Annotated in this window: 54 protein-coding genes; 27 read left to right on the top strand and 27 right to left on the bottom strand. The window is 73.9% G+C overall.

Annotated elements, in window-relative coordinates:
• Positions 1–118: 118 nt before the first annotated feature.
• On the bottom strand, positions 119–409 hold the full coding sequence (locus tag AB0637_RS17070; protein ID WP_366173712.1) for a WXG100 family type VII secretion target: 291 nt from the start codon (positions 407–409) through the stop codon (positions 119–121).
• Positions 410–577: 168 nt separating this feature from the next.
• On the opposite strand from AB0637_RS17070, the gene AB0637_RS17075 reads away from it, so the two are divergent.
• Positions 578–1,153: a DUF4031 domain-containing protein gene (locus AB0637_RS17075; protein WP_366173714.1), complete on the top strand. Its 576-nt coding sequence runs from the start codon at positions 578–580 to the stop codon at positions 1,151–1,153.
• Positions 1,154–1,244: 91 nt separating this feature from the next.
• On the opposite strand, the gene AB0637_RS17080 is transcribed toward AB0637_RS17075, so the two are convergent.
• The 3 genes from AB0637_RS17080 to AB0637_RS17090 form a co-directional block, all read right to left on the bottom strand.
• The gene (locus AB0637_RS17080) at positions 1,245–2,738 is read right to left on the bottom strand and encodes a trypsin-like peptidase domain-containing protein (RefSeq protein WP_366173715.1); all 1,494 of its coding nucleotides are present in this window, start codon (positions 2,736–2,738) and stop codon (positions 1,245–1,247) included.
• 94 nt (positions 2,739–2,832) lie between these two features.
• The gene (locus tag AB0637_RS17085) at positions 2,833–4,443 is read right to left on the bottom strand and encodes a HAMP domain-containing sensor histidine kinase (protein ID WP_366173716.1); all 1,611 of its coding nucleotides are present in this window, start codon (positions 4,441–4,443) and stop codon (positions 2,833–2,835) included.
• Positions 4,440–5,159: a response regulator transcription factor gene (locus AB0637_RS17090; protein ID WP_366173717.1), complete on the bottom strand. Its 720-nt coding sequence runs from the start codon at positions 5,157–5,159 to the stop codon at positions 4,440–4,442. The genes AB0637_RS17085 and AB0637_RS17090 overlap by 4 nt, the downstream gene beginning before the upstream one ends.
• A 116-nt stretch (positions 5,160–5,275) precedes the next feature.
• Here AB0637_RS17090 and AB0637_RS17095 point away from each other — a divergent pair, with 116 nt between their 5' ends.
• The 4 genes from AB0637_RS17095 to AB0637_RS17110 all read left to right on the top strand — a co-directional run bounded on the left by AB0637_RS17095 (position 5,276) and on the right by AB0637_RS17110 (position 9,685).
• Positions 5,276–6,058, top strand: coding sequence for a HipA family kinase (locus tag AB0637_RS17095; protein WP_366173718.1), 783 nt, complete (start codon positions 5,276–5,278; stop codon positions 6,056–6,058).
• Entirely contained in the window at positions 6,051–6,470 is a 420-nt protein-coding gene (locus tag AB0637_RS17100; RefSeq protein ID WP_366173719.1) for a DUF3037 domain-containing protein, read from the top strand. Before AB0637_RS17095 ends, AB0637_RS17100 begins: the two co-directional genes overlap by 8 nt.
• 67 nt (positions 6,471–6,537) lie before the next feature.
• Positions 6,538–8,583: a M3 family metallopeptidase gene (locus AB0637_RS17105; RefSeq protein ID WP_366173721.1), complete on the top strand. Its 2,046-nt coding sequence runs from the start codon at positions 6,538–6,540 to the stop codon at positions 8,581–8,583.
• A gap of 85 nt (positions 8,584–8,668) precedes the next feature.
• Positions 8,669–9,685: an NADPH:quinone reductase gene (locus tag AB0637_RS17110; protein ID WP_366173722.1), complete on the top strand. Its 1,017-nt coding sequence runs from the start codon at positions 8,669–8,671 to the stop codon at positions 9,683–9,685.
• 67 nt (positions 9,686–9,752) lie between these two features.
• Here AB0637_RS17110 and AB0637_RS17115 read toward each other — a convergent pair whose 3' ends face one another.
• From AB0637_RS17115 to AB0637_RS17125, 3 genes are all read right to left on the bottom strand, one after another.
• On the bottom strand, positions 9,753–11,426 hold the full coding sequence (locus AB0637_RS17115; RefSeq protein WP_366173723.1) for a DNA repair helicase XPB: 1,674 nt from the start codon (positions 11,424–11,426) through the stop codon (positions 9,753–9,755).
• A gap of 37 nt (positions 11,427–11,463) precedes the next feature.
• Positions 11,464–12,303, bottom strand: coding sequence for a DUF4190 domain-containing protein (locus AB0637_RS17120; protein ID WP_366173724.1), 840 nt, complete (start codon positions 12,301–12,303; stop codon positions 11,464–11,466).
• Between the two features lie 84 nt (positions 12,304–12,387).
• Positions 12,388–14,775, bottom strand: a complete 2,388-nt coding sequence (locus AB0637_RS17125; RefSeq protein WP_366173725.1) for a helicase-associated domain-containing protein — start codon at positions 14,773–14,775, stop codon at positions 12,388–12,390.
• A gap of 52 nt (positions 14,776–14,827) precedes the next feature.
• Between AB0637_RS17125 and AB0637_RS17130 the strand changes: the two genes are divergently transcribed.
• Together AB0637_RS17130 and AB0637_RS17135 are read left to right on the top strand one after the other, a co-directional pair.
• A complete protein-coding gene (locus AB0637_RS17130; RefSeq protein ID WP_366173726.1) occupies positions 14,828–15,355 on the top strand; it encodes a DinB family protein in 528 nt (175 codons plus the stop codon).
• Positions 15,356–15,446: 91 nt separating this feature from the next.
• Positions 15,447–15,917, top strand: a complete 471-nt coding sequence (locus tag AB0637_RS17135; protein WP_366173727.1) for a hypothetical protein — start codon at positions 15,447–15,449, stop codon at positions 15,915–15,917.
• Between the two features lie 253 nt (positions 15,918–16,170).
• On the opposite strand, the gene AB0637_RS17140 is transcribed toward AB0637_RS17135, so the two are convergent.
• A complete protein-coding gene (locus AB0637_RS17140) occupies positions 16,171–17,166 on the bottom strand; it encodes a sigma-70 family RNA polymerase sigma factor (RefSeq protein ID WP_366173728.1) in 996 nt (331 codons plus the stop codon).
• Between the two features lie 92 nt (positions 17,167–17,258).
• Here AB0637_RS17140 and AB0637_RS17145 point away from each other — a divergent pair, with 92 nt between their 5' ends.
• From AB0637_RS17145 to AB0637_RS17160, 4 genes are all read left to right on the top strand, one after another.
• Positions 17,259–17,996, top strand: coding sequence for a sulfite exporter TauE/SafE family protein (locus AB0637_RS17145; RefSeq protein ID WP_366173729.1), 738 nt, complete (start codon positions 17,259–17,261; stop codon positions 17,994–17,996).
• Between the two features lie 36 nt (positions 17,997–18,032).
• Complete coding sequence (locus AB0637_RS17150) at positions 18,033–18,812, top strand: carbon-nitrogen hydrolase family protein (RefSeq protein ID WP_366173730.1); 780 nt, start codon at positions 18,033–18,035, stop codon at positions 18,810–18,812.
• Positions 18,813–18,957: 145 nt separating this feature from the next.
• The gene (locus AB0637_RS17155) at positions 18,958–21,402 is read left to right on the top strand and encodes a hypothetical protein (RefSeq protein WP_366173731.1); all 2,445 of its coding nucleotides are present in this window, start codon (positions 18,958–18,960) and stop codon (positions 21,400–21,402) included.
• 58 nt (positions 21,403–21,460) lie between these two features.
• Positions 21,461–21,877 (top strand): hypothetical protein, encoded by a 417-nt coding sequence (locus AB0637_RS17160; protein ID WP_366173732.1) that lies wholly within the window; start codon positions 21,461–21,463, stop codon positions 21,875–21,877.
• 4 nt (positions 21,878–21,881) lie between these two features.
• Here the strand turns inward: AB0637_RS17160 and AB0637_RS17165 are convergent, their stop codons facing one another.
• A complete protein-coding gene (locus AB0637_RS17165) occupies positions 21,882–24,149 on the bottom strand; it encodes an ATP-binding domain-containing protein (protein ID WP_366173734.1) in 2,268 nt (755 codons plus the stop codon).
• A 166-nt stretch (positions 24,150–24,315) separates the two neighbouring features.
• Between AB0637_RS17165 and AB0637_RS17170 the strand changes: the two genes are divergently transcribed.
• Positions 24,316–25,383: an acyl-CoA desaturase gene (locus tag AB0637_RS17170; protein WP_366173735.1), complete on the top strand. Its 1,068-nt coding sequence runs from the start codon at positions 24,316–24,318 to the stop codon at positions 25,381–25,383.
• 171 nt (positions 25,384–25,554) lie between these two features.
• Positions 25,555–25,758: a cold-shock protein gene (locus tag AB0637_RS17175; protein WP_106212702.1), complete on the top strand. Its 204-nt coding sequence runs from the start codon at positions 25,555–25,557 to the stop codon at positions 25,756–25,758.
• A gap of 50 nt (positions 25,759–25,808) precedes the next feature.
• Here the strand turns inward: AB0637_RS17175 and AB0637_RS17180 are convergent, their stop codons facing one another.
• Positions 25,809–26,315, bottom strand: a complete 507-nt coding sequence (locus tag AB0637_RS17180) for a DinB family protein (RefSeq protein WP_366173736.1) — start codon at positions 26,313–26,315, stop codon at positions 25,809–25,811.
• Positions 26,316–26,431: 116 nt separating this feature from the next.
• Between AB0637_RS17180 and AB0637_RS17185 the strand changes: the two genes are divergently transcribed.
• Together AB0637_RS17185 and AB0637_RS17190 are read left to right on the top strand one after the other, a co-directional pair.
• Positions 26,432–26,671: a hypothetical protein gene (locus tag AB0637_RS17185; protein WP_366173737.1), complete on the top strand. Its 240-nt coding sequence runs from the start codon at positions 26,432–26,434 to the stop codon at positions 26,669–26,671.
• Positions 26,672–26,842: 171 nt separating this feature from the next.
• Complete coding sequence (locus AB0637_RS17190; RefSeq protein ID WP_366173738.1) at positions 26,843–27,550, top strand: class I SAM-dependent methyltransferase; 708 nt, start codon at positions 26,843–26,845, stop codon at positions 27,548–27,550.
• A gap of 102 nt (positions 27,551–27,652) precedes the next feature.
• Here AB0637_RS17190 and AB0637_RS17195 read toward each other — a convergent pair whose 3' ends face one another.
• Positions 27,653–28,867: a pyridoxal phosphate-dependent aminotransferase gene (locus AB0637_RS17195; RefSeq protein ID WP_366173739.1), complete on the bottom strand. Its 1,215-nt coding sequence runs from the start codon at positions 28,865–28,867 to the stop codon at positions 27,653–27,655.
• Positions 28,868–29,019: 152 nt separating this feature from the next.
• On the opposite strand from AB0637_RS17195, the gene AB0637_RS17200 reads away from it, so the two are divergent.
• The 6 genes from AB0637_RS17200 (at position 29,020) to AB0637_RS17225 (ending at position 34,476) form a co-directional block, all read left to right on the top strand.
• On the top strand, positions 29,020–29,667 hold the full coding sequence (locus AB0637_RS17200; protein ID WP_366173741.1) for an ElyC/SanA/YdcF family protein: 648 nt from the start codon (positions 29,020–29,022) through the stop codon (positions 29,665–29,667).
• 85 nt (positions 29,668–29,752) lie between these two features.
• Positions 29,753–30,595 carry a fumarylacetoacetate hydrolase family protein gene (locus AB0637_RS17205; protein WP_366173743.1) on the top strand — a complete coding sequence of 281 codons (843 nt, stop codon included), beginning with the start codon at positions 29,753–29,755 and terminating at the stop codon, positions 30,593–30,595.
• Positions 30,595–31,944 carry an L-fuconate dehydratase gene (locus AB0637_RS17210; protein ID WP_366173745.1) on the top strand — a complete coding sequence of 450 codons (1,350 nt, stop codon included), beginning with the start codon at positions 30,595–30,597 and terminating at the stop codon, positions 31,942–31,944. The genes AB0637_RS17205 and AB0637_RS17210 overlap by 1 nt, the downstream gene beginning before the upstream one ends.
• Positions 31,941–32,717, top strand: a complete 777-nt coding sequence (locus AB0637_RS17215; protein WP_366173747.1) for an SDR family oxidoreductase — start codon at positions 31,941–31,943, stop codon at positions 32,715–32,717. Before AB0637_RS17210 ends, AB0637_RS17215 begins: the two co-directional genes overlap by 4 nt.
• On the top strand, positions 32,714–33,682 hold the full coding sequence (locus AB0637_RS17220) for an aldo/keto reductase (protein ID WP_366173749.1): 969 nt from the start codon (positions 32,714–32,716) through the stop codon (positions 33,680–33,682). The genes AB0637_RS17215 and AB0637_RS17220 overlap by 4 nt, the downstream gene beginning before the upstream one ends.
• Positions 33,679–34,476 carry an amidohydrolase family protein gene (locus AB0637_RS17225; RefSeq protein ID WP_366173751.1) on the top strand — a complete coding sequence of 266 codons (798 nt, stop codon included), beginning with the start codon at positions 33,679–33,681 and terminating at the stop codon, positions 34,474–34,476. The genes AB0637_RS17220 and AB0637_RS17225 overlap by 4 nt, the downstream gene beginning before the upstream one ends.
• 34 nt (positions 34,477–34,510) lie before the next feature.
• On the opposite strand, the gene AB0637_RS17230 is transcribed toward AB0637_RS17225, so the two are convergent.
• From AB0637_RS17230 to pdxH, 3 genes are read right to left on the bottom strand one after another with little or no spacing between them, the layout of a single operon-like run.
• Positions 34,511–35,224: a FadR/GntR family transcriptional regulator gene (locus AB0637_RS17230; protein ID WP_366173753.1), complete on the bottom strand. Its 714-nt coding sequence runs from the start codon at positions 35,222–35,224 to the stop codon at positions 34,511–34,513.
• Between the two features lie 5 nt (positions 35,225–35,229).
• Positions 35,230–35,565 (bottom strand): L-rhamnose mutarotase, encoded by a 336-nt coding sequence (locus AB0637_RS17235; RefSeq protein ID WP_366173755.1) that lies wholly within the window; start codon positions 35,563–35,565, stop codon positions 35,230–35,232.
• 46 nt (positions 35,566–35,611) lie between these two features.
• Positions 35,612–36,292 (bottom strand): pyridoxamine 5'-phosphate oxidase, encoded by a 681-nt coding sequence (pdxH, locus tag AB0637_RS17240; RefSeq protein ID WP_366173757.1) that lies wholly within the window; start codon positions 36,290–36,292, stop codon positions 35,612–35,614.
• Between the two features lie 69 nt (positions 36,293–36,361).
• Between pdxH and AB0637_RS17245 the strand changes: the two genes are divergently transcribed.
• Together AB0637_RS17245 and AB0637_RS17250 are read left to right on the top strand one after the other, a co-directional pair.
• On the top strand, positions 36,362–37,813 hold the full coding sequence (locus AB0637_RS17245; RefSeq protein ID WP_366173759.1) for a hypothetical protein: 1,452 nt from the start codon (positions 36,362–36,364) through the stop codon (positions 37,811–37,813).
• Between the two features lie 90 nt (positions 37,814–37,903).
• On the top strand, positions 37,904–38,914 hold the full coding sequence (locus AB0637_RS17250; protein WP_366173761.1) for a LacI family DNA-binding transcriptional regulator: 1,011 nt from the start codon (positions 37,904–37,906) through the stop codon (positions 38,912–38,914).
• Between the two features lie 594 nt (positions 38,915–39,508).
• Here AB0637_RS17250 and AB0637_RS17255 read toward each other — a convergent pair.
• A complete protein-coding gene (locus tag AB0637_RS17255) occupies positions 39,509–40,522 on the bottom strand; it encodes a putative sulfate exporter family transporter (protein WP_366173763.1) in 1,014 nt (337 codons plus the stop codon).
• 166 nt (positions 40,523–40,688) lie between these two features.
• Here AB0637_RS17255 and AB0637_RS17260 point away from each other — a divergent pair, with 166 nt between their 5' ends.
• A complete protein-coding gene (locus AB0637_RS17260; protein WP_366173765.1) occupies positions 40,689–41,504 on the top strand; it encodes a sugar phosphate isomerase/epimerase family protein in 816 nt (271 codons plus the stop codon).
• Here AB0637_RS17260 and AB0637_RS17265 read toward each other — a convergent pair.
• The 8 genes from AB0637_RS17265 to AB0637_RS17300 form a co-directional block, all read right to left on the bottom strand.
• On the bottom strand, positions 41,501–43,075 hold the full coding sequence (locus AB0637_RS17265) for an alpha-L-fucosidase (protein ID WP_366173767.1): 1,575 nt from the start codon (positions 43,073–43,075) through the stop codon (positions 41,501–41,503). The genes AB0637_RS17260 and AB0637_RS17265 overlap by 4 nt on opposite strands.
• A gap of 180 nt (positions 43,076–43,255) precedes the next feature.
• On the bottom strand, positions 43,256–44,362 hold the full coding sequence (locus AB0637_RS17270) for a LacI family DNA-binding transcriptional regulator (protein ID WP_366173769.1): 1,107 nt from the start codon (positions 44,360–44,362) through the stop codon (positions 43,256–43,258).
• Between the two features lie 25 nt (positions 44,363–44,387).
• The gene (locus tag AB0637_RS17275; protein ID WP_366173771.1) at positions 44,388–45,785 is read right to left on the bottom strand and encodes an alpha-L-fucosidase; all 1,398 of its coding nucleotides are present in this window, start codon (positions 45,783–45,785) and stop codon (positions 44,388–44,390) included.
• A 99-nt stretch (positions 45,786–45,884) separates the two neighbouring features.
• Positions 45,885–46,757 carry a carbohydrate ABC transporter permease gene (locus AB0637_RS17280; protein ID WP_366173773.1) on the bottom strand — a complete coding sequence of 291 codons (873 nt, stop codon included), beginning with the start codon at positions 46,755–46,757 and terminating at the stop codon, positions 45,885–45,887.
• 82 nt (positions 46,758–46,839) lie between these two features.
• On the bottom strand, positions 46,840–47,775 hold the full coding sequence (locus AB0637_RS17285; protein WP_366173775.1) for a sugar ABC transporter permease: 936 nt from the start codon (positions 47,773–47,775) through the stop codon (positions 46,840–46,842).
• A 16-nt stretch (positions 47,776–47,791) separates the two neighbouring features.
• Positions 47,792–49,054, bottom strand: coding sequence for a sugar ABC transporter substrate-binding protein (locus AB0637_RS17290; RefSeq protein ID WP_366173777.1), 1,263 nt, complete (start codon positions 49,052–49,054; stop codon positions 47,792–47,794).
• A 599-nt stretch (positions 49,055–49,653) separates the two neighbouring features.
• Complete coding sequence (locus AB0637_RS17295; protein ID WP_366173779.1) at positions 49,654–50,067, bottom strand: RbsD/FucU domain-containing protein; 414 nt, start codon at positions 50,065–50,067, stop codon at positions 49,654–49,656.
• 54 nt (positions 50,068–50,121) lie between these two features.
• On the bottom strand, positions 50,122–51,150 hold the full coding sequence (locus AB0637_RS17300) for a zinc-binding dehydrogenase (protein ID WP_366173781.1): 1,029 nt from the start codon (positions 51,148–51,150) through the stop codon (positions 50,122–50,124).
• Between the two features lie 256 nt (positions 51,151–51,406).
• On the opposite strand from AB0637_RS17300, the gene AB0637_RS17305 reads away from it, so the two are divergent.
• Positions 51,407–52,498: an aldo/keto reductase gene (locus AB0637_RS17305; protein ID WP_366173783.1), complete on the top strand. Its 1,092-nt coding sequence runs from the start codon at positions 51,407–51,409 to the stop codon at positions 52,496–52,498.
• Between the two features lie 30 nt (positions 52,499–52,528).
• On the opposite strand, the gene AB0637_RS17310 is transcribed toward AB0637_RS17305, so the two are convergent.
• Positions 52,529–52,948, bottom strand: coding sequence for a DUF1810 domain-containing protein (locus tag AB0637_RS17310; RefSeq protein ID WP_366173785.1), 420 nt, complete (start codon positions 52,946–52,948; stop codon positions 52,529–52,531).
• Between the two features lie 69 nt (positions 52,949–53,017).
• On the opposite strand from AB0637_RS17310, the gene serC reads away from it, so the two are divergent.
• Positions 53,018–54,169: a phosphoserine transaminase gene (gene serC, locus AB0637_RS17315; RefSeq protein ID WP_366173787.1), complete on the top strand. Its 1,152-nt coding sequence runs from the start codon at positions 53,018–53,020 to the stop codon at positions 54,167–54,169.
• A gap of 73 nt (positions 54,170–54,242) precedes the next feature.
• A complete protein-coding gene (locus tag AB0637_RS17320; RefSeq protein WP_366173789.1) occupies positions 54,243–54,542 on the top strand; it encodes a DUF1540 domain-containing protein in 300 nt (99 codons plus the stop codon).
• On the opposite strand, the gene AB0637_RS17325 is transcribed toward AB0637_RS17320, so the two are convergent.
• The 3 genes from AB0637_RS17325 to AB0637_RS17335 are packed head-to-tail and all read right to left on the bottom strand — an operon-like array spanning position 54,527 to position 57,591.
• On the bottom strand, positions 54,527–55,765 hold the full coding sequence (locus tag AB0637_RS17325) for an SAM-dependent methyltransferase (protein ID WP_366173791.1): 1,239 nt from the start codon (positions 55,763–55,765) through the stop codon (positions 54,527–54,529). The two genes, AB0637_RS17320 and AB0637_RS17325, sit on opposite strands and share 16 nt — an antisense overlap.
• Before the next feature lie 48 nt (positions 55,766–55,813).
• Positions 55,814–57,100, bottom strand: a complete 1,287-nt coding sequence (locus tag AB0637_RS17330) for an MFS transporter (RefSeq protein ID WP_366173793.1) — start codon at positions 57,098–57,100, stop codon at positions 55,814–55,816.
• A complete protein-coding gene (locus AB0637_RS17335) occupies positions 57,097–57,591 on the bottom strand; it encodes a MarR family transcriptional regulator (RefSeq protein ID WP_366173795.1) in 495 nt (164 codons plus the stop codon). Before AB0637_RS17335 ends, AB0637_RS17330 begins: the two co-directional genes overlap by 4 nt.
• Between the last annotated feature and the right edge of the window lie 80 nt (positions 57,592–57,671).

A 57,671-nucleotide genomic window follows, 5' to 3' on the forward strand; every position in this document is an offset into this window, starting at 1 on the left:
ACCACCGCCCCGTGAGGCGGTGCGCCTGCAGGGCACCGACCGCGGCACCGACCCCGAACACCGCGCTGACCCAGCCGAACGCGGCGCCACGTGGCGCGGGGCCCCTGCTCGTCCGGGGTCAGGACGCGAACATGCGGGCGTTGGCGGCCTCCACGTCCGCGTACTGGCGCCCGGCCGCGGCGAGCGCCCGCTGGATCTCCTCCAGCGAGGTGCGGACGCGGTCCTGGGTGACGCGCCACTGCGACGACAGGGCCTGGAACCCGCTGGCGGCCTGGCCCTTCCAGCACGACTCCAGGTCCAGCAGGTGCCGCATCATGCCGTCGACCTCGGCGGCCAGGTTGGTCGCCGAGGCGGCCACGGCACTGCCGGCCTGCTCCACCCGAGCGCTGTCGACCTCGAACCGGGACATGCGAAACTCCTCCCTCACGCCGGGGGACCCCTCGACGCGGACTCCTGGACCGGGCTCCCCGGTTCCCGACGAACGTAGGACGGTGGCGCAGGCGCACGCGGCGGCCGTCCACAGGTGCGGGGTGTCCCGGGGCGGTCGGCGGTCTGTGGAGACCGGAACGGCACGGTCGTGAGCGTCCTCGTCGACGCAGCGCGGGTCCCTGCCCACGGGACGTGGTGGTCGCACCTCGCCAGCGACACGTCCCCCGCCGAACTGCACGCCTTCGCCGCGCGCCTCGGCGTCCCGCGCCGGGCCTTCGAGGGCGACCACTACGACGTCCCCACCGACCGCGTCCCGGAGGCCCTGGCCCTGGGGGCCGAGCTCGTGACGACGCGAGAACTCCTGGCCCGGGTGCGCGCCGCGGGACTGCGCACGCCCAAGCGCCGCGGCGAGCGGGTCGTCCACACGCAGGTCGTCGCGCGCGGACGCGTCGACGTCGTGCGGGCGGGGCACGTGCCAGCGCCGCACGGCACCCACCGCGTCGTGCGGGCGAGCGCAGGTCGGGTCGTCCTCGGCGAGGACGGGGACCTCCCCGTGCTCACCGCCCCCGGCGACCTGCCCGCCGGTGTCGTCGTGGGGTTCCGGCGTCGGTGGTCCCGCACGCCGGACGGCGTGCGCGTCGAGCACGACGGGCTCGTCGTCCTCGGCGACCTCCCGCGGGACGTCCCGTCCGGCTGGTGGGACCCGTTGCTGCGCAGGGACTGACGACCGCCTCGCACCGGGTGCGCGAAGACCCCCGCCCCCTCACGTGGAGGGAGCGGGGGTCTCGTGCGGCAGGGACCGGAGGGGGACCGGGTCAGTTCTGCGCGCGCGCCGTGAGCGTCGCCGTGAGCGTCTGCTCCGCGCCGTCCCGGACGACGGTGAGCTTCACCGAGCTGCCCACGGCCTTGCCGCGGATCGTGGCGGTGAGCGATTCGAAGCCGTCGACGGTCACGCCATCCACGGCCGTGATGATGTCGCCGGCCTTCAGACCGGCCTGCGCCGCCGGCGAACCGCTCGTCACGTCGACGACCTGGGCGCCCTCGCGCGAGACGTTCCCGACCGTCGCGGTGGCCGGCTGCTCCGCCATGCTCACGCCGAGCAAGGCGTGCTGCGCCGACCCGGACTGGATGAGCTGGTCGGCGATCATCTTGACCTCGTTGGAGGGGATCGCGAACCCCAGGCCGATGCTGCCGGACTGGCTCGAGGACGAGGAGGAGCTCAGCGAGGCGATCGAGGAGTTGATCCCGATGACCTTGCCCGAGGAGTCCAGCAGTGCGCCGCCGGAGTTCCCGGGGTTGATCGCCGCGTCCGTCTGGATCGCGTTCGTCGCGGCCGTCTCCGCGGTCGTCTGCTGCTGCTGCTGCTGACCGCCGCCGAACTGCCCGAACGGGTCCTGCGACTGCGGCTGCTCCTCGGTCTGCGTGGTGACCGGGCGGTTCACCGCGGACACGATGCCCGTCGTGGCGCTGCCGGCCAGGCCGAGCGGGTTGCCCAGCGCCATGACGGCCTGGCCGGCGACGACGTCGCTGGAGTCGGCGAACGTCGCGGCCTTGAGGTCGTTCGGCGGGTCGGTGAGCTGGATGACGGCGAGGTCCGTGGCGGGGTCGGTGCCCTTGATGGTCGCCCGGTACTCGCGGCCGTCGTTGAGCGTCACCGTGATCGTCGCACCCTGGCCCAGGCCGGAGACGACGTGGTTGTTCGTGACGATGTAGCCCTTGGCGGCGTCGTACACGATGCCGGAGCCCTCGGCCTCGGCGTTCTGGCCCGTCACGGTGATCGAGACGACGCTCGGCGCCACCGCGCTGACGACGGCCTGCCAGTTCACGGTCGTCTCGCTCACGCCCTGGATCGGGGCGCTGGAGGAGCTGCTGGACGTGGTGCCGCCGCCGGACCCGCCGGAGGAGTCCTGGCCGAACGCGCCGACGGCCCCCACGGTCACGACGCTGGCCACGAGCGCGCTCGCCAGCGCCACGCCGGCGACGCCCAGCCAGCCGGGGGAGCGGCGCGGGCCGCGGCGGCCACCGCCGCCGCCGCCGCCGTGGTCGTCCCCGCCGCCACCGGGCGGGGTGGGCCCGCCGGGCGTGGCCCACGGGTCCTGCTGGCCGTAGCCGTAGCTGTGGTCGGTCTGCCGGCCGTAGGGGCCCTTGTTCCAGTCCCAGGGCTGCTGCGGCTGCGTGGCGCCGGTGTCGTCGGGACGTCCGTACCCGTCCCCGTACCCCTGCCCGTCGCCACCGCGGGCCTGCGTGGTCAGGGCGCCGGACAGGGGCTGTCCGGTGCCGTCGGTCGTGGGGCGCTGCGGGCCGTTCATCCTCTGCTCACCTCTGCGGTCGCGTCCGGGGTGCTTCGTCTACTCCCCAAGACTCGGCCACGCCGCTGCAGGTGGACCCGGAGGTGGCTGGAACCTAGCTGTGAATCCGGTCGGTGGGGGTGTCCCCGTCCGCGGCCGGGAGCGGCGCGTGCACGCTCTCCTCCACGCTCTCGTCCACCCGCTCCTCGACGGCCTCCGGAGCCGCCCGGAACCGCAGCCGGAAGGTCGCCCCGCCGCCGTCGGTGGGGGCCACGGCGACCGTCCCGCCGTGCAGGTCCACGATCGTGGCGACGATGGCCAGGCCGAGCCCGGAGCCGCCGCCCGCCCCGCGCCGCCGCGAGGAGTCCACGCGGTAGAAGCGCTCGAAGACCTTGTCCGCCTGGTCCGGGGTGAGCCCCGAGCCGTGGTCGCGGACCTCGACGACAGACTCCGGCCCCGACGGACCGAGGGCGCGTCCCACCGCCACCTCCACGGGCGTGCCCTCGGGGGTGTGGTGCACGGCGTTGGCCAGCAGGTTCGTCAGGACCTGGCGCATGCCGGCCTCGTCGGCCACCACGACCGCCGACGCGGGTCCCTCGCCCGGACGCAGCCCCGTGAGGCGGACCGTGCGGTCCGGGGCCAGCGCCCGCGCGTCGTGGACGGCGTCGGAGGCGACGACGACGAGGTCCACGGGTTCGCGGCGGGCCGTCCGTGCGCGCTGCGCCTCGTCGAGCCGGGCCAGCGCCAGCAGGTCCTCGACCAGCCTGCCCAGGCGCGTCGACTCGCCCTCGATGCGGCCCATGACGTGCGCCACGTCGTCGGGTTCGCGCACCGCACCCTGCCGGTAGAGCTCGGCGAAGCCGCGGATCGCGGCCAGCGGTGTCCGCAGCTCGTGGCTGGCGTCGGCGACGAAGCGGCGCATCTGCTCCTCGGAGCGCTCCTGCGCGCGGAACGACGTCTCGATCTGGGACAGCATCGTGTTCAGCGCCGTCGACAGCCGGCCGATCTCGGTCGTCGGCGGGGCGTCCGGCACGCGCCGGGACAGGTCGCCGCCCGCGATGGCCGAGGCGGTCCGCTCGATGTCGTCCAGGGGCCGGAAGCTGCGCCGGATGGCCAGGACGGCGGAGAACGCGCCGAGGACGAGGACGCCCGCGGAGACGACGAGCGCGATCGTGCGGAAGTCCGAGACCGTGCGGGTGGCCCCGGTCAGGGGCAGGGCGACCGCGATGTTGACGCTCTGGTCGGTCCCGGCGATGCGGCCGGGGAAGACCAGCACCCGCCAGGGGTCACCCCCGTCGGAGTCGGCGACCGTGAACGGCTTGCCCTGGTGCGCGCTGACGTACGCCCGCGTCAGCGTCGGCAGTGCGGGCGCCTTCGGGCACTCCTGCTCGCCCTGCGCCCGCGCGCACACCGGGTAGGGGTCGGACCCGTCGACGCCGGCGTAGACGACGTAGTAGTCCGACAGCCACAGGTTGCCGGAGGCCTGCTGGTTGAAGGTGGGGAAGGCCTGCTGGGCGGTGGCCTGACCGCGGACGCGCAGCTCCGTGTCGACCTGGTTGCGCAGGTTCTGCTGCAGCAGCGTCAGCGACACCAGGCTCGTCAGCGTCATGGCCATGAAGAGGAGCACGACGACGATCACCAGCAGCCGCGCCTGCAGGGGCAGCCGGTCCTCGGCCGCCCGCAGCCGTGCCCGCAGGGTCCGCAGCCGTGCCCCGGCCCGGGTCATCCCACCGTCTGCGGGACCCGGAGCACGTAGCCCACCCCCCGCTTGGTGTGGATCAGCGGTTCGAGGCCCTCGGTGTCGAGCTTGCGGCGCAGGTAGGAGATGTAGGACTCCACGATCCCGGCCTCACCGTTGAAGTCGTAGTCCCACACGTGGTCGAGGATCTGCGCCTTCGACAGCACGCGGTTCGGGTTGAGCATGAGGTAGCGCAGCAGCTTGAACTCCGTCGGCGACAGCTCGACCTCGCGGCCCCCGCGACGGACCTCGTGGGAGTCCTCCTCCAGCTCGAGGTCGTGGAAGACGAGCCGGCCGGTGTCCGGGCCGGCGGCGGCCCCCGTGCGGCGCAGCACCGCGCGGATGCGGGCCACGACCTCCTCCAGGCTGAACGGCTTCGTCACGTAGTCGTCGCCGCCGACGGTGAGCCCGGCCACCTTGTCGGCCGTGTCGTCGCGCGCCGTGAGGAAGAGGACGGGGACGGCCCGGCCGCGTTCGCGCAGCTTGCGCGTCACGGTGAAGCCGTCGAGGTCGGGCAGCATGACGTCGAGCACGACCAGGTCCGGACGGAAGTCCTCCGCCAGCTTCAGGGCCTCGGCCCCGTCCGCGGCCGACGCGACGTCGAACCCGGCGAAGCGCAGGCTCGTGGCCAGCAGCTCGCGGATGCTCGGTTCGTCGTCGACGACCAGGAGGCGGGCTTCCGGCGCGGCACCAGCGGATCTCACACTGCCAGTCTGCGACGGGAGGCTGGGAGAGTCCTGGGGACCGGCCCGGAGTCGTGGGTGGGAACTGCGAAGATCCACTGGCCCTGCCGCGGCGGCCCGGGTGGCAGGATGCGACGGTGCTCCGCCGCGTCACCGCCACCCGCTACGTCGTGCCGCTGCGCGAGGGCGGGAGCATGCCGGGCCTGTGCGAGGCCGACGACGACGGCACCTACGTCGTGAAGTTCCACGGAGCGGGCCAGGGGCGGCGCGTCCTCGTGGCCGAGGTCCTCGTCGCGGCGCTCGCGGGCGCCCTGCGCCTCGACGTGCCCGAACTCGTGGTCGCCGACGTCGACCCGGTCATCGGGCGCGGGGAGCCGGACGAGGAGGTGCAGGACCTGCTGCTGCGGTCCCCGGGCGCCAACCTCGGGATGGACTTCCTGCCCGGGGCGCTGTCCTTCGACCCGGCCGTTGACCCGGTCGACCCCGACTGGGCGGCGCGCGTGCTGTGGTTCGACGCGTTCGTCCTCAACGTCGACCGGACCTGGCGCAACCCCAACGCCCTCTGGTGGGCGGGGCGGCCCTGGCTCATCGACCACGGCGCCGCCCTGTACTTCCACCACGACTGGGCGCGCGCGGCGGCCAGCGTGGACCGGCCCCTGCGCCACGTCGAGCACCACCTCCTGCTCCCCGCCGCCGCCCCGGTCGCCGGCGTCGCGGGGGAGTGCGCGGCCGCCCTCACCGACGACGTGCTGGGCGCCGCGGTCGCGTCCCTGCCGCCGGAGTGGGTCGACGACGAACCCGGTTTCGACGACGGTGACGCCGTCCGCCGCGCCTACCTCGAGTGGTTCACCGGCCGGCTCGCGGCGACCGGCTGGCTGGCCGACCTCGACCGTGCCCAGGCGGAGGTCCCTCGTGGCTGAGGCGGAGCTGGACGTCGTCGAGCTGGACGTGTTCGAGTACGCCGTCGTCCGCGTGGTCCCGCGCGTGGACCGGGGTGAGTTCCTCAACGCCGGGATCGTGCTGTGGTGCCGGGCCCGGGAGCACCTCGCGGCCCGCACCCACCTCGACGAGCAGCGCCTGCACGCCCTGGCCGGGAGTCCCGACGTGGACCTGCCGGCGGTGCGGCGCCACCTCGCGGCGCTGGAGGCGGTGTGCGCCGGGGACCCCCGCGCCGGGGCCGCCACGACGGAGGCGAAGGGGGCACGGTTCCGCTGGCTCGTGGCGCCCCGTTCGGCCGTCCTGCAGACCTCGCCCGTGCACTGCGGGCTGACGGCCGACCCGGCCGCCGAACTGGACCGGCTGCTGACGCGGCTGGTCCGGCCCGGCGGCTGAGGGGGTTCGGGAGCAGGACGTCCGGGGTGGGACGCTCCCCGGCCGTGGGGTGGGGCAGGATCGGTCCATGGACCTGCCGGAGTCGAACCCCTTCGCCGCCCCGAGCGACCTGCCCTTCGCCGTTCCGCCGTTCGACCGCATCCGCACCGAGCACTTCGCCCCGGCCTTCGAGGCCGGGGTCGAGGCCCACCGCGCCGAACTCGACGCGCTGTTCGCCCAGGACCTGAGCGCCGCGGAGTTCCTCGACGCCCTGGAGTCGACGGGACGTCTGCTGGGGCGGGCCGAGGCGGTGTTCTTCAACCTCGTCGGCACCGACGCCGACGACGCGCTGCGCGCGGTGCAGGCCGAGTGGAGCCCGCGGCTGGCCGCGCACCACGACGCCGTGCGGCTCGACCCCCGGCTCGTGGCACGGGTGCAGGCGCTGCACGAGGACCCGTCGGCCGACCTCGACGCCGAACAGCGCCGGCTCCTGGACCGGCTGCACCGCGACGCGGCGCGGTCCGGGGCGCTGCTCGACGCGGCGGGACAGGCGCGGCTGCGCGAGCTCAACGAGGAACTCTCGCGGCTCACGACCGCCTTCGACGTCGAACTGCTCGCCGACACCAACGACCTCGCCGTCCACGTCACCGACGCCGCCGACCTCGACGGGCTGGGCCCGGCCGAACTCGCCCGGGCCGCCGCGGCCGCCGGCGACCGCGGCGGGTACCTGCTCCCGCTGGGCCTGCCCTCCGGCCAGCCGGTGCTGGAGTCGCTGCACCGCAGGCAGACCCGGCGCCGGGTGCACGAGGCGTCGGTGGCCCGCGGCGGCCGCGGCGGTCCGCACGACACGCGAGCCGTCCTGCAGCGCATCGCGGGTCTGCGCGCCGAACGGGCGGTCCTGCTGGGGTTCGCCGACCACGCGTCCTGGGTCGTGGCCGACGAGACGGCCGGTGACGTCGAGGCCGCCGTGGGCATGCTGCGCCGCCTCGCCCCCGCGGCCGTCGCGAACGCCCGGGCGGAGGAGGCCGAACTCACCGACCTGCTGCACGCCGACGGCTTCGAGGGACCGCTCGAACCCTGGGACTGGGCCTACTACGCCGAACGCCTGCGGCGCGAGCGGTACGCGGTGGACACCGAGGCGCTGCGGCCGTGGTTCGAGCTCGAACGCGTCCTCGTCGACGGCGTCTTCGCGACGGCGACGGCGCTCTACGGGTTGACGTTCTCCGAACGCACGGACGTCCCGGTGTTCTCGGCCGACGTGCGCGCCTTCGAGGTCGCCGACGCAACCGGCCCCCTCGGGTTGTACCTGTTCGACCCGTACGCCCGGCCGTCCAAGCGCGGCGGTGCGTGGATGAGTTCGTTCGTCGAGCAGTCCCGGCTGCTGGGGGAGCAGCCCGTCGTCGTGAACTGCCTCAACGTGCCCAAGCCGGCGGACGGCGACCCGGCCCTGCTGAGCGTCGACGAGGTCGAGACGCTGTTCCACGAGTTCGGGCACACGCTGCACGGACTGCTGTCCGACGTGCACTACCCCCGGTTCTCCGGGACGAGCGTGCCCCGCGACTTCGTCGAGTTCCCCTCCCAGGTCAACGAGTTCTGGGGGTTCGAACCCGAGGTCCTCGCCCGCTACGCCCGGCACGTCACGACGGGGGAACCGCTGCCCGAGGGCGCGGCCGAACGCCTGCGCGCCGCCCGCGCCTACGGGCAGGGGTTCGGCACGACGGAGTACCTCGCGGCGGCCCTGCTCGACATGGCCTGGCACCGGGTCGCGCCGGGGGCGTTCGAGGGCGCCGGGCCGGACGAGGTCGGCCGGTTCGAGGCGGCCGCGCTGGCCGAGGCCGGGGTCGCCCTCGACGCCGTCCCGCCGCGCTACCGCAGCACCTACTTCCACCACGTGTTCGGCGGCGGGTACGCGGCCGGCTACTACTCCTACGTGTGGAGCGAGGTGCTCGACGCCGACACCGTCGAGTGGTTCGCCGAGAACGGCGGGTTGCGGCGGGAGAACGGCGACCGGTTCCGGGCGACCGTGCTCTCCCGCGGGGGCAGCGTCGACCCGCTCGCCGCCTACCGCGAGTTCCGCGGTCGCGACGCCCGCATCGAGCCGCTGCTGCGGCGGCGCCAGCTCGTGGAGGCCTGAGCCCGTCCCCCGCCCGCACCGTTCCCGTCCCGCCGCGCCGCCGGGCGCGTGGAACAGGACGGGCGGGCGCGGGGTTCGCCCCCACGTGAGAGCTGTCGTGTACTCCGAGACCGGCCCGTCCTCCGTCCTGCGCCTGGAGGAGCGCCCCCTGCCCGAACCCGGCGCCGGCGAGGTCCGCCTGCGCGTCGTCGTGTCGGGCGTCAACCCGACCGACTGGAAGTCCCGCAGCGGCGGCACGGCCTCGTTGGCGTTCCCCGAGGCCACACCCAACCAGGACGGTGCGGGCGTCGTCGACGCCGTCGGCCCCGGCGTGAGCGACCTCGCCGTCGGCGACCGGGTGTGGACGTGCATGGCCGCCCAGGACCGGCCCACCGGCACCGCGCAGGAGTTCACCGTCCTGCCCACCGACCGCGTGACCCGGTTGCCCGACGGCGTGTCCTTCGACGTCGGCGCCTCGCTGGGCGTGCCCGCCGTCACCGCCCACCGCGCCTTGACGGTGGCCGAGGACGGCCCGCGTCGCCTCGCCCCGGGCGCGTTGGAGGGCCGCACGGTCCTCGTCGCCGGAGGAGCGGGGGCGGTCGGGAACGCCGCGATCCAGCTCGCCCGCTGGGCGGGGGCCACCGTGGTCACCACGGTCAGCGGCCCGGAGAAGGCTGCGCTGGCGCAGGCTGCGGGAGCCCACCACGTCGTGAACTACCGCGAGGGCGACGCGGTCGCGGCGATCCGCCAGGTCGCACCCGACGGCGTCGACCTCGTCGTCGAGGTCGCCCCGGCGCAGAACGCGGCCCTCGACGCCCAGGTCGTCAAGGCCCGCGCCTCCATCGCCGTCTACGCCAACAACGGCGGTGACGAGGTGCGCCTCGACGTGCGCCCGAACATGGTCGCCAACGCGCGCTGGCAGTTCATCCTCATGTACACGATGGGCGCCGACGCCCTCGCCCACGCGGCCGAGGACGTCACCGCGGCCGTGCGGGACGGGGCGTTCGGGGTGGGCGAGGAGCACGGCCTGCCGCTGACCCGCTTCACACTGCAGGACACCGCGAAGGCCCACGACGCCGTCGAGGGCGGGGTCGTCGGCAAGGTGCTCGTCGACGTCGGCTGACCGGCCACGTCACGACGCGAGGACGCCCCGGACCGCGATGGTCCGGGGCGTCCTCGTGCGTGGTGCGTCAGTCCGGCAGCACGCCGTTGGCGTCCGGGACCCCGCCGTCGATGTCGTCGGCGTCCACGATCCGGTAGGCGTAGCCCTGCTCGGCGAGGAAGCGCTGCCGGTGCGCCGCGAAGTCCTGGTCCTTGGTGTCGCGGGAGACGACGGTGTAGAACCGCGCCGACCCGTGGTCGCCCTTGGGGCGCAGGACGCGGCCCAGGCGCTGGGCCTCCTCCTGGCGGGACCCGAAGGACCCGGACACCTGGATCGCGACCTTCGCCTCGGGCAGGTCGATGGAGAAGTTCGCCACCTTGCTGACGACGAGCGTCGTGATCTCGCCCTGGCGGAACGCCTCGAAGAGGCGCTGGCGCTCCTTGACCGTCGTGTCGCCCTTGATGACCGGCGCGTCGAGGCGGTTGCCGAGGTCGTCGAGCTGGTCGATGTACTGGCCGATGACCAGGGTCGGTTCGCCCTGGTGCTGGGCCACCAGCTTCTCCACCACGCGCGACTTCGCCGGCGACGTGGCGCACAACCGGTACCGCTCGTCGTCCTCGGCCGTCGCGTACGCCAGCCGCTCGGAGTCGGGCAGCGTGACGCGGACCTCCACGCAGTCGGCGGGCGCGATGTAGCCCTGCGCCTCGATGTCCTTCCAGGGCGCGTCGTACCGCTTGGGGCCGATGAGGGAGAACACGTCGCCCTCGCGGCCGTCCTCGCGCACGAGCGTCGCGGTGAGCCCCAGGCGACGACGGGCCTGCAGGTCGGCCGTCATCCGGAAGATCGGGGCGGGCAGGAGGTGCACCTCGTCGTAGACGATGAGGCCCCAGTCGCGGGCGTCGAACAGCTCCAGGTGCGGGTAGACGCCCTTCCGCTTCGTCGTCACGACCTGGTACGTCGCGATGGTGACCGGGCGGATCTCCTTGCGGGCACCGGAGTACTCGCCGATCTCGTCCTCGGTGAGCGAGGTGCGCTTGATGAGCTCGTCGCGCCACTGCCGGGCCGAGACGGTGTTCGTCACGAGGATGAGGGTCGTCGCGCGGGCCCGGGCCATCGCACCGGCGCCGACCAGCGTCTTGCCCGCGCCGCAGGGCAGGACGACGACACCGGAACCGCCGTGCCAGAAGCCCTCGACCGCGTCGTTCTGGTACGGCCGCAACGTCCAGCCGTCCTCCGCGAGGTCGATGGGGTGCGCCTCGCCGTCGACGTAGCCCGCGAGGTCCTCCGCGGGCCAGCCCAGCTTGAGCAGCACCTGCTTGAGGTTGCCGCGTTCGCTCGGGTGCACGCGCACGGTGTCGGGCGCGAGGCGGTCGCCGAGCAGGGGCGAGGCCTTCTTGTTGCGCAGCACCTCCTCGAGGACGGGGGCGTCGAGGGCGCGCAGCAGCAGGCCCTCGGTCTCGTCCTTGACGATCTGCAGACGGCCGTAGCGCGCCATCGTCTCGGCCACGTCGACCAGCAGCGCGTGCGGGACGGAGTAGCGGGAGAACTCCAGCAGGGTGTCGACGACCTGTTCGGCGTCGTGGCCCGCCGCCCGGGCGTTCCACAGGCCCAGTGGGGTCAGCCGGTAGGTGTGGACGTGCTCGGGGGCGCGCTCGAGCTCGGCGAACGGGGCGATCGCCGCCCGGCAGGCTCCGGCCCGTGGGTGGTCGACCTCCAGGAGCAGCGTCTTGTCGCTCTGGACGATGAGGGGTCCGTCGGTCACCTGGTGGTCAACTCCGCGTGGGCTCGGGAACTTCCGGTCATCGGGGGAACAGCACGCTCACGGAGTTGGAGTTGGAGTCGAACGAGCTGCCGCTGTCGAAGCCGCCGTTCGCGCCGATGGCGATGAAGACGATGAGGCCGATGATCCCCAGCACGGTGATCCCGATGTTCACCCAGGCGCAGATCTTGCCCGCCATGAGGTACCCGAGGCCGCGCTTGGTGCCGCCGGACTCCATGATCTCGCGGCGCGCGCCCGGTGTGAGGGCCAGCGCGACGATCGCGGCGATCCAGCCCAGCCCCGTGAAGAAGAGGACCAGGCCGCCGACGGACGTCCAGCACACGGCGTGCGCCATGCCCGTCACCTTCGGGCCCTCGGAGGAGGGGTACTGCTGGTTGTACTGCGGGGCGCCGTACGCGCCGTAGCCGCCGGCCGCCGGGAACTGCTCGTTCTGCTGCGGGGCCCCGTACTGCTGCCCGTACCCGGACTGCTGCCCGTAGCCCTGCTGCCCGTAGCCCTGCTGCCCGTGACCCTGCTGGCTGTAGCCCGACGGCTGACCCTGCTGGCCGTACCCGGACTGCCCGTACTGCTGGCCGGGCTGCTGGCCGGGCTGCTGGCCCGACTGCCCGTATCCCGACGGCTGACCCTGCTGGCCGGCCTCGCCGTAGCGCGGCAGCCCCTCCTTGGGGGCCTGGCCACCCGTGGGCTGCGCCTGCGTCGACGCGTCGGCCGACGAGCCCGTCCGGTAGGGGTCGTGCGCGTCCCGGCCGTCGGTGCCGTCCTGCTGCTCACCGGTCCGGTAGGGGTCCTGCGGGGCCGGGTCCGCGTCCGGCTTCTCCCACCAGGAGCGCTGCCCGTCGCCCTGCCCGCTGTCAGTCATCGTCGTCCGCACTCCGAGTCTCGTCCGCTGGTGGATCCGTTCGTGGGTCGACGCTAGCCGACGGCGCCGACACGCACCTCACGCTCAGGGCTCGGCGTGGACCACTCCGGTGACCCGGTGGACGGAGAAGGACCGCACCGTTCGTTCGGTGTGGTCGAAGGCCGTGATCCGTCCTCCGTCGACGCCGAGGGCGTCGACCAGGTGCCGGCCGGCGGCACCTGTGGTGTCCACGTACCCGATCCAGACGGGCTGGCGCCGGGCCACGGCCTCGCGCAGCACCGACAACGACGTCGTCGGGTCCATCGTCGGCAGCGCCGGGGCGTGCTTGTGCCGGTCCCGCTTGCGCTCCAGTTCGGCGATGTCCTCGTCCCCGCCGCGCAGCGTCTGCACGGCGGCCGCGACGAGCGAGGGACCCGGGACGGGAGGTTCCCCCGTCACGGGGCGCGGCGGTGCGGTGGGGCGGGTGCGGGCGGCGGTGGGGCGGCGCACGACGAGCTCCCCGGACGGCCCTTCGGCGGCGGGCGCCGCGCCGACCTCGCGCAGCACCGCGAGCACCTCGTCCGGTTCGGCGGCGGCCGCGAGCACCGTCGGCGCCAGCAGGCGCAACCGCAGTGCGGCGCAGCGCTTGTCGGCGACGAGCTCGGCCAGCAGGGCCGGGTCCTCGGCCCGCACGTACGCGGCGGCGCGCCCGACGCGGACCCGACCGTGCCGCCGGGCGACGTCGCGCACCAGGTACTCCAGGGGCTGCGGAACGCCGGTGGAGGACAGCTCGGCGAGGAAGGACAAGGCCTCGTCGGCCGTCGTCCCCTCGTCCAGTCCCCGCCGCACCGACGTCGGGTCGAAGCGGTAGACGGTCGCCCCGCCCCGGCTCTCGACCCGGGCGAGGGCCTCGAGCCGGCGGGCGAGCACCGGGTCCAAGGGGCCCGGGGCGACAGCCGTCAGGTCCGCCTGCAGCAGGACCTCCCGCACGGGGGCGGGCAGCGTCGACTCCAGCGCCCGTCGCGCGCCCTCCTCCTCGCCCGCCAGGAGCGCCCGGCCCGCCGGGGACAGCGCCCCCGCGCCGAGGACGCCGAGCCAGCTCGCGTCGCGCAGCGTCCAGGCGACGAGGTCCTCCCGCAGCCGGCTCGCGCGCCGCGGCGCGGCCCAGCGCAGTCGCGCGGCCAGACCCGCGGCGTCGGCCGCGTGGCCCTGCGGCAGAGCCGCGAGCTCGGCGAGCACGGCGAGACGGACGGCCGGGGCGGATGCGCGGTCGAGGTCGGAGCCCAGGGCGTTGCGCGGGGAGTCCTTCGCGTCCCGGGTGCCGACCATGGCGGGAACGCGGGTCGTCGCCAGCCAGGCCGACGCGAGCGTCAGCCAGCGCTCACCCGGGCCCTCCTCCAGCCAGGCGTCGAACGCCGGAGTCGGCACCCACCGGGGTTCGACCTCGCCGTCGTCGGCGACGAGACCCGCCACCCACGCCGTCTCGACGACGAGGGCCGCGGTCGGTTCGTCGACCTCCAGCGCGGTGGCCGTCCGTCGCAGGTCCCGCACGCCCACCCCGCCGGCGCGCAGGACGGGTGGTCCGGCGGTGCCCCACCAGCGACCCAGCTCGGCGACCAGCCGGCACGCCTCGGTGGCGGCTTCGGCCGAGGCCGCGAGCACCTGCGCCGCAGGCCGTTCCGTCGTGGCGAGTATTGGGGGCACCCGTTCGGCCACCCGGTGCACGCGTCCGCCGCGCAGCGCGAGCCCCACCTCGCGCGGCAGCACGACCGTCCCCGGACCGGAGACGGCGAGCAGGCCGTGGGACAGCAGCCACTCGACCGGGCCGCTGGCCGAGGCCGCGCGGACCTGCCGGTCGGCGCGTTCGACCGCACCCGTGGGCGGGCCCCACGCCAGCTTGTCCAGCACGGCCCGGACGCCCTCGGGGGCGTCCTGCAGCAGCGCCTCGACCGTGCCGGGCGCGGCGAGGTGCTCGGCCAGGCGTCGCAGCGCGACCTCCGGGTCGAAGCTGACCTCCAGGTCGAGGTCCTCCAGCAGTTCGGCCAGCCGTTGCGGCGAGCGCCGGCCGAGCGCCTCCGAGAGCGGCGGGCCCAGACCGGCCGGGTGCGGGCCGAGGAGGTCGCGGACGGCCGCGACGAGGTGCAGCCGCCGGTCCGGCCCCCACACGAGGGCCCGCCGGCGCAGGTCGGCGACGACGTCGCCCGCCTTGGCGCCCCACGCCTTCGACACCGCGGTGACGCTCGTCGGATCCGGCAGGACGGTCAGCACCTCGGCCACCTGCAGGAGGGGGGTGTCGAGCCGTTCCAGCGCCCGTTGCGTGCTCGCCCGCGTCGTCGCCCGCGTCGCGAGCGCCGTCGAGGAGGTGGGCAGGGGGGCGGCGAGGTCTGGCCGCGCGGCGAAGAGGAGCCGCAGGTCCTCGTCCGTGCGGGCGCGCAGGTCCTCGGCGAGGGTGCGGGGAGCTGACTTGGGCGCTCGAGCCGGGGCCGTGGACATCGGGGCGAGTTTAGGGCTGTGCTCCGACACCGGCCGGTCGTAGCGTGCGGCTGTGACGACCGACGAGTCCGGCACCGCGCAGTCCCCCTCCCCCGAACGCGCCGCGCTGCTGTCGGCGCTGGCCAAGCACCGGTGGCTGTTCACCGCCACCCTCACCGACCTCAGCGACGAGCAGGCCGCCGCCCGCACGACCGTCAGCGAGCTGTGCCTGGGCGGGTTGGTCAAGCACGTCGCGGACACCGAGGACCAGTGGGTGCGGTTCGTCCACGACGGCCCCGCCGCGTTCTCCTCGTTCGAGGACACCGACTGGCAGGCCCGCGCCGACTCCTTCCGGCTGCTGCCGGGGGAGACGGTCGCCGGGGTGCTCGCCGACTACGCCGCCGTCGCCGCCCGGACCGACGAGGCCGTGCGCACCGTCGACCTCGACCGGGCGTTCCCGCTGCCGGAGGCGCCCTGGTTCGCACCGGAGGAGTGGTCGGCCCGGCGTGTCTTCCTGCACCTGCTCGCCGAGGTCTCCCAGCACGCCGGCCACGCCGACGTGCTGCGCGAGGCGGTCGACGGCCGGAAGTCGATGGGCTGATCCGCAGCGGACCCCGGCCGCGGGATGCGCTGCGACGCCGGCGCGGATTCCCTGCGGCCCAAGGTGGAGCGCGGTGGAGGGGAGGACCGACGTGGCAGACCGCGGGGCGCGGGCACCGGAGCCGGCGCGCGGGTGGGACGTGGACGAGGCGGCCGTGATGGCGGTCTTCCAGCGGCGTGCCGCCGTCCAGCTCTCCGAGGAGTCGGTGATCGCCGACGCCTTCGCCCTGCCGACGGCCGTCCGCGGTGCGCTGCAGCGGTTGGTGGCCCGGGGTGACTTGGTGCGGCAGGAGGGTGATCCCGTGTTCCTGCGTCGGCCGCAGGACAGCTTCCGCGGATTGCTGCGCGGCTACGCGGTGCGGGCGGTGCTGGGCGTCGCGGTGGGTCTGCTGCTGGCCTGGCTGCTGCAGAGCGTGGGGGTCCTGCACGGCTCACTCGGTGAGCCGGCGGTGCTGTTCGCCGTCCTGGGGTCGGTCCCCGTCGTCGCGTTGGTCTGGCGCGAGAGTCGGTACCGCCGCCGGCGTGCGGCACCCTCGAGGCCGCGGGCGAGTCCGCAGGACTGAACGGGCTCGACAGGACCGGGCTCGGTCGCGGGCGGAGGGGTCACGGGGGCGTCCTGCTGCAGTGAGGAGGTGCGGGGTTCGGAAGGACGGGGGGCTGCGTCGGGTGCGCACCCGCTGACCAGGGCCACCGCCAGCAGCGACGTCGCGGAGGGATGGAGCGCTCCTCGCACGGTGCCCAGCCCAGGACGCGCGCGACGGGGCGTGGGTGCTCTCGCCGGTCGTCGCCCGTTCGGCTGAGCGTCGGGGGACCTCCTCAGACGGGCGGCTCCTGCGGGAAGCCGAAGAGCTCGAACAGCCGCGTGTCGAGGAAGGACGTGATGCGCGCGATCTTCCCGTCGGCCAGTTCCAGCGCCTGGACGGCGAACGGCACGAGTTGCCCGTCCGCCCCGATCGGCTTGTAGTGCACGAACGCCGGGGACCCGTTCATCGTCACCGGCACGAGCTTGGACCCGCGGCACTGGTGCCCTGGCCCGAGCATCCACGCGGCGATGTCGTCCGCACCCTCCAGCCACAGCTCGAACGGCGGCATGTTCTGGGTGACGTCGGCGGCCAGCAGTTCGACGAACGCCTCGATGTCGTAGGCCTCGAAGGCGCGGACGTACTGCTCGAGGAGGGCCTGGTGGCTCGGGCCGAGCGGTTCGGTGCGGCCCACGTCGGGACGTTCGGCGAGGGTGGCCCGGGCCCGCTGCAGAGCGCTGTTCACCGAGGCCGTCGTCGTCTCCAGCAGGGACGCGACCTCGTCGGCCTTCCAGCGCAGCACGTCCCGCAGGATCAGGACGGCCCGCTGCCGCGGGGGCAGGTGCTGCAGGGCGGCGACGAAGGCCAGGCGCACCGACTCGCGCGCCACCGCCACGTCCGCGGGGTCGCCGGCCTCGGGGAGCACCCGCTCGTCGACCATCGGTTCCAGCCAGGTGTCCTCGCCGCGCGTGCGCACCAGGGACGCCTCGACCGGCTCCCACGCCGTCGCCGACAGGTCCATGGGCCGCGCACGCTTGCCGCGCGTCTCGATCGTCGTCAGGCAGACGTTGGTCGCGATGCGGTAGAGCCAGGACCGGACGCCCGAGCGGCCCTCGAAGCCGTCGACCGACTTCCACGCGCGGACCATCGTGTCCTGCACCGCGTCCTCGGCGTCGAACGCCGAACCCAGCATCCGGTAGCAGTAGCCGCGCAGCTCGGCCCGGCGCGCCGCGAGTTCGCGCTCGAGCTCGTCGCGGGTCAGGGGGCTGGTCCCGGGAGCGGTCGTCGTCACAGGGTCAGCACAGCACAGACCCCCGACACGGGGGGAGACCCTTCCGGGCCCCGGTTCACCTCCGGCGGCGGACGGGCCGGTTGGATGGGGGCGTGCCCGAGCTCCTGCTGCTGCTGGCCGGCGTCGCGGCCGGGCTCGTCGGCAGCACCGCCGGGCTGGCCTCGCTCGTCTCCTACCCGGCGCTGCTGCTCACGGGACTGCCGCCGCTGGCGGCCAACGTCACCAACACCGTCGCCCTCCTGGGGGTGACCGCCGGCACCGCCGTCGGGTCGCGGCCCGAGCTCGTCGGCCAGGGCGCCCGCATGCGCCGGCTGCTGCCGATCGCCGCGGCCGGTGGGGCGCTCGGCTGCGGGCTCCTGCTGGCCCTGCCGTCGACCACGTTCGAGGGCGTCGTCCCGTTCCTCGTCGCGGCCGCCGCGGTGCTGCTCCTCGTCCAGCCGCGGGTCCAGCACCTCCAGCCCGGACGCTTCTCGGCCCGCAACCCGCTCGTGCTCGGCGCGGTCTTCCTCGTCGGCGTCTACGGCGGCTACTTCGGCGCCGCCGCCGGGGTGCTCATGCTCGCCCTCACCGAACTCCTGCACGCGCAGTCCCTCGCCCGCAACAACGCCCTCAAGAACATGCTCACCGGAGCGGCGAACACCGTGGCGGCGCTCGGGTTCGCCGTCCTCGGACCCGTCGACTGGTCCTCGGCGCTCGCCCTCGGCATCGGGTGCGTCGTCGGGGGACGCCTCGGTCCGCCCGTCGTGCGGCGCGTCGACCCCCGGTACCTGCGGGTCGTCGTCGCCGTCGCCGGCCTGGCGCTCGCGGTCCGGCTCTTCCTCACCCGCTGACCGTGCCCGCGCGGGCGGCCGTGGTAGGCAGACCCCGTGCGCATCGTCCTGTCGCAGGTCACGAGCGGGACCGACCCGGCCGCCAACCTCGAGCTCGTCCGCGCCGAGGTCGCCGCGGCCGCCGAGGCCGGGGCCCGCCTGCTCGTGCTGCCCGAGGCCACCTCGTGCTGCTTCGGGGTGCCGCTGGGGCCCGTGGCCGAACCCGTCGACGGCCCCTGGGCGCGGGAGCTGGAGCGGGCGGCCGACGCGGCGGGCCTGACGGTCGTCGCGGGCGCCTTCAGCCCCGGCGACGGCGGCCGGGTGCGCAACACGCTGCTGGCACGCGGGGCCGGCGTGCACGAGCACTACGACAAGGTCCACCTCTTCGACGCCTACGGCTACGCCGAGTCCGACACCGTCGAGGCCGGGACGCGGCCCGTCGTCCTCGACGTCGACGGGGTCGGGGTGGGGCTGTTGACCTGCTATGACGTTCGCTTCCCGGGGCTGGCCACGACGCTGGCGGACGCCGGCGCCCAGGTCCTCGTGGTGGCGGCCTCCTGGGGCGAGGGTCCGGGCAAGGTCGAGCAGTGGGACCTCCTGACCCGTGCGCGCGCCCTCGACAGCACGAGCTGGGTGCTGGCCTGCGGTCAGGCGCGTCCGCCGGCCCCCTCCGGGGACGCCCCCCTCGGGGTGGGGCACAGCCGGGTCGTCGACCCCCTGGGGGTCGTCGTCGCCGAGCTGGGGGAGGAACCGGGCCGTCTCGTCGTCGACCTCGACCTCGACCGCGTGCGGACCGTGCGCGAGACCCTGCCCGTGCTGCGCAACCGGCGCTTCTGAGGGGCCCTTCTCGGGACCGGGTCCCTGATGTCGGCGTTCGCGTGGAACCGAGCCCCGGCTCGGTGACGGCTGTGGGAGCGTTCGCGCGGCGTCCGTGATCAGCGGGCGCGGGTGGGCGAGGTCGCCCCGGACGAGGGAGTTGCCCGTGGTCAGGTCATCGAGCAGGCGTCGCGCGGCCCGCGCGGTCACCGGGGGCGCCCTGACCCTCGCGGCGGCCCTCGCGCTGGCTCCGGCCGCGAGCGCGGCGCCCGCCGTCCCGGAACCCGTCGCCAGCGGTTCGACGGCCTCCGCGCGCTGGACGGTCACCCCGGCCGGCGCCGGGTCGTGGGACGTGGACCTCACGCTGCCGGACGGCGTGCCCGTCCGCGCCGCGCAGCCGCAGCTCGTCCTCGACGGCCTCGTGCTGGGCACCGCGCGGGAGGAGGCCGACCGCCGGACCCTCACCGTCCAGACCTCCGACCCCCGGGCCGCGCACGCCAGGAGCGTCCAGCTCGCCTGGAACGGCGTCGTCGTGGGCCAGGAATCGCGCGTGCTCCGGCACGCCGCCGGTCCGGCGGCGGCGCCCGCGCCGGACCCCGGCAGCCGCACCCTCGCCGAGGACCCCGGCGCGAAGGGGAAGTACGCCGTCGCGCGCGCCGACTACGACCTGGGTGACACCGCCGTCCGCCTGCCGGGCCTGGACGGGCAGGCGGTGGAGGAGCGGGCCGCCGTGTACCTGCCGCGCGGTGCCTCCGGTCCCCGCCCCGTCGTCGTCTTCCTCCACGGCCGCCACCAGGCCTGCTACGGCGGCGACGAGGAGCAGTTCGACGAGGGCTGGCCCTGCTCGGGCGGCGCGAAGCCGGTCCCGAGCCACCTCGGGTACGGCCAGGCCGCCGAGGCGCTGGCCTCCCAGGGCTACGCCGTCGTCTCGATCAGCGCCGACGGGATCAACGCCCTCGACTGGCAGGCCGAGGACGGCGGCGCGCAGGCGCGCGGCGAACTGGTCCTGGCCCACCTCGACCTCCTGCGGGCGTGGAACGCCGGCCGGGGAGGGGTCGCGGGCGCCCGGTTCGTGGGTCACCTCGACCTGTCCGACGTCGGACTCATGGGGCACTCCCGCGGTGGCGAGGGCGTCGTGCGCGCCGCGCTCCTCAACGCCGAACGCCCCGACCCGTACGGCATCCGCGCCGTCATGCCGCTGGCCCCCGTGGACTTCGCGCGGCAGACCCTGCCGGGCGCGGCGATGGCCGTCGTCCTGCCGTACTGCGACGGCGACGTCTCCGACCAGCAGGGGCAGCACTTCTACGACGACACCCGCTACGCCGCCCGCGACGACGTCCTGCGCACGTCCCTGCTCGTCATGGGCGCCAACCACAACTTCTTCAACTCCGAGTGGACCCCCGGCACCTCCAAGGCCCCCTCGAACGACGACTGGGGTCTGGACGACGACCCGGTCTGCGGGTCCGCCGCGCCGCAGCGCCTGACCGCGGCCGAGCAGCGCGCCGTCGGGACCGCCTACGTCGCGGGGTTCTTCCGGCTCAACCTCGGCGGTGAGGAGCAGTTCCGGCCGTTGTTCGACGGCACGGGCGGCCGGGCCGCGTCGGCCGGCCGCGCGGTGGTCCACACCGAGGCGCAGCAGCCCTCGTCCGCGCGTACCGACCTCGCCACGTTCGAGGGGCCCACGTCGTCGGTGCGGCTCGCGTCGAAGTCGGCCTTCTGCGTCGGGGCGGGTGAGCCGGTGCCGGGTCAGGCCGCCCGCTGCACGTCGCAGGACCCGAACTCGGGGTCCCTCCCGCACTGGACGCCCGCGGCCTTCGCGCCCACCGTCCCGGCGACCCCGCTGCTGCACGCCCGGTGGACCGTCGGCCGGCACCAGCCCGTGACCGTGCGGCTCGCGCCCGGAGCGGCGGCCGGCGTCCACCAGGCCCTGACGTTCCGCGCCGCGCCCGCCCGCACGCTCAGCACCGACCTGCAGGTGACGCTCACCGATGCGGCGGGCCGCACGGCGAGCGTCCCGGTGTCCCGGTTCTCCACCGCCCTCACGGCGCTCCCGGTGCTGGCCGACCCGTGGTCCGACGACGGGCAGGGGGCGGCCAAGACCTGGCTGCGCACGGTCCGGATCCCGCTCGACGCCTTCCCCGGCGTCGACCTCGGCACGCTCGCCACGGTGTCCTTCACCCCGCTCAAGGCCACGGCCAACGTGTACCTGTCCGACCTCGCCCTCGACACGCCCGCGGCCGGCGAGGGTGCCGTCACGACGCTGCCCGCCGTGAGCATCGGGGACGTGCAGGCGGTGGAGGCCGACGGCACCCAGCGGATCCGGATGCCGTTGACGCTCTCGCACCGTTCCACCGTCCCGGTCACCGTGGACGTCGACACCGCCGGTGCCGCCTTCGACGGGCGGATCCCCGCGACGTCGACGCGCGTCACCATCCCCGCCGGCACGCTTACGGGTTCGGTCGTCGTGCCGCTGACCGGCGACGACGTCGCGGAGGAGCCGCAGGCCCGGTTCACGGTCGTGCTGGCGACGCCGCGCGAGGCCGTCGTCGGCGACGGGTTCGGGCAGCTGACGGTCTTCGACGACGACGCGGGGTCCGGTCTCCAGGGCTGAGAGGGGAGCAGCCCGGCCCGGGGGGACGCCGGCGCCGGGCAGGCGGTTCGATGGCGTCGTGACCGACGCCGCCACCGCCCTGCTCGCCGCCACGTCCGCGCACGCGGCGTTCTCGGCGGTCGTGACGGCGGTGGCCTACCCGGCGCTGGCCGCGACCCCGGCGCAGCAGTGGGCCGTCGTCCACGCCGCGCACTCCCGGCGCATCACCCCCGTCGTGGCCGTCGTCTACGGCGCAATGCTCGCGTCCTGGGCGTGGGCGCTGGTCGACCTCCCGGTGTCGGCCGGGATGGTTCTCGCGGGCGTCGGGACGGTCCTCGCGTGGGGGACGACGGCGGCGGCCGCCGCGCCCACCCACGCCCGGCTGGGGCGCGAGGGGCCCCGGCCCGAGCTCGTGCGCCGGTTGCTGCGGGCCGACGCCGTGCGCACCGCGGGGGCGGTGCTCGCGCTGGTCGGCGCCGTCGTCGTGGTCTGGTGAGGCTTCAGCCGAGCGACTCCATGCCGGCCGGCAGCGGTTCGGCGTGCAGGACGTGCAGCTCCTGCGTCGCCCGGGTCAGCGCCACGTAGAGGTCGTTGGCCCCGCGCGGTCGCCGCAGCACGGCCGCGGGTTCGACGACCACGACGACGTCGAACTCCAGGCCCTTGGCGCGGTGGACGTCGAGCACCGAGACGGTGGCGTCGAGGTCGTCGGGGGAGGCCGCGACCGATCCCGCCGGCAGGGCCGCGGTGACCGCCGCCCGCAGGGCGTCCGACCCGACCGGGCCCGCCTCGTGCGCCGTCAGGACCGCGATGCGGCCCTCCTCCAGGCCCTCGAACCGCGACCGCACGAGGTCCACCACGGACAGCGCTCCCGCGAGGGGTACGGCGATCGGGTCGTGCTCGCCCTCGCGCACGGGGGTCGGCGGGTTCGCGGAGATGCCCGCCGCGCGCAGCACGTCCGCGGCGACGCGGGAGATCTTCGCGGGGGTGCGGTAGTTGACGGTCAGCTCCTCCAACCGCCAACGGTCGTCGACGACGGGTTTCAGCGCCTGCGCCCAGCTGCGCGCCCCCGCCGGGTTCGACGTCTGCGCGACGTCGCCGACGAGCGTCATCGACCGCGACGGGCAGCGGCGTTCGACGAGGCGCCAGGCCATGGCCGACAGCTCCTGCGCCTCGTCGACGACGACGTGGCCGTAGGCCCAGGTGCGGTCGACGGCGGCGCGTTCGGCGACGGTCCCGGTCGGGCCGCCCGTGGCGAACCGGTCGGCGAGGAGTTCGGGGGAGACCAGCGGGTTGCCGACGCCGGAGGCCTCGAAGTCCTCGAGGACCTTGCGGGCGTAGGCGATCTGCTCCTCGCGTTCGGCGGCGGCCCGGGCGTCGGTCACCGTCGCGTCCAGGGGGCCGAGGAGCTCGGCGAGCTCGTCGAGCAGCGGGACGTCGGCCTCGGTCCACGCGGTCGGGTCCTCGCGGTGCAGGGCGTCGCGGTCGCGCTCGGACAGGCCGGGGGCGACCTCGGCGAGCAGCGCCGGGTTGCGGTAGAGCGAGGCGAGCACCTTCTGCGGCGTCAGCGGCATCCAGCAGAGGTTGACCTCGCGGCGCACGTCGACGTTCTCGCGCAGCTCGGCGACGAGGTCGTCGCGCTCCTCCCCGAGGTCGACGCCGCGGGCGCGGGCCAGGGAGTTCACGAGCGTGTTGAGCACCTCGCGGACGAACGTCACGCGGGCGAGGTTGTGGGGCCTGCGGCTGCGGCGGGCCCGGGTGCGGGCCGAGGCGATGGCCTCCGGGCGCAGCTGGACGCGGGTGCCGTCGAGGTCGAGGCGGATGGGCCGCGACGGGACGCGCTGGCGGGCGGCGACGGCGGCGTCGAGGACGTCGACCATCCGCAACGACCCCTTGACGCGCGCGGCCTCGGGGGAGTCCTCCCCGCGGCCCACGACGCCGGGGTACATCTCGCCGAGGGTGAGGGTGACGACACCCGTCTCGCCGAGGGCGGGCAGCACCTGCTCGACGTAGCGCAGGAAGACGGGGCTCGGCCCCAGGAGCAGCACACCGCTGCGGGCCAGGCGGTCGCGGTGGGTGTAGAGCAGGTAGGCCGTGCGGTGCAGGGCCACGGCCGTCTTGCCGGTGCCGGGCCCGCCCTGGACGACGAGGACACCGCGCTCGGAGGCCCGGATGACGCGGTCCTGCTCGGCCTGGATGGTCGCGACGATGTCGCCCATCCGGCCCGTGCGCGGGGCGGTAACGGCGGCCAGCAGCGCGGCGTCACCCGTCGTGCGCTCGCCGTCGGCGGCGACGAGGACCTCGTCGTCGACCCCCGTGACGTGACGGCCGGACGTCAGCAGGTGCCGGCGCCGCACGACGTCGCGGGGCGAGGCCGCGGTGGCCTGGTAGAAGTCCTGCGCCGCGGGCGCGCGCCAGTCGACGAGGACCTGGGTCCCGCGCTCGTCGGACAGGCCGAGGCGCCCGACGTAGCGGCGGGGGTCCTGGGTGCCCTCGCGCAGGTCCAGGCGGCCGAAGCAGAGCCGGTTCTCGACCGACCACAGCTGCGAGAGCCGGTCCTCGTAGAGCGTCGCGAAGGCGTCGCGCTCGAAGCGGTTCTGGTGGGTGCCGGTCGCCTCGGTGCGGCGCACCTCGGCGAGCTGTTCGGCCGTCTGGGCCCGCAGCTGGTCGAGGCGGGCGTAGAGCCGGCCGACGTGGGCGTCCTCGGCCGCGACGACACGCGCGACCTCCTGCGCCGTGACGTCCGCGTCCGACTGCGTCGACTGGCTCACTCGGGCGGCTCTCCTCGGGCAGGACGGCTCAGGCGCGCCGCGAACGGCACCGAAGAAGAGTAGACGGGAAGGCCGGGGCACGAGCGGGCGGACCTGTACGTTCAACCACAGCACCGCCAGAGCGACCGTCCAGACCGGGCGCGTCCCCACCTCGTCGAGGAGTCCCGTGACGACACTGCCCACCGATGTCCGCCCGCCGCGCCGCACCACGCCCTACGCGGCGTTGACCGCGGCCGTCCAGGAGGCCGGGCTGATGCGCCGGCGCACCGGTCGCTACTGGGTGCGCATCGCGGCGACGACCGTGGCCTTCGCGGCCGTGGTGGCGGGCGCGGCCCTGCTGCGCGACTCCTGGCTGGTGCTGCTGACGGCGGCGCCCCTGGCCGTCGTCCTGACGCAGTTCGCCTTCCTCGGCCACGACGGGGCGCACCGGCAGATCTTCGCGACGCACCGGGGCAACGAGTGGGCCGCGCGCATCTTCGCGGCCCTGCTGACCGGGCTGTCCTACGGCTGGTGGATGGGCAAGCACACGCGCCACCACCAGGCGCCGAACAAGCTGGGCACGGACACCGACATCGAGTCCGACGTCGTCTCGTTCCACGAGGGTGCGGCCGCTGGCCGTCGGGGCCTGCTGCGGTGGGCCACCGCCAAGCAGGGCTGGTGGTTCTGGCCGCTGCTGCTGCTGGCCGGGCTGAACCTGCACGCCGACTCGGTGCGCTCGATCATCCGCGGCCGCGCCGGCAAGCGCCGCTGGATCGACACGTCCTTCATCGTCGTGCACTGGGGGATCTACCTCACCGCCCTGGTGCTCCTGCTGGGGCCGGCGCGCGGCGCCGCCTTCTTCGGGGTCCACATGGCCGCCTTCGGCGTTTCGATGGGCGGAGCCTTCGCGCCCAACCACGTGGGCATGCCGATCGTGGCCCGCGAGGCCAAGGTCGACTACATCCGCCGCCAGGTGCTGATGTCCCGCAACATCTCCGGCGGCTGGTTCGTCGACCTCGTCATGGGCGGGCTGAACCACCAGGTCGAGCACCACCTCTTCCCGAGCATGCCGCGGCCGAACCTGCGCGCGGCGCGCCCCTTCGTGCAGCGCTTCTGCGCCGAGCACGGCATCTCGTACACGGAGACGTCCCTGGCGCGCTCCTTCGCCGAGATCGTCACGTACCTCAACGAGGTGGGCATCGCGGCCCGCGACCCGTTCAAGTGCCCGCTGGTCGCGCAGCTGCGGACCGTCTGACCGGGATTGCCCGTTCCGGCGTGCAGCGTGATACGTTGTGGGCTAGTCGCAGTTCTTCGACGTGCTCGCAGCGCCCCGGGGAATCACCGAGGGCCCAGTACGCTCACCACCCGGTCAGCACCCTCGGCGGCGAGCCTCACACGAGTGGGGCGCAACACCCGAGGAGGCCTCATGGCTCAGGGAACTGTCAAGTGGTTCAACGGCGAAAAGGGCTTCGGCTTCATCGCCCCCACCGACGGCGGTCCGGACGTCTTCGTCCACTACTCCGCGATCTCCGGTAACGGGTACCGCAACCTGGAGGAGAACGACACCGTCGAGTTCGAGGTGACCCAGGGCGCCAAGGGCCCCCAGGCCGCCAACGTCGTCCGTCTCTGACGAACGCCTGAACGACCCCCGTCCCTGCTGGGACGGGGGTCGTTCTGCGTTCAGCGACGTTCCAGCACCCCACGCAGGAACGACGCCTGGGCCGCGTGCTCGAGGTCGTCGTCGGCGACGCTCACGAGGCGCACCCCCAGCGTGACCGGCGGGTCCCAGCGGTCGTCGACGACGCGGTCGAGGTCGGCGTCCGACAGGCCGCGCAGGTACGCCACGGTCCGGGCCTGGACGGCCTCCAGGTACCCCGTCAGCAGCTCCGCCCCCGCCCGCACCTGGCCGACCTGCGCCGCGTCGAAGCCGTAGCCGGTCTCCTCGTCGCCGAAGGGGAGGCCGAAGCGTCCGGCCCAGCCGTCGGCCGTCCACGTCTGCTCGTGGCCGGCGACCTCGCTGACGTGGTCGTCCTGGACCCGGGCCAGGTGCCACACGAGCCAGGCGACGCTGTTGGCCTCCGGGTCGAGCCGGGCGGCGAGGGTGTCCTCGTCGAGGCCGTCGACGGCGGCGTGCACGGCGTCGGGGATGCGGCCGTAGAGGTCGAGGAGGATGTCCTGGGCGTCCATGGCCCCACCCTGCGTCGGTCCGCGCGGCCGTGCACCTGGGGCCGGACACGCGGGGCCGCCTGCTCCGGACGGGCGACCTGGCGAAACGTGTGTCGTCACGCAGCGATGAAGCAGTCGTGACGCAACGCGAACTCCTCGAGCGGTGGTGGGGGACCCTCGACGCCCCCGGACGGCGTGACGTCCTCGAGGTGGAGCCGGGCGACTTCCTCAGCGAGTCCCTCGCCCTCGACCTGCAGCTCTACGGCGTCCACGTCCCCGACGTCGCCGTGGCCTTCGACGTCGACGGCCTCGTGCGCCGTGTCGTCGTGCACGTCCAGCCCCGCGAGCTCACCGACTTCCTCACCGGCGTCCGCTGACCCCGCGCCACCCCACCCACCCGCCCACCCGCCCCGACCCCCACGCCGCGCGGAAAACACTCTTTCCGCCCTCCGCAAGCGCTTTCGGAGGGCGGAAGGAGTGTCCTCCGCCCGGTCCGGAGTGCCGGAAACCCGGTGACGGGACGGAGGCGGGGGAGCAGGATCGGGGGCGTGCCGGACCCGCTCTTCGCTGACCCGCGGCTCGCGGTCGTCTACGACGCCTTCGAGGACCCGCACCGCCCGGACCTCGACCCGTACGCCGCGCGGGCGCTGCGCCCCGGGGTCCGGCGCGTGCTCGACGTCGGCTGCGGGACCGGTGTCCTCGCCGCCCGCCTCGCCGCGGCCGGGCTGGACGTCGTGGGCGCGGACCCCGCTGCCGCCAGCCTCGCCGTCGCCCGGGCCCGCTCGACCGACGTCACGTGGCTCCACGTCGCCGCGTCGGACCTCCCGGCGCTGGACGTCGACCTCGCGGTCATGACGGGCAACGTCGCCCAGGTGTTCCTGTCCGACGACGACCTCCGGGCCGCGCTCGCCGGGGTCGCCCGGGCGGTGCGACCCGGGGGCCGGTTCGTCCTGGAGGCGCGGCGGCCCGCGGCGCGGGCGTGGGAGTCGTGGCTGCCGGTCGAGGAGCACCGCGACGTGCCGGGCGTCGGCCGGGTCGACCGGGCCTTCGCGCTGCTGGACGTCGACCCGCCCTTCGTCACCTTCCGCCAGACCTACTGCGTCACCGGGGAGGTCGTCGACTCGGACTCCACCCTCCGGTTCTGGGAGCTGGAGGAGGTCGAGGACGCCCTGACCGGCGCCGGGTTCAGCGTGGAGTCGGTGGGGCAGGCCCCCGACCGGCCGGGGCTCGAGCACGTCGTCGACGCCGTCCGGTGACGCGGGCCGTCGGGGCTGGAAGCACGACTCCCGCCCTCCGGGAACGGTCCCGGAGGGCGGAAACAGTGTTTTCCGCGCGGGCGGCGGGCGGCGGGCGGCGGGTCAGCCGCGGGCGCGGGCGCCGAGGAACGTGCCGATCCGGCCGACGGCGTTCTCGAGGTCCTCGACGCGGGGGAGCGTCACGATGCGGAAGTGGTCGGGCGTGGGCCAGTTGAAGCCCGTGCCCTGCACGACGAGGACGTGCTGGTCCTCGAGCAGGTCGACGATGAGCTGGTAGTCGTCGGCGACGCGGTGCACCTCGGGGTCCAGGCGCGGGAAGCAGTACAGGGCGCCGCGCGGCTTGACGCAGCTGACACCGGGGATCGCGTTGAGCAGTTCCCACGTCCGGTGCGACTGCTCGGACAGCCGGCCCCCGGGCAGGACGAGGTCGTTGATGGACTGGTGTCCCGACAGGGCGGCCTGCACGACGTGCTGCGCGGGCACGTTGGCGCACAGGCGCATGTTGGCGAGCAGGTCGAGCCCCTCGATGAAACCCGCGGCGTGCGCCTTGGGACCGGACAGGTACATCCAGCCCGAACGGAAACCCGCGACGCGGTACGCCTTGGACAACCCGTTGAAGGTGATGCACAGCAGGTCCGGGGCGAGGGAGGCCGTCGACACGTGGACGGCGTCGTCGTAGAGGATCTTGTCGTAGATCTCGTCGGACAGGACGAGCAGCCCGTGCTCGCGGGCGACCTGCAGCATCCCCTCCAGGACCCGGGTCCCGTACACCGCACCCGTGGGGTTGTTCGGGTTGATGACGACCATCGCCTTGGTGCGCGGGGTGACCTGGGCGCGCAGGTGGTCCAGGTCCGGTTCCCAGTCCTGCGTCTCGTCGCAGAGGTAGTGCACGGCCCGGCCGCCCGCGAGGCTGACCGCTGCGGTCCACAGCGGGTAGTCCGGTGCGGGGACGAGGACCTCGTCTCCGTCGTTGAGCAGCGCCTGCACCGCCATGACGATGAGTTCGCTGACGCCGTTGCCCATGTAGACGTCGGCGACGCCGACGTCGCGGACCCCCTTGAGCTGGCTGGACTGCACGACGGCGCGGCGCGCGGACGGGATGCCCTTGCTGTCGCTGTACCCCTGCGCCACCGGCAGGTTGGCGATCATGTCCTGCAGCAGTTCGTCCGGGGCCTCGAACCCGAAGGGGGCCGGGTTGCCGATGTTCAGCTTGAGGATCCGGTGGCCGGCCTCCTCGAGCTGCTGCGCACGTCGCAGGGCGGGGCCGCGCACGTCGTACAGGACGTTCGCGAGTTTGTCCGACTGCTCGAGGTTCATCGACCGGCCTTCTCGGGGTGTGCTGGGCCGGTCCAGCTTGGCACGCGACCCGTCCGCCACCGGGTCCAGGTGCGGGTCGGTGGCGCTCCGGAGTGTCGCGCGGTAGCGCTACCCGGTTGCCGGACGGCGACCGGGCCGGACAGGGTGGTCCGGTGCCGGCGCAGCGGGGTTCGAGGGTCGGGTGGGGGCTCGGCCTGCTCGTCGCCGGCTGGGCGTCGGTGGAGGCGGTCCACGCCGTCGCCGCGCGGCGGGGCTTCCCGGCGGGGCGGCGCCCCGGTCCGCCGGACGTCGTCGTGGTGCTCGGTTGTCCGCCGCGCCCGGACGGTTCCCTCAGCGGCATGCAGCGCTGGCGCACCGAGATCGCGGTGCGCACACCGGGGGAGCCCGTGCTCGTCTTCTCCGGGTTCGCCCGGCCCGGCGCCCCGAGCGAGGCGGCCGTCATGGCGGCCCACGCGCGCGACGTCCTGCGGGTCGACCCCCGCCGGGTCCGCACGGAGGAGACGGCCACGACGACGTGGGAGAACGTCACGCGCACCCTGGGCGACCTCGAGGGGGCCCGCGCGGTGGCGCTCGCGTCGTCCCCCGTGCACGCGTTGCGGGCGCGGCGCTACCTCGCCCGGTTGCGCCCCGACCTCGCCGACCGGCTCGTCCCGGCCGCCGACTACCGCTTCGGTGAGCGCTGGCGGTGGAAGGCCGCGACCGCCGGCTACGACCTGGTCCGGTCGATCGGGCTGCGCGTGGTCAAGACATCCGATGTCAGAGGTGCCCACAGGGGCTCGACTGGCGAAGACACCACCTGACGGCCGTCCCATCGGGAGTGGACATCCGATGAATCGAGGCGTTGGATGGGCGTCGGCATGTCGTCACCGTGATCAGGAGCACAACGTGAAACTCATGCGCATCGGCCCCGCAGGTGCCGAGCGACCCGTGGCCCTGCGCGAGGACGGCACGCACGCCGACCTGTCCGGAGTCCTGGACCCGGCGAGGGCCTGGAGCTTCGACGACCTCGACCGCGCCCGCGCCGCCCTGGCCGACGCCCCGACCCTCGACGTCGAGGGTGAGCGCACCGGCAGCCCGCTGCCCCGACCCGGGATCGTCGTGTGCATCGGGCTGAACTACCGGGACCACGCGGCCGAGACCGGTGCGCAGGTGCCGAGCGAACCCGTCCTGTTCCTCAAGATGCCCTCGACCGTCGTCGGGCCGTTCGACGACGTCCTCGTCCCGCGCGGGTCGGAGAAGACCGACTACGAGGTCGAGCTGGGCGTCGTGCTGGGCCGACGGGCGCGGTACCTGGAGTCCCCGGAGGAGGGGCTGGCCGCCGTCGCCGGCTACGTCGTCTCGCACGACGTCTCCGAACGCGAGTTCCAGATCGAGCGCGGCGGGACCTGGGACAAGGGCAAGAACTGCGAGACCTTCAACCCCCTCGGGCCGTGGTTCGTCACGGCCGACGAGGTGCCCGACCCGACGTCGCTGGCGCTGCGCTGCTGGGTCGACGGGGAACTGCGCCAGGACGGCACGACGGCGGACATGGTCTTCGGCGTCGGTGAGCTCGTCCACTACCTGAGCCGCTTCATGGTCCTGGAGGCCGGGGACGTCATCAACACCGGCACCCCGGCGGGCGTTGCCCTCGGTCAGCCGGACCCCAAGCCCTACCTGCGCGCCGGGCAGGTCGTCGAGTGCGAGATCGAGGGACTGGGGCGGATGCGCCAGCGGCTGGGTGCGGCGTGATGAGCAGCTTCACCGGGTTCACCACCCACGACGTGCGGTTCCCGACGTCGCGCGACCTCGACGGGTCCGACGCCATGAACCCCGACCCCGACTACTCCGCGGCCTACCTCGTCATCGGCACCGACGACGCGGACGGGCTGGAGGGCCACGGGTTCGCGTTCACCATCGGCCGCGGCAACGACGTCCAGGTCGCCGCCATCGACGCCCTCGCGGGGCACCTCCTGGGCCGCGACGTCGAGGCCGTCCTGGCCGACATGGGCGCCACGTCGAAGTCCTTCGTCGACGACTCCCAGCTGCGCTGGCTGGGGCCGGAGAAGGGCGTGATGCACATGGCGATCTCCGCCGTGGTCAACGCCCTGTGGGACCTCAAGGCCAAGCGCGCGGGGCTCCCGCTGTGGGACCTGTTGTCCCGCATGAGCCCCGAGGAGCTCGTCGACCTCGTCGACTTCCGCTACCTCACCGACGCCCTGACCCGCGAGGAGGCCCTGGGGATCCTGCGCACGGCCGAACCCGGCCGCGCCGCGCGCCGCGATGAATTGCTGCGCACCGGGTTCCCCGCCTACACGACGACCCCCGGGTGGCTCGGGTACTCCGACGAGAAGCTCGTGCGGCTCGCTCACGAGGCGGTCGCCGAGGGGTTCTCCCAGATCAAGCTCAAGGTCGGCGCGGACGTCGAGGACGACGAACGACGCCTGCGGCTCGCGCGCGAGGCCGTCGGTCCGGACGTCCGGATCGCCGTCGACGCCAACCAGCGCTGGGACGTCGGCGTCGCCATCGACTGGATCAACCGGCTGGCGCCGTACGACCCGTGGTGGATCGAGGAACCCACGAGCCCGGACGACGTCCTGGGCCACGCGGCGATCCGGCGCGGCGTGAGCCCCGTCAAGGTCGCGACGGGCGAGCACGTCCAGAACCGGATCGTCTTCAAGCAGCTGCTGCAGGCCGGGTCCCTGGACGTCCTGCAGATCGACGCGGCCCGCGTCGGCGGTGTCAACGAGAACGTCGCGATCCTGCTGCTGGCCGCGAAGTTCGGCGTCCCCGTCTGCCCGCACGCGGGCGGCGTGGGGTTGTGCGAGCTCGTGCAGCACCTGTCGATGTTCGACGTCGTCGCCGTCGCCGGCACGACGCAGGACCGCGTCATCGAGTTCGTCGACCACCTGCACGAGCACTTCCTCGACCCCGTCGTCGTCGAGGGCGGGGCCTACCGCGCCCCCTCGACGCCGGGTTTCAGTGCCGAGGTCCACCCGGAGACCCTGCGGCACTTCGCCTTCCCGGACGGGGCCGAGTGGCGCCCCGTGGCGGCCGGCGAGGAGACCGTCCACCTGCACACCCGGGAGGTCCCCGCGTGACGTTCGCACCCCTCACCGGGCTCAGGGTCCTCGTCACCGGCGGGGCCTCGGGGATCGGCGCGGCCACCGCCGACCGGTTCACCGCCGACGGCGCCCGCGTCGTCGTGCTGGACCGGGACACCTCCGCCGACCACCACACGGTCCTGGCCGACCTGTCCGACGACGCCTCCGTCCGGACGGCCGTGGCCGCCGCCGCCGAGCACCTCGGCGGGCTCGACGTGCTGGTCAACAACGCCGGAGTGGGCGCCGTCGGGGACGTGAGCGCCAACGACGACGACGAGTGGCACCGCGTCTACGACGTCAACGTCGTGGGCCTGGTCCGCACCACGCGCGCGGCCCTGCCCCACCTGCGGGCAGCCGCGGCGGAGCGGGGGACCGCCGCCGTCGTCAACACCTGCTCGATCGCGGCGTGGACGGGGCTGCCGCAGCGCGCGCTGTACTCCGCGACCAAGGGCGCCGTCCAGGCCCTCACGCTGGCGATGGCGGCCGACCACCTCGCCGACGGTGTCCGCGTCAACTGCGTCAACCCGGGCACGGCCGACACCCCGTGGGTGCAGCGCCTGCTCGACGCCAGCGCCGACCCGGCCGCGGAACGGGCTGCGCTGCAGGCCCGTCAGCCCACGGGCCGGCTCGTGAGCGCCGAGGAGGTCGCGCACGCCATCGTGCACCTGGCCGACCCGCGGTCCTCGGCGACGACCGGGGCCGTCGTGGCCGTGGACGGCGGCATGCACGCCCTGCGGGTCCCGGCCCGCCCGACGGGAGGCGACGCGTGATCGACCTGCCCCGCTGGGGACTCGGCGCCGCCGCCCTCGGCAACCTCTTCACCGTCGTCCCGGACGAGACGGCGCGGGCCACCGTCGACGCCTGCTGGGACGCCGGGGTCCGCTACGTCGACACGGCCCCGCACTACGGGGTCGGGCTCAGCGAGGAACGCGTCGGGGCGGCCCTGCGCGACCGGCCGCGCTCGGAGTTCGTGCTGCAGACCAAGGTCGGCCGCCTGCTCGTCGCCGGACCGGGTACGGGCCGCGACACCGACGGGTTCGACGTCCCCGACACCCGCGTGCGGCAGTTGGACTTCTCCGCGGCGGGGGTCCGTCGCTCGGTGGAGGAGAGCCTGGAACGTCTGGGGCTGGACCGCATCGACGTCGCCCTCGTCCACGACCCCGACGACCACCTCGACGAGGCGCGGGCCGGGGCCTTCCCCGAACTGCTGCGGATGCGCGAGGAGGGTCTGCTGCGCGGCGTCGGCGCGGGCATGAACGAGACGGCCCCGCTGACGGCGTTCGTCGAGGAGTTCGACCTCGACGTCGTCCTCGTCGCGGGGCGGTACCACCTGCTCGACGCCTCGGCCGCCGACGGGTTGTTCCCCGCGGCGCAGCGGGCGGGCACGGCGGTCGTGCTCGGCGGGGTGTTCGCCTCGGGGTTGCTCGCGAGCCCGGAACCCCCGCCGGACGCGACGTACCGGTACGCCCCCGCCCCGCCCGAGTTCCTCGACCGGGCCCGGCGCACCGCCGCGGTCGCCCGCGAGCACGGCACGACGCTGCCGGCCCTCGCCGTCCAGGCCGCCGGCGCGCACCCGGCCGTCGCCTCGGTCCTGCTGGGGATGCGGTCTCCGGAGGAGGTGCGGCGCAACGCGGAACTCTTCGTGCAGGACGTCCCGCCCGCGGTGTGGGACGCGTTGCGGCGCGAGGACCTCCTGCCCGCCGGGATGGTCGTGCCGGGGGAGGGGGACGCGTGATCGTCGACGCGCACCACCACCTCTGGGACCCGACGACCCGGGAGTACCCCTGGATGCCGCCTGCGCTCGCCGCGCCGTTCACCACCGAGGACCTGCGCCGGGAGACCACGCTGGCGGGGGTGGACCGCACGGTGCTCGTGCAGACCGTGTCCTCGGCCGCGGAGACCGCGGAGTTCTGCGCGACCGCTGCCGCCTCGGACGGGTTGATCGCCGGTGTCGTCGGCTGGGTCGACCACACCCGCGACGTCCCCGCCCAGCTGGAGGGGCTCGCGCACGCGGAGTTCCTGCGGGGGATCCGGCACCAGGTCGAGGACGAACCCGACCCCGACTGGCTGCGCCGGCCCGAGGTCGTGGCCGCGGTCCGCTCCGCGCGCGGGTTGGTGGTGGACCTGCTCGTGCGGTTCGACCAGCTCCCGGGGGCGGTGGCCCTCGTCGACGCGGTCCCGGACGGTGAGTTCGTGCTCGACCACGGCGCCAAACCCCCGATGGGCACCGGGGACTACGAACCGTGGCTCGTGGGCACCGCGGACCTGGCCCGTCGCGAGAACGTCGTGTGCAAGCTGTCGGGGCTGTTCACCCTCGAGCACCAGGAACTGCTCGGGCCCGCCGTCGAGCACCTGTTCACGGTCTTCGGTCCGGACCGTCTCGTGTTCGGGACGGACTGGCCCGTCAGCACCCTCGCGCTCGACTACCCGGCCGTCGTGGCTCGCACGACGTCCCTCCTCGAACCGTTCTCCGCGGACGAGCAGGCGGCCGTCCTCGCCGGGAACGCCGTGCGCACCTACCGTCTCTGACCCCGCACGCCCCCGTCCCGGGGCCAAGCGCGGATCACCCTGCGGGAGCGTCCGGAGCCTCAGCGGCACGACGGGCTGCACTCATCGACCGCAACCACTGCTCCACGCCCGCGACGTGGACCTGCGCCCAGGCGCAGGCCAGGTCGTGCTGGCGTGCGGCCATCGCCTGCTGGATGGCGCGGTGCTCGTCCAGGGTCCGCGTCGTCGCGGCCTCCTGGGTCAAGCCGCGCCACACCCGCGCCCGGTGCAGCGGCCCCGACAGGGTCTCGATGAGCGAGGCGAGGACGGAGTTCCCGGCGCCGAGGGCGATGCGTCGGTGGAACTCCTGGTCGTTGGCGACGAGGTCCTCGACGGTCGGGTCCGGGCCCAGGTCGTCGAGCAGGTCCGACAACCCCGCGATCTCGGCGTCGCTCATCCGCAGCGTGGCCATGGACGTCGCCGGGGGTTCCAGCAGGCGCCGGACCTCGAAGAACTCCAGCAGCGAGTCGTCGCGCTGCACGTCGACGACGAACGTCATCGCGTCGAGCATGACGCCCGGTTCCAGGCTCGAGACGTACGTCCCGTCGCCCTGCCGGACGTCGAGGACGTTGATGAGGGCCAGGGCCCGCACGGCCTCGCGCAGGGAGTTGCGCGACAACCCCAGCGCCCCGGACAGCTCGGCCTCCCGGGGGAGGCGGTCACCGGGGCGCAGTTCGCCGCTCAGGATCATCCCCTTGATGCGCTCGATCGCGTCGTCGGTGACCCCCACTGTCCTCAGTCCCGCTGCGCGCCAGCGCGTTGCTCGCGGAAGCTCCACAGGAACGGCAGGCCCTCGTCGCCGCCGGAGTAGTCGTCGGGCGTCGACTGCAGGGCCGACACCCGGGCCTGCCAGGCGATGTTCGCGGGGTGGTCGCGCAGGTGGGCGCGCATCGCCTGGTAGTCCTCGACGTCGAGCCAGTGGAAGACGTCCCGACCGTCGCGCCAGATGCGCCAGTCCCGCACCCCGGCGTCGGCCAGCGCCTGCAGCAGATCGGCGGGGACCTCGGCGTGCAGCGCGTCGTAGGCCTCGAGGGCGTCGGCGTTCAGCCGGGTGTGCAGGGTCCTCTCCATGTCCCGACGATACCCGCCGCACCCCCCGCCGGTCGGGGTCGCGGGGTCAGGGCTGACGGCGTGCGACCGACCAGTTCCCCGCGACGTCCAGGGCGGTCCCGGCACCGCCCGCGGAGAACACGAGACGGTCGTGCAGCCGGGACGTCCGGCCCTGCCAGAACTCGACCTCGTGGGCCCGCACGAGGAAACCTCCCCAGTGCGGCGGGGTCGGCACGTCGGCGACGGACCCGGTGTCCGGCCAGCGTTCCCGCAACCGGGCGGCGCGGTCGTCGAGCGTCGCGGCGGCGTCGACCGGGGAGGACTGCTCACTCGCCCAGGCACCGATGCGGGAACCGTACGGGCGCGACGTGAAGTACGCCTCGGTCTCCTCGCGCGGCACCTGCTCGGCCCGCCCCCGGACGGCCACCTGCCGCTGCATCCCGAACCACCCGAACACCAGGCTGACGCGCGGGTCGTGGGCGATGCCCCGGGCCTTGCGCGAGCGGAGGTTCGTGTAGAACACGAAACCCCGGGCGTCGACGCCCTTGAGGAGCACGGTGCGGGCCGAGACGCCGTCCTCGTCCACCGTGGCGAGGGTCATCGCGTTGGGTTCGGGGACCGTCGAGGGACCGGCCGCCACGGCGTCGGAGTACCACCGCTCGAACTGCTCCAGGGGGGTCCTCGCCAGGTCCGCCTCGGCGAGGTGCTGCGGGCCGTAGTCGACTCGTCGTCCTGCGGGATCCTCCACGCGCCCAGGGTAGGGCTGCGGGTGCGCCCCGACATCCGGGGCCGGCCCGGGGGCGGGCACACTGCGCGCGTGCCGACCGCCGCGTCCGACCTCGGGCTGACCCTCACGACGGCCGTGCGCCCGCCCGTCGAGGACCCCACGCTCGGGATCGACGTCCCCGCCCCGCCGACCCGTCCCCGCGCGCACCCGTTCGTGGCGGTGGGGGACTCCCTCACCCAGGGGTTCAAGCACTACGCCGTCCACGACCGGGCGCTGTCCTGGCCCGCGCTCGTGGCCGACCTCCTCGGGGTGCCGTTCGCGCGGCCACAGGACCGCGGCCCCGGCGGCTACCCGCTGAACCTGGAGTTCACGGCCCGGCGGGCGCTCGGGCGTCCGGTCCTGCCCGGGCTCGTGGCGGGACTGCGGTACGCGGTCGCGGTGCAGCGGGCCTACGAACGGTCGCCGGGACCGCCCGGCGGTCCCCGGTACGAGGACCTCGCGGTCTGGGGCTGGGACCTGCGCGACCACCTGTCCCGCACCGCCGACACCGAGCGGCCCCGGTTGCGGTCGGGTCCGCTGACGCGGCTCGACCCGCTCGTGCAGGCGCCCAACGCGCGGGCCGCGGTCGAGGTGCTCGACGGGTCGCGGACGGCGGACGGGACGGCCCTGACGTCGTTGCGCGCCGCGCGGGAGCTCGAGGGCGGCGTCGAGACGCTCTGCGTGTGGCTGGGGTCGAACAACGCGCTGCGCAGCGTCGTGACCCTGCGGGTCGTCGCGAGCGGACCGCGGTTCCGCGACCTGGACGCCAAGGACGCCTACACGGTGTGGACCGTGCCGGACTTCGCGGCGGAACTGGCCGAGGTGGCGCGTTCCGTCGAGGCCGTGGGGGCCGACCGCGTCCTGTGGGGGACCGTCCCGCACGTGACGATCCCGCCGATCGTCCACGGCCTCGGCGGGGCGCTGCCCGAGTGCGGCCGGTACTTCCGCTGGTACGGACGGCCCTGGGCGACGGAGGAGACCTTCGACCCACAGCGCGACCGGCACCTCACGGGGTTCGACGCGTGGGCCGTCGACCAGGCGATCGACGGGTACAACCGGGCGCTGCTCGACGTCGTCGCCGCCGCGCGGGAGCGGGGACGGGACTGGCGCGTCGTCGACGTCGGCGCGATGCTCGACCGGCTCGCGGTGCGCCGCAACGACGAGCTCGGCGCCCGGCCGCCCGAGTTCGCCCCGTACCCGCTGCCGGCCGCGCTGCAGGGGTTCGACACCCGGTTCCCCGCGACCGACGACACCGGGCGGCTCCTCGCCGGCGGGCTCATCGGCCTCGACGGTCTGCACCCGACGTCGTGCGGGTACGGGCTCGTCGCACAGGAGTTCGCGGCGGTGCTGTCCGGGGCCGGGGTCGCCTTCCCGCACGGGGACCGGATCGACTTCGAGGCCCTGCGCCGTCGCGACACGTTCGTGTCGGACCCGCCGGCCGGCGTCGCCACGGCCCTGCGGCGCATCGACCGCGTCCACCGCCTGACGAGGTTCCTGCGGTGAGAGGAGGGGAGAGGGGGAAACGGGTCCCGCGTGCGGGGTGGTCGTCTACCCTGCCCTGAGAACGTTCACAGCGACGACGAGGAGGTCGACGTGGGACTGGGCCGGGCCCCCACGATGCGGGACGTCGCCGAGCACGCCGGTGTCAGCGTGTCCACCGTCTCCCGCGTCGTCAACGCCGAGAAGTACGTGGACCCCGTGACGCGGGCCACCGTCGAGGCCTCGGTGGCCGCACTCGGCTTCCTGCGCAACGAGTCCGCACGGACCCTGCGCCCGGGCCAGCGCACGGCCACGATCGCCCTCGTCGTGGAGGACCTCACCAACCCGTTCTCGGCCGAACTCGCCCACGGTGTCGAGATCGTCGCCGCGGCCGCGGGCTTCGTCGTCCTGCTGCTGTCGACGGGGCGGGACGCCCTCGGCGACCGCGACCAGGTGCGCGAGAAGGAGATCGTCGGGGAGCTGCTGCGGCGTCGCGTCGACGGGGTGCTCATGGTGCCCGGTGACGAGGACGTCGAGGGCCGGTACGCGGCCCTGGCCGAGCGGGCTCCGGTCGTGTTCGTCGACCGGCTGCCCAAGGGCGTGCGCGGCGACGTCGTCCTGCTGGACAACGCCGGCGGCAGCCGACGGCTCACGCAGTGGCTGCTCGACCGCGGGCACCGCCGCATCGGCTACGTCGGCGGGGACCGCGGCGCCGGGACGGGCGCCAAGCGCTACTCGGGGTTCCGCGCCGCCCTCCGCGCGGCCGGGATGCGCGAGGAGCGGGAACTGCTGCGCTTCAACCAGCACAGCAGCGACGAGGCCCGGACGGCCACGCAGGACCTCCTCGCCCTGCCCGAACCGCCGACCGCGCTGTTCTGCGACAACAACCGCATGACGGTCGGGGCGCTGCTGGCCGTGCACCGGGCCCGCGCGGACGTCGTCATCGGCGGGTTCGACGCCGTCGAGCTCGCCGAGGTGCTCGTCGACCGCGTCGCGCTCGCCACCTACGACCCCGTCGACGTGGGGCGGCAGGCGGCGCGGCTCCTCGTGGACCGGATCGCCGGCACGGACGTCGCCCCGCGCCGGACGACCGTGCCCGTCGTGCTGGCGGAGTTCGGCGACTGACGTCGGCGTGGGGCCGTCCCCACGCCCGGTCCGACGTGGGTGCAGGTGTGGGACCGGCGCGCCGGTCGTCCGGGCGACGCGCACGCCGTCCCCACGCCTGGTCTCACGCCTGGTCCGACGCCGGTGGTGCACCCATCGGGACACCCATCAGGACACTCACGTGGAGTGAGGTGTGGGTGTACCGAACCGGTCGTCCGGGCGACGCGGAGGGGACACCCACGGGTGTTCCCATGCCGGTCCCGTGCCCGGTCCGACGTGGGTGCAGGTGTGGGACCGGGGCGGCGGTCGTCCCGGCGACGAGCGTGCCGTCCCCACGCCCGGTCCGATGCCCGGGCCGACGCCGGCGGTGCACCCACAGGGACACCCATCGGTGCACCGATGTGGAGTGAGGTGTGGGTGTCCCGAACCGGTCGTCCGGGCGACACGGACGGGACTCCCACGAGTGTTCCCATGCCCGGTTCCATGTGGGTGCAGGTGTGGGACCGGCGCGGCAGTCACCCGGACGACGCGCGCCCCGTCCCCACACCCGGTCCCACCAGCTGGCGCCGCCCCGCCACGGCGTCGGCCTGCCACGGCGTCAGAGGGTACGGACGCTCACGCCCCGACGTGCAGCAGGTGCACCCCGGCGAGCGAGACGCCCGCCACGAGGACCCACGAGCTGAGGCCGAGGACGAGGGAGCGGCCCCCCGTGCGCAGCAGGTGCGGGACGTCGATCCCCGTCCCGAGCGCGAACAGCGCCGCCACGAGCAGCACCGACTGCACGTGCTGGACGCCGTCGAGGACGCCCGTCGGCACGAGGCCCGTGGCACGCACGAGCACGGCGACGACGAAGGCGGCGACGAAGAACGGCAGCACCGGCGGGCGGGAGGCGTTCGCGGTGGCCGGGGCGGTGCGGCGGCGGTGCAGCACGACGAGGGCGACGAGCGGGGCGAGCAGCAGCACCCGCGACAGCTTCACGACGACGGCCGTCTCGAGGGCGCCCGGCACCCGGTCACCCGTCGCGACGACCTGGCCGACGTCGTGCACGCTCGCGCCGACCCACACGCCGAACGCGTGGACGTCCAGACCCAGCGGAGCCCGCAGCAGGGGCAGCAGGACGATGGCCAGCGACCCGCACAGCGTCACGAGGGCGATCGAGGTGGCGACGTCCTCCTCGTCGGCGTCGGTGGCCGGCCGCACCGCCGCGATGGCCGACGCCCCGCAGATCGAGAACCCCGTCGCGACGAGCAGGGACCGCGCCCGGCTCAGCCCGAGCGCCCGGCCGAGGAGCTGGGTGCCGACGAAGGTCACCGTCACGACCCCGACGACGAGGACGACCCCGCCCCAGCCGAGGTCGCGGACCTGCGACAGCGGCAGCTGCAGGCCGAGCAGGACGACGGCGATGCGCAGCAGCCGCTTGGCGGCGAACCCGGTGGCGGGTTTCCAGGACGACCGGAACACCCCGGTGGAGCGGACGAGGGCGCCGAGCGCGACCGCGACGGTGGAGGCCGTCAGGACGTGCGAGAAGTGTTCGACGCCGAGGGCGAGCACGGTCGCGGCGGCGACCACGAGCAGGCCCGGGACGAGGGCGGCGAGGGGGGAGGTGGGGCGGGGGACGACGCGGAGCACGCCACCAGCCTGCGCCCCCCGACCGCCCCCGGGAACCCGGGGTCTCACCGTGGGGTCACCGGCTCAGCCTGTGACCCCCTCGTCGACCTGCGTCCGTTGACCCGCGGCGGGCGCGTGTGCCAAGGTGCGGGAAAGCGCATTCCAGCGACGACGACGGAGTGGACCCATGGACGCCGCGCGGCTGAGCCTGAACCAGATCACCCTGAACTCCCTCGGCCTGCCCGAGGCCGTCGCGGTCTGCGAACGGCACGACATCGGCTCGATCGCGGTGTGGCGGGACAAGATCGCCGCGGTCGGCCTGGACCGGGCCGCCGCGCTCGTGCGTTCCGCCGGGGTGCACGTCAGCTCGGTCTGCCGCGGCGGCATGTTCACCGACCCCGCCACCGATCCGGTCTCCGTCCTCGACGACAACCGCCGCGCCGTCGACGAAGCGGCTGCGCTGCAGGCCGACGCGCTCGTGCTGGTCTGCGGACCGCTGCTGGACCGCGACCTCGCCGGGGCTCGCGCCCGGGTGCGCGACGGCATCGCCGCCCTGCTGCCGCACGCCCGGGCCGCCGGGGTCCGGCTCGCCGTGGAACCGTTGCACCCCATGATGATCGGCGTCCGGTCGGTCATCAGCACCCTCGGTCAGGCCCTCGACCTGTCCGACGAGCTCGGCGGGGACGTCGGCGACGAGGTGGGGGTGGTCGTCGACGCGTACCACGTCTGGTGGGACCCCGAGCTGGAGGCGCAGGTCGCCCGCGCCGGGACGCGCGTCGCCGGCTACCACGTCTCGGACTGGCTGCCCGAGACGTCCGACCTGCTGCTGGATCGCGGGATGATGGGCGACGGCCTCATCGACCTGCCGCACCTGTCCGGGCTCGTCGCCGACGCGGGGTTCACCGGCCCCGTCGAGGTCGAGATCCTCTCCCGGCGATGGTGGGGAGAGGACCCCGACGACGTGACCCGCCTGCTGCGCAAGCGGTTCGAGGAGTTCGTCTAGCCGCCGCCCTCACCCTCCGGCAGCAGGAGCGCGCGTGGCGCCGGCGCCGCCGGGTCGGGCAGGACGATCCGCAGCGCGAACCCGGGCACGGCTTGCACGGCCGCCGGCAGCGGTGCGGGCAGCACCACCTCCAGGGCGTCGTCGGTGCGGCGCACCTCCAGCGGCGCAGGGTGCCCCAGCAGCGTCACGGCACCGAGGTCGCGCGCAGCCAGCGACGACGCGCCACCGAGCGCGCGGATGCGCACCACGCCGTCCTCTGGCCTCACCATGCCCATCGCGTACAGGGACGTCTGGCCCACCTCGGCCCGCTGCGTGAAGCGCAGGTCGGCCGAGGTGAAGGGCAGCGACGCGGAGTCGGTGAAGGACCCCTCCGGCACCGCCGTCGGACCCTCGCCCGGGACGCGCCACGGGCGGGTGCCGTACACGGCCTCCCCGTTCACCGTCAGCCACGCCCCGAGACCTTCGAGGAGCGCCGCCTCCTCCTCGGGGATCGTCCCGTCCGGCTTGGGCCCGATGTTGAGCAGCAGGCACCCGTTCTTGGCGACGACGTCCACCAGCTCCCCGACGAGGTCCACCGGGTTCTTCCACTCGTGGCCCTCGACCCAGCCCCACGAGGTGCGGGAGACCGAGGTGTCGTTCTGCCAGGGGCGCTCCTGCACGGCGGCCATGCCGCCGCGCTCGACGTCCAGCACCGCGGTGCCCGGCCGGAAGGCCTCCCACTTGTACTGGATGACCACGCCGCGGCCCCACTGGGCAGCGCGGTTGTAGTAGTACGCGGCGAGCATCCGGCGGTAGGGCTCGAAGGCGGGGTGCTCGATCCACCAGTCGAACCACAGCACCTGCGGGCGGTAGTGGTCGATGATCCGGACCGTGCGCAGCAGCCAGTCCTCGAGGTAGGCCTCGGTCGGCCCGGTGGCCTGCGGCATCGCCGGGCCGTAGAGGTCGGCGAACTCCGGGTCGTCGCGCACGTCGGAGGGGAAGGCGCGGCCGGGGTGGAAGAAGAACCAGTGCTCGGCGCGGTGGCTGGAGGCCCCGCGCACGATCCACTGCTCCTCGCACGCCTCCAGCACGTCCCCCAGCACGTCGCGCTTCGGCCCGACCTTCGTGACGTTCCAGCGGGTGCGCGGCTCGTCGTACATGGCGACGCCGTCGTGGTGCTCGGCGACCGGGACCACGAACTGCGCGCCGGCCCGGCGGAACAGCTGGGCCGTGCCGGCCGGGTCGAGGCGGTCCATGGTGAAGCGGGGCAGGAAGTCCTTGTACCCGACCTCGGCGTGGTCGCCGTGGACGTCGCGGTGGTGGGCGTGCTCCGGCGTGCCCTGCTGGTACATCCGCCGCGGGTACCACTCGTTGCCGAACGCGGGCACGGAGTAGGCGCCCCAGTGCATGAAGATCCCGAACTTGGCGTCGCGGAACCAGTCCGGTACCTCGTAGGCCGCGAGGGAGTCCCAGGTGTCGGTGAAGGGGCCGGCGTCGATGACCTCGCGCACCGCGGCCAGTGCGGCCGTGGTGTCAGGGGGATCGATCGGGGCCGGCACCCAGCTTCGGTCGCTGGACGAGGTGGTCGTCACAGAGGTGTCCTCTCGACAGTGAGCGAATCCTTTCGCGGCCACGCTACGGCGAGCCCGCTGATCGGGTCAAGCGGTTCCGTAGGTCGTGGTGGGCTCTGGGTCGACGTCCTGAACAGAACGTTTCGCTCACTGACCCGCGGGCAGGGGAACTCCGGAGGGGAGCCCCCGGCGCAGCGGGTGTCAGCTGGAGATGCGCTGCACCGAGCCGCCGGGGGAGAGGCTGGGGCTGAGCAGTTCGGTGCTCAGCGGCACCCCGTGGGCCGTCGTCCCGTCCGCTGCCTCGTGAGCACTCGCCGGGCCGGCGTGACTGGCCTTCAGGCGCAGGCGGATGATCTCGGCGGCGCGCTGGGCGATGGTGCGCACCGGCTGCTCCACGACGCTGAGCCGCGGGACGGTGGCGCGCCAGGCGTCCGCGGCGTCGAACCCCAGCACCGACATGTCCTGGCCCAGGCGCAGCCCGGCGTCGTTGAGGGCGATGACCGCACCCAGCGAGAGCTCGTAGTTCAGCGCGCACAGCGCGGTGGGGCGGTGCTCGGCCTGCAGCACCGCGGTGGCGCCGCGGTACCCCTCCTCCACCGTCAGCGGTCCGTGGCTGACCAGTCCCGGGTCGAGGGTCAGGCCGCGCTGCGCGAGGCCGGCCTCGAAACCCTCGGCGCGCTCGGCCAGGCTGGTCACCGAGGCCTCACCGCCCACCAGGGCGATGCGCCGGTGTCCGTGGTCCATGAGGTGGCGCGCCGCCAGCAGGCCGGCGCGACGGTTGTCGAGGAACACCCGGTCCGCCGTGATCCCCTCGGCGTCCCGGTCGACCAGGACCACCGGTACCCGGCGGGACGCGGTGCGCAGCGCCTCGACGTCGTGGGCGGAGGGGATGGCGACGATCCCGTCCACCATGCGGACCATGAGGGCGTCGACGGCGCGCTCGACCGGTGTGGGGCTGGACGAGACGATGACCGTGATGCCGTCGTCCCGCAGGACCTCCTCGACCGCGGCGATCACCGCCTGGTGGAACGCGTTGTCGAGCACCGGCAGGAGCACGCCGACGGTCCTGGTGCGCTTGAGCCGCAGGCCGCGCGCCACCTCGTTGGGGCGGAAGTCGAGCTCGACCACGGCGCGCTCGATCGCTTCCCGGTTCTCGGGCAGCACGTTCCCGCCGTTGTGGAACTTCGAGATGGTCGCCAGCGACAGCCCGGTCATCCGCTGGATGTCCTTGTAGCTGGACGCCCGCCCACCGCGACGCACCGCTCCCACCTCCCCGAGCCCGGGCAGGACCGCCGCGACCTGCTCCACCGGTGATCCTCGCACGGCCGCTGCGTCAGCTGCGGAACGGGAGGGAGACCACCGCCGGGCCGACCTGCAACGCGGAAGGGGGTACCTCGAACTGGACACCGTCGTCGACCGCGGTCGCCGGTACGGGTGTGCCGTCGAGCAGTTCCGCCCCGGTGAGGTCGACCGCTCCGGCGCGCAGCGCCACCGTCGTCGTCCCGACCGGCGCGGTGCCGCGCATCCCGCTGGCGCCGTCCAGCACGGCGAAGAGGGTGCTGCCGTCCCCCGACCGCGTCCAGCGCACCCAGGCGCCCTCGGCGCCCGACCCGTCCTGGGCGTGCCCGCTGGGGGAGGCGACCTCGGCGTCCACCCCGCGGGTGCCGTGCACCGCGGAGCCGTTGACGGCCATCCAGTCGCCCAGCTGCTCCAGGCAGGCGCGCTGGAGGTCGGGGATGCGTCCGGAGGCCGTGGGGCCGACGTCGAGGAGCAGGTTGCCGCCGCGGGAGACGACGTCCATCAGGTGCCGCACGGCACCGGGGCCGTCGAGGTGGTGCTCGGGGCCCTCCACCTGGTTGTAGCCGAAGGAGTACCCGACACCGCGGCAGTTCTCCCAGGCGCCGGCCTCGAGGTCCCGGCCCTGCTGGTACTCGCTGGTGCGGAAGTCCCAGTGGGTGGCGCCGAACCGGTCGTTCACCACGCCGTCGGGTGCGGCGGCGTAGAAGGCGTCCAGCACCCGCGCGAAGCACTCCGGGCCCTCGGGCTTCCCGGCGTCCGGCCACTCGATGTCGCCCCACAGCACGTCGGGGGCGTACTTCTCGATGAGGTCGAGCACGTGGGCGTTCGCGTACCGCGCGTACCCGGCGTCCAGCGGGCGCTGGTCGTCGTGGATGTGCTCGAGGATCGGCCCGAAGTCGGCGACGTCCCAGTCCAGGCCGCCGGAGTAGTAGGTGCCGAACCTCAGGCCCGCGCGCCGGGACGCCGCGGCGATCTCACCCACCAGGTCGCGCCGTGGTCCGCGAGCCACCGTGGTGCGGGGGGTGCCGGGGGCGTCCCACAGGCAGATGCCGTCGTGGTGCTTGGTGGTGGGGACCACGTACCTCGCGCCGGCGCGGGCGAAGAGCGCGGCCCAGTCGTCGGCGTCGAACTCCTCCGCGCGCCAGGCGTCGAGGAAGTCGTCGTACGGGGCGCCGCCGAACACCTCGCGGTGGTGCCGCTGCGCGGGAGAGCCGTCGATGCGGATGGTGTTGAAGTACCACTCCGCGTAGGGGTTGTGCGTGAACCAGTGGTCCGGCTCGAAGGTCCCGAGTTCACCGATGGGCTCGGCCCAGGCCGGTACGGAGTAGGCCCCCCAGTGGATGAAGATGCCGAGCTTGGCGTCCCCGTACCAGGAGGGCAGCGGGCGCTCGAAGCGCGCGTAGGCCTCCGGTCGGGTGTCGTCTGAGAACACGATGGACCTCCGAGGTGGTGTCGCGGTGGGGGAGCTGGTCGTCTCCGCCGGGCGGTGCTCGCGTCGCGCCCGACCGGTGCGGGAGGGGCCGGCCGCCGCTCAGCGGCCGCCCAGCCCCGACAGGGCGATGCCGGCCACCAGGTAGCGCTGCAGCACGAGTACGAGCAGGGCGGTCGGGGCCATCGAGACCGTGGCCGCAGCCATGAGCAGGCCCCACTCCTGGCCGTTCTGACCGAGGAAGAGGTTCAGGCCGAGCGAGACGGTGGTGGTGGACGTGTCGTTGGTGATGATCAGCGGCCACAGGAAGCTGTTCCAGTAGGAGATGAAGGTGAAGACCGCCAGCACGGCGAACGCCGGCGCCGCGATCGGCGCGATGATCTGGGTCAGGATGCGCCAGTGTCCGGCTCCGTCGATCCGGGCCGACTCCTCGAGCTCGTTCGGGACGGTCAGGAAGAACTGGCGGAGGAGGAAGGTGCCGAAGGCCGTGAAGGCCCACGGCAGGATCAGCGCCTGGAAGGTGTTGACCCAGCCGAAGTAGCGCATCAGCAGGAACATCGGGATGACGACGACCTCCTGCGGCACCATCAGCGTGCCCAGGTAGACCAGGAAGAGCTGCTCGCGGCCTCGGAACTTCAGGCGGGCGAACGCGTAGGCGGACATCCCCGAGGTGACCAGCACGATGAGCGTGCCGGCCAGGGAGACGAAGAGCGTGTTGAGCAGGAACCGCACGAAGGGCAGGTAGTTCAGCGCATCCGGGTAGTTGCGCCACTGGGGGGAGCTGCCGAACAGCTTGGGGGGCGTCTGGAAGATCTCGCCGCTGCTCTTGAGGCTGGAGAGCACCATCCAGATCAGTGGCGCGAGGAACAGCAGCGTCACCACCGTCAACAGGAGCTGCGAGACGACCGGTCGGCGCCGCTTCTTCCCGGCGCCGGCCGCGATCACCGGGGCTGTGCGCTTCGCGTCCAGGACCACGTGGGTGCCGGTCCTCGCAGCGGCCTCGGAGCCACCGCTCGGCAGGGGGACACCGCCTGCGCCCCTGGGAGTGTCGCCCTGGTCAGTCATAGTGCACCCACTTCTTCTGGCCGAGGAACTGCAGACCGGTGATCACCATGATGATGATGAACAGCACCCAGGCGATGGCCGCCGCGAAACCGAGGCGGAAGAACTGGAAACCGCTCTGGTAGAGGTACATCACGAGCGTGGTGGTGGCGTTGCCCGGGCCCCCGCCGGTGAGGATGTAGGGCTGGACGAACACCTGGAAGGAGCTGATGAGGGTCAGGACCGTCGCGAAGAAGAGCGACGGGCTGAGGAGCGGCAGCACCACGGAGAAGAACTGCCGCGCAGGCCCCGCGCCGTCGATGGCCGCGGCTTCGGTGAGGGAGGGCGGCACGGCGTCCAGCGCCGCCGAGAAGACCAGCAGGTTGTAGCCGAACCCCTGCCACACGCTCATCAGCACGACCGCGGGCAGCGCCCAGGAGTTCGACCCCAGGAAGTTCGGGGCGTGCACCCCGAAGAGCGAGACGAAGGTGCTGTCGATCAGGCCGTTCGGGGTGTACAGGAGGGCGAAGACGACGGCGTTGCCCACCATCGGCGTCACGGCCGGGATGAAGAACAGCACGCGGTAGTAGCGCCGCCCGATGATGCGTGGGGAGATCCACACCGCCAGCGACATCGACAGCACGAGGTTGATGGGCACGTACAGCACCACGAACACCGTGGTGTTGAGCAGAGCGTCCTTGAACACCGGGTCGGTGGTGAACAGTTCGACGAAGTTCTGCAACCCGATGAACTTCGGCGAACCGAGCACCGGCCAGTCGAAGAAGCTCATGACGAGCGAGGCGATGATCGGGAAGGCCGTGAAGATCACGAAGCCGATCGCACCGGGGAGGAGGAAGGCCGTCGCGGCGCGGCCGTCGCCCCGCCGAGTCCCCGCCGGTGCGGACGAGGACTTGGCGGCGACGGAACCGCCGACGGAACCGGTCAGTGCCATGGGTGCGGCTCCTGCCTCAGCTGCTGGCCTTGGACTGGGCCATGGTCTGGGTGACGAGGTCGTCGATGGACCCGCTGCCGTTGAAGGCCGGGACGGCGTACTTGCTGAACGTGTTGTTGACCTGGGTCCAGCTCGCGGTGGTCCGGTAGGACTCCGAGTTCTGGATGGAGTAGTCCATGACGGTCTTGGCGTCGCTCAGGCCGTTGTTGCTGTACCAGGAGTCCTGCTGGGCGGTGCGCGCCGGGAAGGCGCGGCCCTGCTGGCCCAGGTAGGCCTCGTTGTCGGGGTTCACCAGGGCGGCGACGGCCTTGGCCGCCAGGTCCTGGTTCTTCACCGACTTCGCGACGCCGAAGCCGGAACCGGCGGTGACCGTCTTGGACCCGCTGCCGCCGACGGGCATCGGGGCGATGCCGACCTCGAACTTCGCCGTGGCCTTCGCGTTGATGAGGCTCCACGGTCCGTCGATGTACATCGCGGCGTTGCCGGCCAGGAACTGGTTGGTGTTCGACGCGGTGGAGTTGGCGGCGGGCAGCTGCTGCGCGACCTTCTGCTCGGTGATGAGCTTCTGGTACCAGGACAGCGTGTCGGCCCACTCGGAGCTGTCGAGGGTGAGCTTGCCGCTGGAGTCGACGGCCTGGACGCCGTGCTGGCTCTCCGCCCACGGGATGACCGAGTCGATCACGGCCTGGGCGTAGAACCCGAAGGTGTTGCCGTTGGTCAGCTTCTTGGCGGCGTCGAGGAACTGGTCCTGCGTCCACCCCACCGTCGGCAGCGTGATGCCCGCCTTCTGGAAGGCCGTCTTGTTGTAGAAGATGACCAGCGGACCGAAGTCGTAGGGCAGCGCGAGCAGCTTGCCGTCGATCTTCAGCGAGTTGAGCATGTTCGTGTCGAAGTCGGACTCGTTGACCCCCATCGCCGACAGCTTCGGGGACAGGTCCACGAACAGGTCCTTGAACTGCGGGGCCCGCTGGGCCTGCAGCGCGAGGAGGTCGGGGGTCGAACCGCTCGCCGCCTGGGACGTCAGCTTGGTCCAGTAGTCGTTGAACGCGGCCGTCTGGAAGCTGATGGTGGTGCCGGTGGCCTTCCCGGCGGTCTGGGCGACGTGCTTCCACGCGTCGACCTCGGAGTTCGAGCCGGACCACATGAACCAGCTGAAGCTCTTCCCGTCACCACCCCCGCCACCGCTGGAGCCGGAGCTCCCGCAGGCGGAGAGGGCCAGTGCGGCGGCGGCGCCGCCGCTCAGGCCGAGGAGCTGGCGGCGGGACAAGTGAGGTGCCATCGAGGCCTCCGTGACGACGTCATCGTGTCTGAGTCGGGCGATGTGGACCCGTCGGCGAGGCTGATCAGGCTCCTGCGCCTGCACCGTGTCCGACGGGAGAAGAGTCCATGCGAAACGATACGCTTGTCAAGGGTCCGGACCGACAGACGCGTGAACGTGATCCTTTGCGCCACGGGAGCGTCCGCGTGATTCCGGTGTCGAGAATCGTTTCTCAGCCACCTCATCGCCGCCCCACGGGACACCGCTCGTCGGGGGCCGTGGAGTGACGTGACGAGGACACCGGCGGCGCACCTGACCACCCTCGGCTGCCGGGCCACGGTCGACGCGGCCTGGCGCGTGCGTCCGTGCGGGGGAGCTGTCCGACCGCGGCAGGCTGCTGCCTCGGGGCGCGCTGGACGACGCGAGCTCGGGACGCGCGCCGGAGCGGGTGGTCCGCAGCCGTCCGCAGGGAGGCGCTGCGCGCCACGCCGGCTCGTGGGACGACGGGTGGCACGGGACCTGCTGCGGCGCAGGGCAGCGCCCGGCCGGCCGGGGCTGGACGCCGTCCAGTCGGTGCCCTGGGAAAGGACGAGCGCGCGACCGCGCGTTCGGGGGTGCTGTCAGCGCATCCCGATGGTGACGAGGAGGTTCGAGCAGGGCCGCTCGTCGCCGGTGGCGATCACCAGACCGACGTCGGCGCTGCGGATCGCGTCGTAGAAGGAGAACCGCTCCAGCAGCGAGAACGGCACGTCAGGACCGAGTTGGGCGCGGTGGGCGTCGTGGGCGGCCACCGGGCTGCCGTCGGGGGAGGCCATCGACGCCGCCTCCTCGACGTTGACCGCGGTGAGCAGCAGGGGCAGCAGGTCGGAGATCGTCGGCAGGCCGGGCGCGATGTTCAGCCAGACCAGTTCGCTGCCCGGTGGACGCACCGTGGCGAAGGGGAAGTTGCCGTCGGCGATGAGCACCTTCGAGCCGTGGCCGGCGGCGGCCAGGGCTGCCACCAGCGGCGGGTGGGTGAGGGCGTGCTTGAGCACGGGCGGGTCCTCTCGGGTCGGGAGCGCGGGGTCGTTCTCGGGCTCGGTCCGCGGTCACGCGGGCCAGACGATGCCGACCTTGCCGCCCTGGGCGGCATCGGCGGTCTCGTAGGCCAGCGCTGCCTGCGAGAGCGGGAAGGTGTCGGTGACGAGGCGCTCGGGGTGCAGGTCCCAGCGGTCGAGGTTGGTCAGCAGCTCCCCCATCCGCGCGGTCGAGGTGACCCAGGAGCCGTGGACCGTCAGCTGGCGGTGGATGAGCACCTCCGACACGTCCACGCTGAGCTGGCCGCCCTCGCCGACCAGCGCGGCGCGGCCCCAGCGCCGGGTGTGGCGCAGTGCGGTCAGCTGGCCTCGGCCGTTGCCGGAGCAGTCGACGGCGACCTCGGCGCCGTCACCGAGCAGGGCGTCCAGCTCCTCGTCGGTGCCCGCGACCGCGTGGTCGACGGCGCCGAGCTGCAGCGCCAGTTCCCGCCGGGCGGGGGAGGGGTCGGTGCCGACGACGAGCGGTGCGCCCATCGCCTTGGCGAGGAGCCCGACGGCCGAGCCGACGGGGCCCAGGCCGGTGACGAGCACGCGGTCGCGTCCGGACACGTCCACCCGGCACAGCGCCTCGTAGGCGGTGCCGAAGCCACAGGCGACGACGGCGCCGTCCAGGAAGGTCAGGGACTCCGGCAGCACGAGGAGGTCGCGCTCCTCGGTGAGCAGCAGGTCGGCGTGGCCGCCGTCGCGCTGCCAGCCGTACGCGGCCCGGGTGGTTGCGGTGCAGCTGATCTGGTACCCGCGGCGGCACTCCTCGCACTGGCCGCAACCGGAGATGTGGTAGACGACCACGCGGTCTCCGACCCGGATGCGCCCGACGCCGTCGCCGACCGCCACCACCTGACCGGCGGGCTCGTGGCCCCCGACCACGCCCTGGTAGGCCTCGGGGCCCTCGCCCAGGTGCTCGCGGTAGATCGCCCTCAGGTCCGAGCCGCAGATGGTGGACGCCTTGGTGGCCAGCAGCACCTGACCCGGGCCGGGAGTCGGGTCGGGTACCTCCTCCAGGACGACCTTGCTGCCACCGGGCAGGAACGCAGCCAGCACGAGGGACCTCCACGACGTCGTGATCCGGTCAGCCCCGGGACGAAACGGGGCGAAACGATTAGGTAACCGGGACCCTAGAGCGTCGGGAGCCGCTCGGTCAAGAAGGGCGTGACCTGCTCGCGGGGAACGTGTTGACGCTGCCGTTGGGTGCGCTCTACGGTGCTCGCAAAACGATACGCGCCCTTCGTGAGTGCATGTCGTCGACAGACTGACCACGCCGACACCGCCGTCGTCGTCGGCTCCCCCAGGAGGCCACGTGAGCACCGGAACCGCCCCCAGCCCCACCACCGTGACCGTCGACGGCGTCGAGGTCGAGCCCGTGGACCCGGCCTCGGTGCCGCAGCGCGTCCTGCGCGACGGGTCCACGATCCCCGGCATCGGCATCGGCACGTTCGGGTCCGACCGCTACGGTCCGGCGGAGATCGCGGCCGCCGTCCGCGGCGCGCTGCAGGTGGGGTACCGCCTCGTCGACTGCGCCGCCGTCTACGGGAACGAGAGCGCCATCGGCGAGGCGCTCGCCGCCTCGGTCGGCCCGGGGAAGGGCCTGCGCCGCGACGAGGTCTTCGTCATGAGCAAGGTCTGGAACGACTCCCACGTGCCGGCGGACGCGGTCGCCTCGGTGGAGAGGTCCCTGCGGGACCTCCAGCTGGACCACCTCGACGCCGTCTTCGTCCACTGGCCCTTCCCCAACCACCACGCGCCGCACGCCGATGCGGCCGATCGCGACCCCCACGCGCGTCCCTACGACCACGACGCCTACCTCGCGCTGTGGCAGGCGCTAGAGGGCCTGGTCGACCGCGGCCTCGTGCGCCACCTGGGCACCTCCAACTCGACCATCCCCAAGCTCGACCTGCTGCTGCGCGACGCGCGCGTCCTGCCGAGCCTGAACGAGATGGAGCTGCACCCGACCCTGCAGCAGGGGCGCCTGTTCCAGTACTGCCTCGACCACGGGATCCAGCCGGTCGGGTACTCCCCGCTCGGGTCGCCGTCGCGCCCCGAGCGCGACCGGACCGCTGACGACCTGGTCGACGCCGAGTCCCCGGTGGTGAGGGCCATCGCCGAGGCGCACGGCGTGCACCCGGCCCTGGTGTGCCTGAAGTGGGCCGTCGCCAACGGTCAGGTGCCGATCCCGTTCTCGGTGAAGCCGTCGCAGTACGCCGCCAACCTGCGTGCGGTCGCCTCCGACCCCCTGACCCCGTCGGAGGTCGAGGCGATGCGCTCCGTCGAGCGCAACAACCGGCTCATCAAGGGCCAGGTCTTCCTCTGGCAGGGCGCCGGGTCGTGGCTGGACCTCTGGGACGTCGACGGGACCATCCCCGGGGAGGACGGCTACGCCGCTGGGCGGTGACCGCGGGCTTCGAGACGACCTGCCCGGTACCTAGCCCGCGGTCCCGGCCAGCAGGTCCATCGTCGCGGTGTCGGGACGGCCGTCGAAGAACTCCTGCAGGACCCGCTGCGCGAGGTCGTCCCCGGCCGCGGCGAACAACGTCGCGGAACTGCACAGCTTGGGCGCGTCGACCCCGCCGAACACGACCTCGGCGTCGCGGGACGGCTGGCCCAGCAACGCCTCGCAGTTCTCCCGCCACCGCGCGGCGAGGACGGGGTGGGACAGGTAGGCCCGCGCCTCGTCGAGGTCGTGCACGGCGTACGCGACCGACGTGGGGGAGCTGCCGAGCCGCAGCTGCGGGAACTCCCACCACATCCAGTGCGAGGTCTTGCGTCCCGCTCGCAGTTCGGCGAGCGCGTGCTCGTGCGTCCCGTCGGAGGCGGACACGAAGCGGTCGAGGTCGGCAGCCACCCGTCGATCCTCCTCCCCGGGACCGCGGCGCGCCGGGGCGACCCCGTCGGGTGCGGCAGGATACGACCCGTGACCGTCGACGCCACCGGCCTGCGCATCCCCACCGAGCTGCTGCCCGCCGACGGCCGCTTCGGTTCCGGTCCCTCGAAGGTCCGTCCCGAGCAGCTCGCGGCGCTGACGGCCGCCGGACGCACGGTGCTGGGGACGTCGCACCGCCAGGCCCCCGTGAAGTCCGTCGTGGGCCGCGTCCGCGCGGGGATCGCGGAACTGTTCTCCCTCCCCGACGGGTACGAGGTCGTCCTCGGCAACGGCGGCAGCACCGCGTTCTGGGACGTCGCGACGCTCGGGCTCGTGCGCCGGCGGTCCCAGCACCTCGTGCTGGGGGAGTTCTCCGCGAAGTTCGCCGCCGCCGCGGCGCAGGCGCCGTTCCTCGACGAACCCGTCGTCGTGCGCGGGGAACCGGGGACGCTGCCGCGCCTCGGCGACGTCGCGGACGACGTCGACGTGGTCGCGTGGCCCCACAACGAGACCTCGACCGGCGTCATGGCGCCCGTGGTCCGCCCGTCCGGTCCGACGGCCGAGGAGGGCGGTCCGCTCGTCGTCGTCGACGCGACGTCCGGCGCCGGCGGCCTGCCCGTGGACGTGGCCCAGACCGACGCGTACTACTTCGCCCCGCAGAAGGCGTTCGCCTCCGACGGCGGCCTGTGGATCGCGGTGCTCTCCCCGGCCGCCCTCGACCGGGTGCGCGAGGTGCGGGCGACCGGACGCTGGATCCCCGCGTCCCTGGACCTGCAGACTGCCGTGGACAACTCGCGCAAGGACCAGACGTACAACACCCCGGCCGTCGCGACGCTCGTGCTGCTCGCCGAGCAGGTCGAGTGGATGCTCGCGCAGGGCGGTCTGGACTGGGCGACCGCGCGGACGGCGCAGAGCGCCGGCCACGTCTACGGCTGGGCCGAGCAGCGGGAGTGGGCCGCGCCGTTCGTCGCCGAACCCGCGGCCCGGTCGCAGGTGGTGGCCACCATCGACCTCGACCCCTCGGTCGACGCCGTCGCGGTGCAGGACGTGTTGCGGGACAACGGCATCGTCGACGTCTTCCCGTACCGCAGCCTGGGACGGAACCAGTTGCGGATCGGGGTGTTCCCCGCCGTCGACCCCGACGACGTGCGCGCCCTGACGGCGTGCGTGGACCACGTCGCGGAACGACTGAGGAAAGCCTGACCTGCATTTCCGCGGGGGCCAGGAAAGGCATTCCTGGCTAGCCGTGGCGGAATTCCGTGGTTACTTTCGAACCATGGCGACCGTGAACCTGGACCTGACCCCGATCCACCAGTGCTCGGCCGAGGGCTGCACCTTCAACGCCTCGACGTCGTGCCACGCCCCGGCGATCACCGTGGGCGACCACGGCGCGAACCACTGCGCCACCTTCCTCGGCATCCCGACGAAGCACTCGCCGACCACCGACGGTCACGTGGGTGCGTGCCAGCTCTCCGACTGCTCGCACAACTCCGACCTCACGTGCACGGCCTCGACGATCGAGGTCGGCTCGTCGGCCGGCGGCGGCACGGAGTGCCTCACCTACAGCGCGGCCTGAGCCACCTCGGCTGAACCCCCGGATGCCGCCGCACGGACGGCGGCGAGTTCGGGTTCCAGCATCCGGGCCAGCGCGGGGGTGACGCCCCACGTGCTCGTGAGCTCGTCGAGCTCGGCCAGCAGGTCCTCGCGCGCTGCCGCGCGGGGACCGGAGCCCGCGCGGACCGCGCGGATCATGGCGTTGCGCGGCGTGTGTGCGGAGTCGATGAACTCCACGACCTCGACGCGGTAGCCCAGGAGCTGCAGCACGAGCGAGCGCAGGGTGTCGGTGAGGACGTCCGCGAACCGTTCGCGCAGGATCGCGTGCCGGACGAGCGGGGCGCGGTGGCCGTGCAACTGCCGCTGCACGTCCCGGTGGCAGCAGGGCGCGGCCAGCACGAGGGGAGCGCCCCACCGGACCGCCCGCGCGAGGGCCTCGTCGGTCGCCGTGTCGCACGCGTGCAGGGCCATCACGACGTCCGGCAGGCCTTCGTCGTCGAAGGGTTCGGCCCCGGCGATCGAGCCCACGGCGAACTCCAGCCCGGGGAGCCCGGCCTCGGCCGCGGCCCGACGTCCGGTCGCCACGACGTCCTCCCGGACGTCCACGCCGACGGTGGTCAGCTCCTTGCCCTCGGCTCGGGCGGCCTCGCCCAGCCAGCGGTGCGCGGCGAACGTCAGGTAGGCGTTCCCGCAGCCGAGGTCCACGGCCCGAAGGTGGTCCCCGGGCCGGGACAGCACGGTCGGGGCCAGGGGCGCGAGCTGCCGGACGAACGCCTCGACCTGGCGCCGCTTGTCGCCGCCGGCGCCCAGGACGCGGAACAGCGGGTCGTCGGGGTCGACGAGCCGGTTCTTCGTCTTGTCGTGCTCGACCGGCCCCGCCGCGTTCCGGGCGGGCGCGCGGTGGACCTGCGCGTCGCCCTTCTTCGTCACCCGGACCTGCACGACCTCGGTCGCCGTCTCGACGTGCAGGTTGCCGTAGGGCTCGGAGAGCAGTTCGTCGACGGCCGCGCCCGCCGCGTCGACGGGGACGTTCCGGGTGGACACGACGGGACCCGTGCGGGCCGTGAACTGCAGGTGGGGGCCGGTCTTGAGCCGCACCGGACGCACCTCGACGCGCTCGGCGGCGGGTGCTTCGAGCCCCTTGCGCCGACCGGCGGCGACGGCGCGGGCCAGGTGCTCGGAGTCCAGCAGCAGGGTCCGGACGTCGGCCAGGGCGGTGGTCAGGTCGGTCGGCACGGGTCCCATTCTCCGCTCGAGCGGCCGGTGCCCCGGACCGCCGTGACCCGGTGAGTGCTACGCCGCCGCGGCGTCCCGCTCGTCGTTCCGCACCGGGACGAGCCGCAGGTGCGGCGACTCCTTCCAGGAGTAGGTGACCCGCACGCGGGCCCGGCGCAGGAAGTACACGCCGACGAGGACGCCGACCACGGCCGAGGGGATCGAGCCGACGAGGATCGACCACTCCGGGCCGAACCGCGTCCCCATCCACCCGACGAACGGCCCGCCGACGACGGTGCCGCCCTGCATGAGCGACATGTACATGGCCATCACCCGGCCGCGCATGGCGGGTTCGGTGCTCATCTGGACCGTGGCGTTCGCGGCCGTCATGAGCGTCAGGGACGCCAGGCCCATGAACGGCAGGACCACGAGGTAGAGCGCGTAGGAGGGCATGAGGGCGGCGACCGAGGCCAGCACCCCGAAGGCCACGGCGGCACCGACGACGAGCCGGTACCGGGGACGTTCCCGGCGCGCGGCCACCAGGGCGCCGGCGAGGGACCCGACGGCCAGCACGGTGCCGGCCAGACCGAACCCCGCGGAGTCGGTGCCGAACTTCACGCTCGTCATCAGCGCGCTCGTCAGCTGGAAGTTCAGCCCGAACGTCCCGATGACCCCGACGAGGACGAAGATCGCGAGCAGGTCGGGCCGGGCGCGGACGTAGGCCAGACCTTCCCGCATGCCACCGCTGCCCTTGGCCGGCTTCACCCGCGGCTCGCGCTGCGCCGGCCGCATGATGTGCAGCATCACCAGCGGCGCGACGAACGAGGCGGCGTTGATGAGGAAGACCGGGCCCGTGCCGACCCAGGCGATGAGGACACCGGCCAGGGCCGGGCCCACGAGACGCGCGGAGTTGAACGACGCGGAGTTCAGGCCGATGGCGTTCGGCAGGTCCTCGCGCGGGACGAGTTGCCCGACGAACGTCTGCCGGACGGGGCCGTCGATGGCCGAGGCGCACCCGAGCAGGACGGCGAGGACGTAGACGTGCCACAGCTGAGCGTGGCCGGTGACGACGTCCAGGCCGAGGAGGAGGCCCAGGACGGCCATGCTGGCCTGGGTGGCCATGAGCGTGCGGCGCTGGTCGAAGCGGTCGGCGATGGTGCCGGCGATGGGCGCCAGCAGCAGGATCGGGCCGAACTGCAACCCCGTCGTGATGCCACCGGCGGTCCCGGAGCCGTGGGTCAGGACCTGGATGACGAGCCAGTCCTGCGCCACGCGCTGCATCCACGTGCCGACGTTGGAGATGACGGCGCCGCTGACCCAGAGCCGGTAGTCGCGGTGCCGCAGGGAGCGGAAGGTCTGGTTCACTCGCTGATCACCCGGGTCAGGATCGCGGCGGCTTCGGCCAGGGTGGCGCGTTCGGCGGGGCTGAGGTCCTCGAGGCGGCTGCTGAGCCACGCCGCCCGGCGGGCCCGAGTCGCCAGGACGACGCCGCGGCCGGCCTCGGAGACGGCGACGAGGACCTGGCGGCCGTCGTCGGGGTGGTCGGTGCGCGAGACGAGGCCCGCGTCGGCGAGGGCGGCGATGGTCCGCGTCATCGACGGCGGCCGGACGTGCTCGGCGTCGGCCAGTTCGCCGGGGGTCCGCGGACCGCCGTTGACGAGCTGGGCCAGGACGGAGAACTGCCCGTCGGTGAGGTCGTCGACGCTCTTCTGGGCCCGCAGGCGTCGGGCGGTGCGCAGCAGGGAGACGCGCAGGTCGACGGCGAGACGGTCCAGCGGGGCGTCCTCGTCGACCGGGCGGTCGGTGGTGCGCACGTCGCCCGGCCCCCGGGTGGCGGGGGAAGGAGATGGTGGCATGAGGCCACCATAGTCGTTGCTCTCGCTAATTACCAGTGCGAACGACCGGAGAGGGCGCCCGCCGGGGTACCGCAAACATG

The organism is Kineococcus sp. NPDC059986, assembly GCF_040702905.1.
Lineage (GTDB): Bacteria > Actinomycetota > Actinomycetes > Actinomycetales > Kineococcaceae > Kineococcus.

Excerpts from the sequence above, each read along its gene's own strand:
- AB0637_RS17070 (WP_366173712.1), bottom strand. The coding sequence starts at position 409 with ATGTCCCGGTTCGAGGTCGACAGCGCTCGGGTGGAGCAGGCCGGCAGT.
- AB0637_RS17080 (WP_366173715.1), bottom strand. The coding sequence starts at position 2,738 with ATGAACGGCCCGCAGCGCCCCACGACCGACGGCACCGGACAGCCCCTG.
- AB0637_RS17085 (WP_366173716.1), bottom strand. The coding sequence starts at position 4,443 with ATGACCCGGGCCGGGGCACGGCTGCGGACCCTGCGGGCACGGCTGCGG.
- AB0637_RS17105 (WP_366173721.1), top strand. The coding sequence starts at position 6,538 with ATGGACCTGCCGGAGTCGAACCCCTTCGCCGCCCCGAGCGACCTGCCC.
- AB0637_RS17120 (WP_366173724.1), bottom strand. The coding sequence starts at position 12,303 with ATGACTGACAGCGGGCAGGGCGACGGGCAGCGCTCCTGGTGGGAGAAG.
- AB0637_RS17125 (WP_366173725.1), bottom strand. The coding sequence starts at position 14,775 with ATGTCCACGGCCCCGGCTCGAGCGCCCAAGTCAGCTCCCCGCACCCTC.
- AB0637_RS17175 (WP_106212702.1), top strand. The coding sequence starts at position 25,555 with ATGGCTCAGGGAACTGTCAAGTGGTTCAACGGCGAAAAGGGCTTCGGC.
- AB0637_RS17180 (WP_366173736.1), bottom strand. The coding sequence starts at position 26,315 with ATGGACGCCCAGGACATCCTCCTCGACCTCTACGGCCGCATCCCCGAC.
- AB0637_RS17195 (WP_366173739.1), bottom strand. The coding sequence starts at position 28,867 with ATGAACCTCGAGCAGTCGGACAAACTCGCGAACGTCCTGTACGACGTG.
- AB0637_RS17210 (WP_366173745.1), top strand. The coding sequence starts at position 30,595 with ATGAGCAGCTTCACCGGGTTCACCACCCACGACGTGCGGTTCCCGACG.
- AB0637_RS17235 (WP_366173755.1), bottom strand. The coding sequence starts at position 35,565 with ATGGAGAGGACCCTGCACACCCGGCTGAACGCCGACGCCCTCGAGGCC.
- AB0637_RS17260 (WP_366173765.1), top strand. The coding sequence starts at position 40,689 with ATGGACGCCGCGCGGCTGAGCCTGAACCAGATCACCCTGAACTCCCTC.
- AB0637_RS17285 (WP_366173775.1), bottom strand. The coding sequence starts at position 47,775 with ATGGCACTGACCGGTTCCGTCGGCGGTTCCGTCGCCGCCAAGTCCTCG.
- AB0637_RS17290 (WP_366173777.1), bottom strand. The coding sequence starts at position 49,054 with ATGGCACCTCACTTGTCCCGCCGCCAGCTCCTCGGCCTGAGCGGCGGC.
- AB0637_RS17320 (WP_366173789.1), top strand. The coding sequence starts at position 54,243 with ATGGCGACCGTGAACCTGGACCTGACCCCGATCCACCAGTGCTCGGCC.
- AB0637_RS17325 (WP_366173791.1), bottom strand. The coding sequence starts at position 55,765 with ATGGGACCCGTGCCGACCGACCTGACCACCGCCCTGGCCGACGTCCGG.
- AB0637_RS17335 (WP_366173795.1), bottom strand. The coding sequence starts at position 57,591 with ATGCCACCATCTCCTTCCCCCGCCACCCGGGGGCCGGGCGACGTGCGC.